The organism is Streptomyces sp. RPA4-2, from assembly GCF_012273515.2.
Lineage (GTDB): Bacteria > Actinomycetota > Actinomycetes > Streptomycetales > Streptomycetaceae > Streptomyces > Streptomyces kaempferi.
In genome coordinates this window covers 5,156,381-5,213,808 of record NZ_CP050975.2, presented here as the reverse complement: position 1 = coordinate 5,213,808, position 57,428 = coordinate 5,156,381, and the positions used below count along the sequence as shown (strand labels likewise).

Genomic DNA, 57,428 nt, shown 5'->3' with positions numbered 1-57,428 from the left:
GCGGAGGCGGCCCTGACCGCCTCCACGTAGTCCTCCCGGTGCACGAGCCGCAGCGTCGACTCCCCGGCCGCCTTCGCCGCGACCACGTCCATGTCCCGGTCGAGCCCGAAGGCCCCGACCAGTCCCCGGGTCAGCGCCAGCCGGACCGGGTCCATCGGATGGTCCGGACCGAAGTCATAGCCCGTTACTGCCTCGTCCCACATCAGCTGTGCGCGGCCGCTCATGCCCGTCACCGTATCGGTCCGGTTCGGGCGCGAACGAGCGGGCGTACCCCAGGGTCACCAGGACCAACACCATCGGCACAAGCATGGCGCCCCGGTAGTTCCACGCGTCGCCCAGCGCCCCCACCAACGGCGAACCGATCAGGAACCCCACGTAGTTGAAGATGTTCAGACGCGCGATGGCCGTGTCCGAAGCCCCGGGGAAGAGCCGCCCGGCCGCCGCGAAGGTCTGTGGAACCAGCACACACAACCCCAGCCCCAACAGGGTGAACCCGAGCATCCCGACCCACGCCCCGGGGGCCACCGCCACCACCCCGAACCCCAGCGCCGCCACCACGGCCCCCAGCCGCACGACCGCCACCGCCCCGAACCGCCGCACCCCGACGTCCCCGACGGCCCTCCCCACCAGCGTCATCACCATGTAGACGTTGTACGGAACGGTCGCCAGCTGCTCAGAACTGCCCAGCACGTCCTGCAGATACTTCGCACTCCAGTTGGAGACCGTCGAGTCCCCGATGTACGCGAACGTCATCACCAGGCACAGCGGCAACAGCAGCTTGAAGACGACGGGCCCGCCCTCGGCCTTCTCCGGCCCGGTCCCGCCCTCCCCGTCGACGTACCACCGGCTTCCCAGGAACGCGGCAGGCAGCAGCACGAGCACCACCGGCAGATAGGACGTGAACAGCGACAGATGCCAGTGCGCCCCCGCCCACGCGAGCGAGGCGCCCACGATCCCGCCCAGGCTGTACGTGGCGTGGAAACCGAGCATGATGCTGCGCCCGTACGTCCGTTGGAGGCTCACCCCCAGCATGTTCATGGAGGCGTCGAGCGCGCCGACCGCGAGCCCGAAGGCGCCGAGGGCCACCGCCATCTCCACCAGCCGGTCCCCGGCCCCGACTCCGAGCAGCGCCAGCAGCACCACGGGCTGGGACCAGCGCAGCAGCCGGCTGGGCCGTATCCGTTTGACCAGGTGCTCGGTCGTCACACTCCCCACGCCGGCGAGGATCGGGACGGCCGCAAGGAAGGCGGGCAGCAACGCGTCCGAGACCCCGTACCGGTCCTGGATGGCGGGGATGCGCGTCACGAGCAGCGCGAAGGTGGCGCCCTGGGCGAAGAAGCTGAACGCCAGCGAGGCCCTGCCGCGCCGCAGCACATCTGTCATGGCGGCGAGCGTAGGGCCCCGGCCTACCGGTGGGTAGATCCAGCCGAAGGTGAATTCTGCTCAACTCTGTGGCGGGGCCGTCATCGGTCGCCGGTCGGTCCGGCCGCTTCCGCCCTGACCATCGCCTCCATCGGACCGGCGGCGAGGCCACCACTGACCACCATGGCCCCCGCCATCGTGCAGATCATGACGACCGTGCCGAGCCACACCATCGTGTCGACGGGCAGCGTGTACGCCCCCACGATCCGCACGACGCACTCCCCGAGCAGCGCCACACCCCACACGAGGGAGAAGGTCCGCTCGAACTTCCGGAACCGCTCGGACCCGCCGAGCAGTCGATCCCAGGCGGCCGTCCGCGCACGGTCCCCCTTGGTGACGAACGGTTTCATCGCCGTCGTCATCATCGGCCGTCCCGCCATCACGGAGACCAGGACACCGATCCCGATCACACTGCTCACTCCGCTGTCCTTGGCGAGCATCAGCCGCGGGTCACCGGCGACCAGACTCAGCAGCAGACCGGCCACGTTGACGAACAGGATCAGCGCGGCCAGCGCGTTGACCTTCCGCTCCCGCAGCACGCTCCACAGGGTCCGCACGGCGGGCACCACGCTGCTCCACCCCAGCGCCGCCATGGTGCTCATCCCGAGGCCGCTCTTGAGGAGGTAGTACGAGCCGATCGGCACGGCCACGTCCACGATCAGCGGCAGGAGGTGCTGCCGGGTGGCGACCTTGCCGGTGCCGCCGGCGTCCGCCGTCGCGATACCGGTCTCCGTGGCCGTGACGCTCACGATCGGGTCCTTCCGTCGTCGCCTTGTACGTGCCGCTCTCGATGTACTCAGCTTCGCGGCCGGACCCCTCGGGCCGACAGAAACGATCGTCCGGAGCTCGCCATGACAAATGTCAGCGCCGCCCGATGGCGCGGGTCATACGAGCAGGTCGGGGAGGTCTCCCAGGTCGGAGAAGAGCCGGGTGGCACCGGTGAGCCGTGCCGCGGGTGTCATGGCGGTGAATCCGTAGACGTCCATCCCGGCCGCGTTCGCCGCCTGTACCCCGAGTGGGCTGTCCTCCACGACGACGCATCGGTGCGGCGGTACGCCCATCCGCTCGGCCGCGTGCAGGAACAGGTCCGGCGCCGGCTTGCCCCGCCCGACGTCCTGGGAGCTGAAGACCCGCCCCGCGTCGAACCACCGGTCGAGCCCGGTCGTGCGATGCCCCACGCGGATCCGTTCGTGGCTCCCGGAGGAGGCCACGCAGTACGGCACCCCGTCCGCGGCCAGCTTCTCCAGTACCTGCACGGCTCCGGCGACCGGCCGCAGCTCGCGTTCGAACGCGGCGAAGACCCGTCCGTGGAAGACGTCGTCGAAGTCGTCGGGCAGCCGCTGCCCGGTGCGCTCGTGGACCAGGTCGTGGACCCGGTGCATCGCGGACCCCATGTAGTCCCGGATGGACTCCTCGTACGAGGTGGGGTGTCCGAGCTCGGTCAGATAGGCGGCGAGGAGGCCGTTGGAGATCGGCTCACTGTCCACGAGGACGCCGTCGTTGTCGAAGATGACCAGGTCGTAGCGCATACGGCAACACTAAAACGAAGGGGCCCGTAAACGCAGAAAACCCCCGTACCGATCTCCCGGTACGGGGGTCTCCTTCAAAATTTGTTCGGCGGCGTCCTACTCTCCCACAGGGTCCCCCCTGCAGTACCATCGGCGCTGTGAGGCTTAGCTTCCGGGTTCGGAATGTAACCGGGCGTTTCCCTCACGCTATGACCACCGAAACACTATGAAACTGTCAACCGGAGCCGTGGCATAGCTACGACGGTTGTTCGTGGTTTCAGAACCAACACAGTGGACGCGAGCAACTGAGGACAAGCCCTCGGCCTATTAGTACCGGTCACCTCCAGCGGTTGCCCGCCTTCCAGATCCGGCCTATCAACCCAGTCGTCTACTGGGAGCCTTAACCCCTCAAAGGGGGTGGGAATACTCATCTCGAAGCAGGCTTCCCGCTTAGATGCTTTCAGCGGTTATCCCTCCCGAACGTAGCCAACCAGCCATGCCCTTGGCAGGACAACTGGCACACCAGAGGTTCGTCCGTCCCGGTCCTCTCGTACTAGGGACAGCCCTTCTCAATATTCCTACGCGCACAGCGGATAGGGACCGAACTGTCTCACGACGTTCTAAACCCAGCTCGCGTACCGCTTTAATGGGCGAACAGCCCAACCCTTGGGACCGACTCCAGCCCCAGGATGCGACGAGCCGACATCGAGGTGCCAAACCATCCCGTCGATATGGACTCTTGGGGAAGATCAGCCTGTTATCCCCGGGGTACCTTTTATCCGTTGAGCGACGGCGCTTCCACAAGCCACCGCCGGATCACTAGTCCCGACTTTCGTCCCTGCTCGACCCGTCGGTCTCACAGTCAAGCTCCCTTGTGCACTTACACTCAACACCTGATTACCAACCAGGCTGAGGGAACCTTTGGGCGCCTCCGTTACTCTTTAGGAGGCAACCGCCCCAGTTAAACTACCCATCAGACACTGTCCCTGATCCGGATCACGGACCCAGGTTAGACATCCAGCACGACCAGACTGGTATTTCAACGACGACTCCACCATGGCTGGCGCCATGACTTCAAAGTCTCCCAGCTATCCTACACAAGCCGAACCGAACACCAATATCAAACTGTAGTAAAGGTCCCGGGGTCTTTCCGTCCTGCTGCGCGAAACGAGCATCTTTACTCGTAGTGCAATTTCACCGGGCCTATGGTTGAGACAGTCGAGAAGTCGTTACGCCATTCGTGCAGGTCGGAACTTACCCGACAAGGAATTTCGCTACCTTAGGATGGTTATAGTTACCACCGCCGTTTACTGGCGCTTAAGTTCTCAGCTTCGCCACCCCGAAGAGTGACTAACCGGTCCCCTTAACGTTCCAGCACCGGGCAGGCGTCAGTCCGTATACATCGCCTTACGGCTTCGCACGGACCTGTGTTTTTAGTAAACAGTCGCTTCTCGCTGGTCTCTGCGGCCACCCCCAGCTCACCGAGTAAATCGGATCACCAGTGATGGCCCCCCTTCTCCCGAAGTTACGGGGGCATTTTGCCGAGTTCCTTAACCATAGTTCACCCGAACGCCTCGGTATTCTCTACCTGACCACCTGAGTCGGTTTAGGGTACGGGCCGCCATGAAACTCGCTAGAGGCTTTTCTCGACAGCATAGGATCATCCACTTCACCACAATCGGCTCGGCATCAGGTCTCAGCCTTGATGTGCGACGGATTTACCTATCACACGGCCTACACCCTTACCCCGGGACAACCACCGCCCGGGATGGACTACCTTCCTGCGTCACCCCATCACTCACCTACTACAGGTCTGGTCCGTCGGCTCCACCACTCCCCTTTGCCCGAAGGCTCCGGGGCGGCTTCACGGACTTAGCATCGCCTGGTTCAATGTTTGACGCTTCACAGCGGGTACCGGAATATCAACCGGTTATCCATCGACTACGCCTGTCGGCCTCGCCTTAGGTCCCGACTTACCCTGGGCAGATCAGCTTGACCCAGGAACCCTTAGTCAATCGGCGCACACGTTTCTCACGTGTGTATCGCTACTCATGCCTGCATTCTCACTCGTGAACCGTCCACCACTGCCTTCCGGCGCGGCTTCACCCGGCACACGACGCTCCCCTACCCATCACAGCGGGCGTTGGCCCTATTGCTGCAATGACACGACTTCGGCGGTACGCTTGAGCCCCGCTACATTGTCGGCGCGGAATCACTAGACCAGTGAGCTATTACGCACTCTTTCAAGGGTGGCTGCTTCTAAGCCAACCTCCTGGTTGTCTGTGCGACTCCACATCCTTTCCCACTTAGCGTACGCTTAGGGGCCTTAGTCGATGCTCTGGGCTGTTTCCTCTCGACCATGGAGCTTATCCCCCACAGTCTCACTGCCGCGCTCTCACTTACCGGCATTCGGAGTTTGGCTAAGGTCAGTAACCCGGTAGGGCCCATCGCCTATCCAGTGCTCTACCTCCGGCAAGAAACACACGACGCTGCACCTAAATGCATTTCGGGGAGAACCAGCTATCACGGAGTTTGATTGGCCTTTCACCCCTAACCACAGGTCATCCCCCAGGTTTTCAACCCTGGTGGGTTCGGTCCTCCACGACCTCTTACAGCCGCTTCAACCTGCCCATGGCTAGATCACTCCGCTTCGGGTCTTGAGCGCGCTACTAAATCGCCCTATTCGGACTCGCTTTCGCTACGGCTTCCCCACACGGGTTAACCTCGCAACACACCGCAAACTCGCAGGCTCATTCTTCAAAAGGCACGCAGTCACGAGATATGTGCAAGCACATATCCGACGCTCCCCACGGCTTGTAGGCACACGGTTTCAGGTACTATTTCACTCCGCTCCCGCGGTACTTTTCACCATTCCCTCACGGTACTATCCGCTATCGGTCACCAGGGAATATTTAGGCTTAGCGGGTGGTCCCGCCAGATTCACACGGGATTTCTCGGGCCCCGTGCTACTTGGGTGTTTCTCAAACGAGCCGTTGATGTTTCGACTACGGGGGTCTTACCCTCTACGCCGGACCTTTCGCATGTCCTTCGCCTACATCAACGGTTTCTGACTCGTCTCACGGCCGGCAGACCGTGAAAGAGAAATCCCACAACCCCACATACGCAACCCCTGCCGGGTCTCACACGTATATGGTTTGGCCTCATCCAGTTTCGCTCGCCACTACTCCCGGAATCACGGTTGTTTTCTCTTCCTGCGGGTACTGAGATGTTTCACTTCCCCGCGTTCCCTCCACTTGCCCTATGTGTTCAGGCAAGGGTGACAGCCCATGACGACTGCCGGGTTTCCCCATTCGGAAACCCCCGGATCAAAGCCTGGTTGACGACTCCCCGGGGACTATCGTGGCCTCCCACGTCCTTCATCGGTTCCTGGTGCCAAGGCATCCACCGTGCGCCCTTAAAAACTTGGCCACAGATGCTCGCGTCCACTGTGCAGTTCTCAAACAACGACCAACCACCCATCACCCTGCCCTAAGGCAAGTTCACTGGGGCCGGCACTGAAGGCAGCCAACAATCGGCCGTACCTTCAGACACCCAACAGCGTGCCCGACACACTCCCCGCTTCCCTCACTCTTTCCACGCCCCGAAGGACAGTACTCGAAGGAGAAGACGATCAAGTGTGCCGAATAATCAACGTTCCACCCATGAGCAACCACCGTCGAACATTTGCCGACGTAGTGGCCTCTGACCTCACCCCGGAGGGATCGGTAAGAAGTGCTCCTTAGAAAGGAGGTGATCCAGCCGCACCTTCCGGTACGGCTACCTTGTTACGACTTCGTCCCAATCGCCAGTCCCACCTTCGACAGCTCCCTCCCACAAGGGGTTGGGCCACCGGCTTCGGGTGTTACCGACTTTCGTGACGTGACGGGCGGTGTGTACAAGGCCCGGGAACGTATTCACCGCAGCAATGCTGATCTGCGATTACTAGCAACTCCGACTTCATGGGGTCGAGTTGCAGACCCCAATCCGAACTGAGACAGGCTTTTTGAGATTCGCTCCGCCTCACGGCTTCGCAGCTCATTGTACCTGCCATTGTAGCACGTGTGCAGCCCAAGACATAAGGGGCATGATGACTTGACGTCGTCCCCACCTTCCTCCGAGTTGACCCCGGCAGTCTCCTGTGAGTCCCCATCACCCCGAAGGGCATGCTGGCAACACAGAACAAGGGTTGCGCTCGTTGCGGGACTTAACCCAACATCTCACGACACGAGCTGACGACAGCCATGCACCACCTGTACACCGACCACAAGGGGGCGACCATCTCTGGCCGTTTCCGGTGTATGTCAAGCCTTGGTAAGGTTCTTCGCGTTGCGTCGAATTAAGCCACATGCTCCGCTGCTTGTGCGGGCCCCCGTCAATTCCTTTGAGTTTTAGCCTTGCGGCCGTACTCCCCAGGCGGGGAACTTAATGCGTTAGCTGCGGCACCGACGACGTGGAATGTCGCCAACACCTAGTTCCCACCGTTTACGGCGTGGACTACCAGGGTATCTAATCCTGTTCGCTCCCCACGCTTTCGCTCCTCAGCGTCAGTAATGGCCCAGAGATCCGCCTTCGCCACCGGTGTTCCTCCTGATATCTGCGCATTTCACCGCTACACCAGGAATTCCGATCTCCCCTACCACACTCTAGCTAGCCCGTATCGAATGCAGACCCGGGGTTAAGCCCCGGGCTTTCACACCCGACGTGACAAGCCGCCTACGAGCTCTTTACGCCCAATAATTCCGGACAACGCTTGCGCCCTACGTATTACCGCGGCTGCTGGCACGTAGTTAGCCGGCGCTTCTTCTGCAGGTACCGTCACTTTCGCTTCTTCCCTGCTGAAAGAGGTTTACAACCCGAAGGCCGTCATCCCTCACGCGGCGTCGCTGCATCAGGCTTTCGCCCATTGTGCAATATTCCCCACTGCTGCCTCCCGTAGGAGTCTGGGCCGTGTCTCAGTCCCAGTGTGGCCGGTCGCCCTCTCAGGCCGGCTACCCGTCGTCGCCTTGGTGAGCCACTACCTCACCAACAAGCTGATAGGCCGCGGGCTCATCCTTCACCGCCGGAGCTTTCAACCCACCCAGATGCCCAGGCAGGTATTATCCGGTATTAGACCCCGTTTCCAGGGCTTGTCCCAGAGTGAAGGGCAGATTGCCCACGTGTTACTCACCCGTTCGCCACTAATCCACCCCGAAGGGCTTCATCGTTCGACTTGCATGTGTTAAGCACGCCGCCAGCGTTCGTCCTGAGCCAGGATCAAACTCTCCGTGAATGTTTTCCCGTAATCGGGACGACACCACGAGAGCGGAACCAGGAAGAGGAATAATCCTCCCGGTTCACAGCGTCCTCGCTGTGCGCCTACCCCAAGGGGCAGGACTTTTTCAAAGGAACCTCGCCCCGACCGATCGGCCGGAGACGGGGTATCAACATATCTGGCGTTGATTTTTGGCACGCTGTTGAGTTCTCAAGGAACGGACGCTTCCTTTGTACTCACCCTCTCGGGCTTTCCTCCGGGCGCTTCCCTTCGGTCTTGCGTTTCCGACTCTATCAGACCGTTTCCGTATCCGATTTCCTCGGTGCTTTCCAGGTTTCCGCTCTCGCGTTTCCCTTTCCGGCGGTTCCGACTCTATCAGATCCTTTCGGGCCTGATTCCCAGTCAGTGGGGCTTGTCTTCCCGGCCGTTGGGCCGTTCCGACGAGTGAGACTTTAGCGGATTCCTGCCTCCCGAGCTAATCGGGGGCGTCCTTTCGAACGCGGATTCCTCATTTCGCAAACGCGCACATAAACGAGCCGACGACGAGTCGCCGTTCGCTGGATGCCTGTTGCGGAATGGCTGTCCGGGGACCGACCGGAGTCGGAGCTCACGTCGGACAACTCGGAGAACACTACGTAGGGGACAGGGGTGTGTCAACTCAGCCCCGGGCGCCCCTCGGACGCGTACCCTCGGAGCCATGACGACACATACGTGCACCCAGCAGTGGTGGGCCGCCTGACGGCGGCCGTACTCACGTATGTACACAACGGCCGCCGCCCCGGCGGCCGTTTCTGTATCTCCCTCCTGGGGGGCCGGCCGGACGGTGCGGCGGCCTCGACCAGAGGGTGGAGAGATGAAGCGGATCTTCAGCGGGGTCAAGCCGACCGGGCATCTGACGCTGGGGAACTACCTGGGGGCCGTACGCCGCTGGGCCGATGTCGATCAGCACCGGGCCGACGCCCTGTTCTGCATCGTCGATCTGCACGCGCTGACCGTGGACCACGATCCGGGACGGGTCCGCAGACTCAGCAGGCAGGCCGCGACGCTGCTGCTGGCCTCGGGGCTCGATCCGCGGCTGTGCACCGTCTTCGTGCAGAGCCATGTCGACGAGCACGCCCGGTTGTCGTACCTGCTGGAGTGCGTCGCCACGGACGGGGAGATGCGCCGGATGATCCAGTACAAGGAGAAGGCCGCGCGGGAACGGGAGCGGGGCGGGAGCGTACGGCTGTCGCTGCTGACCTATCCCGTGCTGATGGCGGCGGACATCCTGGCGTACGGGACCGACGAGGTGCCGGTCGGGGACGACCAGACACAGCATGTGGAGCTGACCCGGGATCTCGCGGTGCGGTTCAACCAGCGGTACGGGCACACGTTCGCGGTGCCACGGGCCACCCGCCCCGAGGTCGCCGCGCGGGTCATGAATCTCCAGGAGCCGACGTCGAAGATGGGGAAGAGCGACGACGTGGGGCCGGGCGTCGTCTATCTGCTCGACGAACCGGACGTCATGCGGAAGAAGATCATGCGGGCGGTGACGGACAGCGGGCAGGACGTCGTCCACGACCCGGAGGGACGGCCGGGGGTCTCGAACCTGCTGGAGATCCTCGCCGCTTGTGAGGGCACGGACCCGGAGACCCTGAGCGGTGCCTATCAGTCGTACGGCGCCCTGAAGAAGGACACCGCCGAGGCCGTGGTCGAACTTCTGCGGCCCCTGCGGGAACGGCACAAGCAGCTGTGCGCCGACCCCTCGTACGTGGAGGGTGTGCTGCGGGACGGTGCGGCGAAGGCGAGGGAGATGGCCAGACCGCGAGTGGACTCGGCGTACCGGGCCATCGGGCTGCTGGCGGCGGGCTGAGACGGCGGGGCCGGGCGGGCGTGCCCGGCCCCTTGCCGGTTCCGCTGCTGCGCTAGCTGTTGCCGGAGGCCAGTTCGCGGCTGCGGTCGCGGGCGGCCTCCAACGCGGCGATGAGGGCCGCGCGTACGCCGTGGTTCTCCAGCTCGCGGATCGCGTTGATCGTGGTGCCCGCCGGCGACGTCACGTTCTCGCGGAGCCGCACGGGGTGCTCCCCGCTGTCGCGGAGCATCACGGCGGCGCCGATCGCGGACTGGACGATCAGGTCGTGGGCCTTGTCGCGGGGCAGACCGAGCAGGATGCCCGCGTCCGTCATGGCCTCGACCAGATAGAAGAAGTACGCCGGGCCCGAGCCGGAGAGGGCGGTGCAGGCGTCCTGCTGGGACTCGGGGACCCGGAGCGTCTTGCCGACGGCACCGAAGATCTCCTCGGTGTGGGCGAGGTGCTCCTCGGTGGCGTGACTGCCGGCGGAGATGACGGACATGGCCTCGTCGACGAGCGCGGGGGTGTTCGTCATGACGCGCACCACCGGGGTGCCCGCGGCCAGACGCTCCTCGAAGAACGAGGTGGGGATGCCGGCCGCGCCGCTGATGATCAGGCGGTCGGCGGGCAGGTGCGGGGCGAGTTCGTCGAGGAGAGTGCCCATGTCCTGCGGCTTGACCGTGAGGATCAGGATGTCGGCGTTCTTGGCGGCCTCGGCGTTGGTGACGGCCGTGACGCCGTGGCGCTCCTGGAGTTCCCTGGCGCGCTCGGGGCGGCGGGCCGTCACGAGGAGGTCGGCGGGGTCCCAGCCGGATCGGATCACTCCGCTCAGCAGGGCTTCGCCGATCTTTCCGGTGCCGAGGACTGCGACTTTCTGGGTCATGGTGCGGGTGCCCTCCAGGGGTGCGTCGTCCTGGGGTCATCCTCGCACCCGGGCGGCCGGACGGGGTGGTCCGTCCGACCGGCGGACGGCCACGGCGCGTCACCGCGTGCGGCGCCTCAGGGTGGCCGCGCCGAGGACCAGCACCAGGAGGGCGCACGCCGCCACGATCAGGGCGTCACGGAGGAACGTGGCCGTCATGTCGGTGTGCTTGAGGACCTCGTTCATTCCGTCGACGGCATAGGACATGGGCAGCACGTCGGAGACCGCTTCCAGGGCCGGGTGCATGCTCGCACGGGGCGTGAAGAGGCCGCACAGAAGGAGTTGGGGGAAGATCACCGCCGGCATGAACTGGACCGCCTGGAATTCGGAGGCCGCGAAGGCCGAGACGAAGAGGCCGAGGGCCGTACCGAGGAGCGCGTCGAGGAGCGCGACCAGCAGGAGGAGCCACGGGGAGCCCGTGACGTCGAGGCCCAGGAACCAGACCGCGAGGCCGGTGGCGAGGGCCGACTGGACGACGGCCACGGCGCCGAACGCGAGGGCGTAACCGGCGATCAGGTCGCCCTTGCCGAGCGGCATGGCGAGCAGGCGTTCCAGCGTGCCGGAGGTGCGTTCGCGCAGGGTGGCGATGGAGGTGACGAGGAACATCGTGATCAGCGGGAAGATCCCGAGGAGCGAGGCGCCGATGGAGTCGAAGGTGCGCGGGCTGCCGTCGAAGACGTAGCGGAGCAGCACGAGCATCAGACACGGGATGAGGATCATCAGCGCGATGGTGCGCGGGTCGTGGCGGAGCTGACGCAGCACGCGCGTCGCGGTGGCCGTCGTACGGGCGTGGTTGATGGCGCTCACCCTCGTGCTCGCCCTCGTGCTGGTGCCCGTGCTCGTGCCCGTGCTCGGGATCAGGTTGTCGGCGGTGGTGTCGGTGGTCATCGGACGGTCTCCTTGCGGGGCCTGTCGGCGGTCGCGTTCGCCTCGTCGACCAGGTGGAGGAAGGCGGCCTCGACGGTCTCGGAGCCGGTGCGTTCGCGCAGGGCGTCGGGGGTGTCGTCGGCGAGGATCTCGCCCTCGCGCATCAGCAGGAGGCGGTGGCAGCGCTCCGCCTCGTCCATGACGTGGGAGGAGACGAGGAGGGTGGCGCCCCGGTCGGCGGCGATGGCGTGGAAGAGGGTCCACAGGTCGCGGCGCAGGACCGGGTCGAGGCCGACGGTGGGTTCGTCGAGGACCAGGAGCTCCGGGGTGCCGAGGAGGGCGACCGCGAGGGAGACGCGGTTGCGCTGGCCGCCGGAGAGGTTGCCCGCGAGGGAGTCGGCGTGGGAGGTGAGGTCGACGTCGGAGATGGCCCGGGTGACGTGGTGGTGGCGGCGGTCGGCGGCCGCGCGTCCGGGGTCGAGGACCGCGGCGAAGTAGTCGAGGTTCTGGCGGACGGTCAGGTCGTCGTAGACGGAGGGGGCCTGGGTGACGTATCCGATGCGGGAGCGCAGGGCGGCGTCGCCCGCCGGACGGCCGAGGACTTCGAGGGTGCCGGCCACCTTGGCCTGGGTGCCGACGGTGGACCGCATGAGGGTGGACTTGCCGCAACCGGAGGGGCCGAGCAGTCCGGTGATCTGGCCGCGCGGGACGGCGAAGTCGAGTCCGCGCAGGACGGTGCGGGGGCCCCGTACGACGGTGAGGCCCTCGGCGCGCACGGCGGGCCGGGGGGATGCGGGAGAGACGGTGGCGGCGGAGGGACGGGAGAGGTGGAGGGGTCCGGGGGGTCGGCCGGGGACGGCGTGTGCCTCGAAATATTCATCACGTGATGAATATTGCTCGCGTGGAGCACGGCCGTCAAGCCCGGTCGCGTTCGGGGGCGCAGGCGCGCGGCGGCGCGATCGGAAGGGACCACTCCGGCGCGCGGTGCGGGTGGTGCGCTTCCACGTTCACGTGGCGGTCACACGAAGGGCTGCGCGATCAACTCCCGTTACCGACAATGGATTTCAGTGCGCGGTCATATGCCCACCGGCCAACGGACCGCGCCCGTACGTCCGCCGCGCCCTCCCCCGGCTCGGCAGCCCACGCGTCTGCCGCTCTCGACCGGAGGTGCTGTTGTGATGCGCAAAGCCGATCTGTCGGCGTCCCTCGTCGTTTTTCTCGTCGCGCTGCCCCTGTGCGTGGGGGTCGCCATAGCCTCCGGTGTGCCGGCCGAACTGGGACTGGTGACCGGGATCGTCGGCGGGCTGGTCGCCGGGCTGCTGCCCGGCAGCAGTCTGCAGGTCAGCGGGCCGGCGGCCGGGCTGACCGTGCTGGTGTACGAGGCGGTGCAGACGTACGGGCTGCCGGCGCTCGGTGTGCTGGTGCTCGGGGCCGGGCTGGTGCAGCTCGCGCTCGGGGTGCTGCGGCTCGGGCGGTGGTTCCGGGCCGTGTCCGTGGCCGTGGTGCAGGGAATGCTCGCCGGGATCGGGCTCGTGCTGATCGCCGGCCAGGTGTACGCGATGGGCGACGTCTCCGCGCCCGCGAGCGGGCCCGGCAAGATCGCCGGCTTGTTCTCGCTGCCCGGTGCCGCCGACCCGGCAGCCCTCGCGGTCGGCGGTGCCACCGTCGCCGTACTCCTGCTGTGGCCGCGGTGGCGGCGCGGGGCGCGGGTGCTGCCCGCGCCGCTGCCGGCGGTGGCCCTCGCGTCGGCGGCGACCGGTCTGTTCGATCTGTCCGTGCGGCGGGTGACGGTGCGCGGGCTGCTGGACTCCGTGCAGCCGCCGTCCCTGGCGGAGCTCGGGCGGCTCACGGAAGTGGGCGTGTTCGGGACGGTGCTGGCGTTCGCGCTGATCGCGTCGGCCGAGTCGCTGTTCAGCGCGGCGGCGGTGGACCGGCTGCACCGGGGACCGCGGACCGACTACGACCGCGAACTCATCGCGCAGGGCGCGGGGAACGCCGTGTGCGGGGCGCTCGGGGCGCTGCCGATGACCGCGGTGATCGTGCGGAGCGCGGCGAACGTGCAGGCGGGGGCGCGGACGAAGGCCTCGCGGGTGCTGCACGGGGTGTGGCTGCTGGTCTTCACGGCGGTGGTGCCCGGGGTCCTCGGGATCATTCCGGTGGCGGCGCTGGCGGGACTGCTCGTGCACGCGGGCTGCAAGCTGGTGCCGGTGCGGGAGGTGCGGGGTCTGTGGCGCGGGCACCGGGGCGAGGTCGTGGTGCTGGGCGTGACGGCGGTGGCCATCGTGGCCGGGAACCTGTTCGAGGGGGTGCTGGTCGGGCTGGCGCTCGCCGTGGCGAAGACCGCGTGGGACATCAGCCATGTGCAGGTGGAGACCGAGGACCGGGGGGCCGCGGGCATGGTCGTACGGGTGGTGGGGAACGCGACGTTCCTGCGGCTGCCGAAGCTGCTGGACGCTCTGGAGGCTGTGCCCCACGACCGTGACGTACGGCTGGAGCTGGGCGGGCTGCGCCATGTGGATCACGCGTGTGCGGCGGCCCTGGAACGGTGGGCCGCCGCGCGGGATCACGAACGGGTCGCCACGATCACCAGCACGTCGTAGACCTCCTCGACCCGCCCGTCCGGGAACGCCTCCAGCAGGTGGGCCCGCTCCTCGGCGAGGAAGGCCTCGGTGCCCTCCTCGCCGAGGACCAGGAAGATCGAGTGGCTGGTGATGTTGGCGAGGTGCGTGTCGACCGGGATGTGGCGGCTCCAGCGGACGACGCGGTGGGCGTGGTCCGGGATGTGGGGAGCGCCTTCGAAGGCGAGTTCGGTACGGGAGCCGGCCACACCCCCCTTGCCGCCGGTGCCCCCCTTGCTGGCCTGCTCGTCGCCGAAATACCGCTCGATGCGGCGTGCCTCGGCGGCGATCCAGGGGACGTCGAGGGCGTCCGTGTTCCACCAGAGCGCGAGGGAGCCGCCGGGACGCAGGACCCGGAGTGCCTCCGGCAGGGAGCGGGCCGGGTCGGTCCAGTGCCAGGACTGGGCGTACGTCAGGAAGTCGGCGCAGGCGTCGAGGAGCGGGAGGGCGTTGCCGTCGCCCCGGACGATCGGAACTCCGGGGACGGCGCGGCGGAATTCCGCGGTCATGCCCTCGCCGGGTTCCACGGCCAGGACGTGCGCGCCCCTCGCGCGCAGCAGCGCGGTGGCGATGCCGGTGCCGGCGCCCACGTCCACGACCCGTGCGCCGGTGAGGGGGCGGCCGGCGAGTTCTTCGATCGTGTCGAAGAGGGCGGGTGGATAGGAGGGGCGGTTCGCGGCGTACTGGGCCGCGGCGGTGTTGAAGGAGTGGGCGCGGGTGGCGCGGGTCCGGTTCCGGGTGTCGGGGTCGGCCTGCGTTTCGGGTTCGGTGCTTAAGCGCCGGTGTCGGCCTGGGCTTTCGCCTCGGTGCCGGTGCCGGTGTCGGGGGCCGCGTCGGGGTGGGAGGAGGGGTCATACGTTCATGGTGGCTGGTGCAGCTGTGGGGGGCACAGGGGTTTTCGTCCCAGCCGCCCCGGTCCGGAGCCTGGGCTTCCGGTGCCGGACGGGAGTGCCGTCAGGACCCGGCGGCCCGGCGCTTCTTCGACGGATTGCGGGTGCGGCCCGCGGAACGGCGCTCGTACCGCGTACGGGCCGTCTCGTACTCCTCGCGGTGCAGGCTCTCGCCCGGGGCCTCGGTGAGGGAACGGACGGAGTACGCGAGGAGGGTGCCGACGAAGCCGATGGCCAGCAGGCCCCGCAGGGAGGCCTGGCGGTCGGGATCGGGGCGCTTGGCGAACGCGTCCCAGGTGTGGCGGAAGGCGAGCGCGCTGCACACCGCGAACATCACCACGACCAGGATCGTCACCGGCCTGCCGACGTCCGCGATCGCCAGGCCCTGGTAGGCGAAGCGCAGGACGAAGCAGGCGGCCACCGCGGCGACGAGCGAGCCGACGGCCACGCCTGCCCGGCGGCCGGTGTAGCCGCCGTCGTGCTCCACCCAGGTGGTCCCGAAGAAGCGGAGGGGCTCGGGCTGGGGTCCCGCGGGGGTACCGGTACCGGTTTCGGTCGTATCACTCACACGACGATTATCGCTCCGGTCGGCCGCGGGGCCCGGCTTCGCCCGAACCCCTCGCGTCGGTCGGTCAGGCGCAGCGCGGCGCTACGTAGCCGTCGCTGCCCGTCTTCACGTAGGCGTCGGAGATGAACTGACCGTTGGCGATGTTGTCCCAAATGTTCGTGGTCCCGTAGTACCCGCTGACGGTCTCGCCAGGGCACTGGCAGTAGATCGGTACGGACGAACCCACTGGCAGGGTGCGAACGACCGAGTAGTGAGTACCGGGGCCGGAGCGCACGTTCACCGAGACCCCGGGGGCCAGGGGATAGCTGGCGGCGGCGGCCGCCTCGGACGCGGCCCCCATCACCAGCATGACGGTGGCGGCGAATCCTCCGGCCACCATGGTCCTTCTGCGTGCCACAGACTTCATGGTGCTGTTCATCCCCTTCTCCTCAGGAGCAGCGCGGCGCGATGTAGCCGTCGCTGCCGGTCTTCACATACGCGTCCGAGACGTACTCACCGTTGGAGATGTTGTCCCAGATGCTGGTGGTGCCGTACGGGCCGCTCACGGATCCGCCGGGGGTCTGGCAGAAGATCGACACGCGTGAGCCCTCGGGCAGGACCCGCACGATGCGGTATCCGGTGCCGGGGCCGCTGCGCACGTTCAGCGCGGAGCCGGGTGCGATCGGGTAGGTGACCAGTCCCGCCACGGCGGCGTCGGCGGTTGCCGCTTCCCCGTCATGATTCTTCGTGCTCGTGACGCTTTCCATGCTTTCCATGCGCTCAACAGCCATGAAGGCCTCCCCCGTTGGATCAGACGAATCAGGTGAAACAGGTGAAACAGGCGCGTTCGGGCGACGCACATGCGTACGCCTGTCGCACGCGGAGGCTAGCAAGCCGCCTCTGGTTCGCACGTGGAATCGACTAGGCTCCGTGCGTCGCGCGCGCGGACGAACAGCACGGGGGTGGGTCCATGGCGCCACAGCGGAACACCGGAACGGATCCGGAAGCGGAACTTCCCGAGTACGCCGGGCAGTACCGCCTTGACGAGCGTCTCGGATCCGGCGGCATGGGCGTGGTCCATCTGGCCCGCAGCGGCTCGGGGCTGCGACTCGCGGTCAAGGTCGTCCACGCCGAGTACGCCAAGGACCCTGAGTTCAGAGGGCGTTTCCGGCAGGAGGTCGCCGCGGCCCGGCGGGTGAGCGGGGCGTTCACGGCGCCCGTGGTCGACGCGGACCCGGAGGCCGGACGGCCCTGGATGGCGACCCTGTTCATACCGGGTCCGACTCTCGCCGAACAGGTGAAGCGGAACGGTCCCTTGTCCGCCTCTCAGTTGCGCCGGTTCATGGCCGGACTGGCCGAGGCGCTGCGCGACATCCACCGGGTGGGAGTCGTACACCGGGATCTCAAGCCGAGCAACGTCCTGCTCGCCGAGGACGGCCCCAAGGTCATCGACTTCGGCATCTCACGGCCGTCGGACAGTGAACTGCACACCGAGACGGGCAAACTGATCGGAACGCCGCCCTTCATGGCACCCGAGCAGTTCCGAAGGCCGCGCGAGGTCGGACCGGCCGCCGACATCTTCGCCCTCGGCTCGGTGATGGTGCACGCCGCTACCGGCCGCGGCCCGTTCGACTCCGACAGCCCCTATGTCGTCGCCTACCAAGTCGTGCACGACGAACCGGACCTGACCGACGTACCTGCGAATCTCGCACCGCTCATCACCCGTTGCCTCGCCAAGGAGCCCGAGGACCGGCCGACACCCGACGAACTGATGCGGGAGCTGCGTTCGGTGGCGGCCTCGTACGACACCCAGGCGTTCATTCCGGCCCAGCGCACCGTCCAGCCTGCCACCACGCCCGATGCCGTGGACGACGAACCCGCGCCTCCCGCGCCAACTCCCGGCAGATGGGCGCTCAAGCGCGCCGCCGTCGCTGTCGGCGCTCTCGTGTTCGTCTCGGGCGGGACACTGGCCACGACACAGTTTCTCGGGCACGACGACAGCACCGGCGCTCAGCCGAACCATCAGCGGCGGTCCGCACCGGCCGCCTTCAGCGGGTGGAGCACGAAGCCGGCGGGCCGGACCACCGGAACGCCCGAATGCTCCTACGGCGGCGGGAAGTTGTTCTGTGCCCAGCCGGGGCTGACATCCGCTCTCGACCCGGTCGACGGCAAGGTGCTGTGGCGGCACACCTCCCCCGAGAAGAGCCCCCCGGACGGGGCGCCCGTCATGTCGGGCGGGCTCGTACACGTCGTGACCCATGCCGGACAGCTCCTGGAGGCCCTCGATCCGGTGTCGGGCACGGTGCGGTGGACGATGGACCTCTCGACGTACGGCGGGCTCCAACACGTGGGGGGCATGGTGCTCCTCACCCGGGCCGACGGGACGGTCACCGGGGTGGACGGCGCCACGGGCGGGAAACGCTGGAGTCGTGGCCTGCCGGAACAGACCGAGCCGAACATCACCTCGTTCGCCGGGGACGGACTCGCCTACGCCACGAGTACGACGGACCACGGAACGCGTACGCGCGTGACCGCGGTGGAACCGGAGACCGGGCACGTGCGGTGGAGCACCCGTCTGAACGGCACGCTGGATCCGGTCGGCACACGGCGAGGCGCTGTCCTCTTCGCGTCCGTCAACAACTCCACCGAGACCGACGCCCTGGTCCGGTACGACCCCGGGAGTAGAACGTCACACCGGGTGACGATCGGCATGTCGCTGCCGCAGGCCCAAACCTCCGTCCGCGCCGGCACCGTCTATCTGATGAGCACCCTCGGCGGGCTGATGGCCATCGACATGGACACCGGGGTACAGCGCTGGCGTCTCGAGACCTCCGTGAGCCGGGGCTCGACACCGGCCGTCGACGCCAAACACGTGTACCTCACCACACCGGACGGGCGGCTGCTCGCCGTGGACGCCGCCCGCGGGAAGCTCATCGGCCAGACCCGGACCCGGAACGGAGCCGAGCCGGACCGGGTCGCGGCCGTGCTGCCACTCCCGCTGATCGCTGACGGCCGTGTCTACGCGAGTGCGCCGGACGGAACCGTCTTCGCGGTGGCGGCCGACGACCCTGCGGCCTGGTGAGCCTGCGGGCCGAGGTGGGGGCCGGCCGGGCGGAACGGACCATGCGGAGGGGCCGCTCCCGGCGGGAGCGGCCCCTGGAGTGCGCGGTGGTGGGTCAGTGCGCGGTGGTGGGTCAGCCCAGCTTCGAGACGTCGCGCACCGCGCCCTTGTCCGCGCTCGTCGCCATCGCGGCGTAGGCGCGGAGCGCGGCCGAGACCTTGCGGTCGCGGTTCGCGGGGGCGTAGACGCCGTTCAGGGCGGAGTGGCGGGCTGCCAGCTCCTCGTCGGCGACCAGGAGCTCGACCGAGCGGTTGGGGATGTCGATGCGGATGCGGTCGCCGTCCCGGACCAGGGCGATGGTGCCGCCGGAGGCCGCCTCGGGAGAGGCGTGGCCGATCGACAGACCCGAGGTGCCGCCGGAGAAGCGGCCGTCGGTGATCAGGGCGCAGGTCTTGCCGAGGCCGCGGCCCTTGAGGAACGAGGTCGGGTAGAGCATCTCCTGCATACCCGGGCCGCCCTTGGGACCCTCGTAGCGGATGACGACGACGTCGCCGTGGGTGATCTCCTTGCGGAGGATCTTGTCGACGGCCTCCTCCTGCGACTCGCAGACCACCGCGGGGCCCTCGAAGGTCCAGATGGACTCGTCGACACCCGCCGTCTTCACGACACAGCCGTCCACCGCCAGGTTCCCCTTGAGGACCGCCAGGCCGCCGTCCTTGGAGTACGCGTGCTCGGAGGAGCGGATGCAGCCGTTCTCCGCGTCCTCGTCCAGGGCCTCCCAGCGCTCGGACTGGGAGAAGGCCTCGGACGAGCGGACGCAGCCGGGGGCCGCGTGCCACAGTTCGACCGCCTCGGGGGACGGGGAGCCCGCGCGCACGTCCCATGTCTTCAGCCAGTCCGAGAGGGACGGGCTGTGCACGGAGTGGACGTCCTCGTTGAGCAGGCCGGCCCGGTGCAGCTCGCCGAGCAGGGCCGGGATGCCGCCCGCGCGGTGCACGTCCTCCATGTAGTACGTGCGGTCCTTCGCGACGTTCGGGGCGACCTTGGCGAGGCAGGGCACGCGGCGCGAGACGGCGTTGATCTCGTCCAGCCCGAAGGGGACGCCCGCCTCCTGGGCGGCGGCCAGCAGGTGCAGGATCGTGTTGGTGGAGCCGCCCATGGCGATGTCGAGGGCCATGGCGTTCTCGAACGCCGCGTGCGTGGCGATGTTGCGCGGCAGGACCGACTCGTCGTCCTCGTCGTAGTAGCGGCGCGTGATGTCGACCACCGTGCGGGCCGCGTCCTCGTACAGCCCCTTGCGGGCCGTGTGGGTGGCCAGCACCGAGCCGTTGCCGGGGAGGGAGAGGCCGATGGCCTCGGTCAGGCAGTTCATCGAGTTGGCGGTGAACATGCCGGAACAGGAGCCGCAGGTCGGACAGGCGTTCTCCTCGATACGGAGGATGTCCTCGTCCGAGATCTTGTCGTTCACCGCGTCGGAGATCGCGTCGACCAGGTCGAGCGTACGGACCGTGCCGTCGACCAGGGTGGCGCGGCCGGACTCCATCGGGCCGCCGGAGACGAAGACCGTCGGGATGTTCAGGCGCAGGGCCGCCATCAGCATGCCGGGCGTGATCTTGTCGCAGTTCGAGATGCAGATCAGGGCGTCGGCGCAGTGGGCCTCCACCATGTACTCGACCGAGTCCGCGATCAGGTCGCGGGACGGCAGGGAGTACAGCATGCCGCCGTGGCCCATCGCGATGCCGTCGTCGACCGCGATGGTGTTGAACTCGCGCGCGATGCCCCCGGCGGCCGTGATGGCCTCGCTGACGATCCGGCCGACCGGCTGCAGGTGGGTGTGGCCCGGCACGAACTCCGTGAAGGAGTTGGCGACCGCGATGATCGGCTTCCGTCCGATGTCCGCGCCCGGTACACCGGAGGCACGCATAAGGGCGCGTGCGCCCGCCATGTTGCGGCCGTGGGTGACTGTGCGGGACCTCAGTTCGGGCATCGTCGCTCGCTCCTTCGGAGAGTTGTGACCGGTATCGAGCCTACGCCGCCGCGCCAGGATTCGGACGGGGCGTCCGGAATGCGGGATGACTGTCTCGATGCGCGGGTCCCGTGCGACGCGCCGCACGGGCGCGCGGCGGGAGACGCCGCTCAGGGAAGGGTGAGGTGGCCCTGTACCACCGGGGCCACGCGCGCGATGATCGCCTCCAGGTCCGCCGAGGCCAGCGGCTCGACCCTGATCACGTAACGGAGCATCGCCACCCCCACCAGCTGGGCGGCGGCCAGCTCGGCGCGCAGTTCGGCGTCGGGGAGGTCGACCTGCTGGGCGATGCGGCGCAGCAGCTGGGCGGCGATGAGCCGGCGGAAAACGGCCGCGGCGGTCTCGTTGTTCACGGCGGAACGGACGATCGCCAGGAGGGGCGCGCGGGTGGCCGGGTTCTCCCAGATGCCGAAGATGAAGCGGGTCAGGCGTTCCCCGACGCCGTCGAGGGGGCCGTCCTCGACCGCCACGGGGGCCGCCAGGGCGGGGGCGAAGGCGACCTCGATGGCCGCCTCGAAGACCTGCTCCTTGGTGCCGAAGTAGTGGTGCACGAGGGCGGAGTCGACCCCGGCGGCCTTCGCGATGCCACGGACCGACGTCTTCTCGTAGCCCCGCTCCGAGAACTCCTCGCGGGCCGCGTCGAGGATGCGGTCGCGGGTGGCGGGGGCCGCCTCCGTCTGCGTACGGGAGGGGCGCCCCCGGCGGCGCGGGGCTGCGTCCGTCACCGGCGGGGCACCTTGACGGCGGAGGCGAGGTGCAGGCGGGTGAAGGCGAGGGCCTCGGCGAGGTCCGCCTCGCGTTCGGCGCTGGACATCGCGCGGCGGGTGTTGACCTCGATGACGACGTGGCCGTCGAAGCCGCCGAGCGCGAGGCGCTCCAGCAGCTCGGCGCAGGGCTGGGTGCCGCGGCCCGGGACCAGGTGCTCGTCCTTGTTGGAACCGTTGCCGTCGGCGAGGTGGACGTGGCCGAGGCGGTCGCCCATGCGGTCGATCATCTGCAGGGCGTCCGTGCGGGCGGTCGCGGTGTGGCTGAGATCGATCGTGTAGTGGCGGTAGTCGTCCTTCGTGACGTCCCAGTCGGGGGCGTACGCGAGCATCTCGCGGTCCCGATAGCGCCAGGGGTACATGTTTTCGACGGCGAAGCGGACGTCCGTCTCGTTCGCCATCTGCCAGATCCCGGTGACGAAGTCGCGCACGTACTGGCGCTGCCAGCGGAAGGGCGGGTGCACGACGACGGTGCTCGCGCCGAGCTTCTCGGCTGCCGACCGGGCCCGCTGGAGCTTGGTCCAGGGGTCGGTGGACCAGACGCGCTGGGTGATGAGCAGGCAGGGGGCGTGGACGGCGAGGATCGGGATCCGGTGGTGGTCGGAGAGCCGGCGCAGAGCGTCGATGTCCTGGCTGACGGGGTCGGTCCACACCATGACCTCGACACCGTCGTAGCCGAGGCGCGCCGCGATCTCGAAGGCCGTCGCCGTCGACTCCGGATACACGGACGCCGTGGACAGCGCGACCTTCGCATCCGGGATGCGCACCACTGGTTCTGCCACGAGGGACAGAGTACGGGGAGTGGCCTGAGCACGGGGAGGCGGTGACCCGCGGACCCCCCGGAACCGGCCGTCCCGCCCTCAGGGGCCCCGCGAACGGGCCCCCGCCCCTGGACCCCCGATCGCCCCGATCGCCCCGAAAGGCTCGCCCTCACACGCCTGACGGGCCGAGGACATGACCCCGGAGGCCTGTCGAGAAGGGGCTACACGGATTCCATCTGGTCCAGACGCCGCAGGATGACGCCCTCCCGAAGGGCCCAGGGACAGATCTCCAGGGTCTCCACCCCGAAGAGATCCATCGCCCCCTCGGCGACCATCGCCCCCGCGAGCAGCTGCCCGCCCGCCCCGGGGAGACCCCGGGGAGCTCCGCCCGCTCGCCGACCGTCATCGAGGCGAGCTTCGGCACCCAGTCCTGCAGAGAACGCCGCTTCAGCTCGCGCTGCACGTACAGCCCGTCCGTGGAGCGCGCCGCCCCGGCCAGCCGGGCGAGCTGCTTGAAGGTCTTGGAGGTGGCGACGACATGGTCGGGGGCGCCGAAGCGGCTGAACTCCCCGACCGTACGGGCGATCTGCGCCCGGACATGACGCCGCAGCGCCTTGATGTCGGCCGGATCCGCGGGATCGGCCGGCAGCCAGCCCGCGGTCAGCCGCCCCGCGCCGAGCGGCAACGACACCGCCGCGTCCGGCTCCTCGTCCAGGCCGTACGCGATCTCCAGCGATCCCCCGCCGATGTCGAGGACCAGCAGCTTGCCCGCCGACCAGCCGAACCAGCGACGGGCGGCCAGGAACGTCAGCCTGGCCTCCTCCGCACCCGTCAGCACCTGGAGCTCGACACCGGTCTCGGCCTGCACCCGGGCCAGTACGTCGTCCGCGTTGCTGGCCTCACGCACGGCGGAGGTGGCGAACGGCAGCATCGCCTCGACACCCTTGTCCTCGGCGGCCTCCAGCGCGTCCTGGACCGTCTCGATGAGTTTGTCGACACCGTCGGAGCCGATCGCCCCGCTCTCGTCGAGCAGTTGGGCGAGCCGCAATTCGGCCTTGTGCGAGTGCGCGGGCAGCGGGCGCGCGCCGGGGTGTGCGTCCACCACCAGCAGATGCACCGTGTTCGAACCCACGTCGAGGACACCGAGTCTCATGTACGGAACGCTACTGCGGCCGGGCCCGCCCGCCGTCCCCGGAGCGGCCTCCGGCGACTTACCCTGGACGCGTGCCAAAGACGAAAAAGGCGAAGCCTGACAATTCGGCCAAGGGTTCTTCGCAGGCGAAGGCCACCAAGTCCAAGAAATCCCCGAAGGCGGCGCCGGTGAAGGCCTCGGCGTCCGACGAGAAGGGACTCGACTTCGCGCGGGCATGGGTGGAGTTTCCGGATCCCGCCGATGACGAGCAGGTCTTCCGGTGCGATCTGACATGGCTGACCTCTCGCTGGAACTGCATCTTCGGCAGCGGCTGCCAGGGCATCCAGGCCGGTCGCGCCGACGACGGCTGCTGCACGCTGGGGGCCCACTTCTCGGACGAGGACGACGAGAAGCGGGTGGCCGGGCACGTGGCGAGGCTCACTCCGGACCTCTGGCAGCACCATGACATCGGCCTGGAGTCGGGCTGGGTGTCGCAGGACGAGGACGGCGAGCGCCAGACGCGCCCGTACGAGGGCTCGTGCATCTTCCAGAACCGGCCCGGTTTCGCCGGTGGCGCGGGCTGCTCGCTGCACATCCTGGCGGTCAAGGAGGGCCGCGAGCCGCTGGAGACCAAGCCGGACGTGTGCTGGCAGCTGCCGGTGCGCCGGACGTACGAGTGGATCGACCGGCCCGACGACACCCGGGTGCTCCAGGTCTCGATCGGCGAGTACGACCGCCGGGGCTGGGGTCCGGGCGGCCACGACCTGCACTGGTGGTGCACGTCGGCGACCTCGGCCCACGGAGCGGGCGACCCGGTGTACGTCTCGTACCGCCCGGAGCTCGTGGAGCTGATGGGCAAGGCCGGGTACGACCGGCTGGTCGAACTCTGTGAGCAGCGGCTGGCCTCGCAGCTGCCGCTGCTCGCACCGCATCCCGCGGACCCGGTCGCCTGACCGTCAGGACGGGACCGGGTCGCCGGTGCCCGCGGGCGGCGGGGTCGAGCCGTCCGGGTTCGACGGGGTCGGGTCCGTGGGCGTGGGGGTCGGCGACGGGGCGGAAGGGGTCGGCGACGGGTCGGGACCGGACGAGGGCGTCGCCGAGCCGGGGCCGGACGGCGTGGGGCTGCCGGGCGCCGGACCGGGGCCGGACCCGCCGGGGGCGGACGGGCCCGCGCTCCCGTACCCGCCGATCGTGACCACGGCGCCCGCGGGTGCGATCGCCACGCGCGCGCTCCAGGGGCCAGCTACTGGCGGAGCTGGTCCACGTACACCTTGATCGTCACCGACTCTCCGGGGGCGAGCGCGCCCGAGGAGCGGCTGAGGTAGAGCCAGGGCGCTCCGGAGCGCGCGGACCAGTGGACCGTCGAACTCCCGGACGCGGTCAGCCTGATGAAGGTCGTGTCGCCGCTGCCCGTGGCCTGTACGGAGAGGTGCCCCGCGGCGCTGCCCGCGCCCGCGGCACTGGTGACCTCCACGGACACGTCGGGCGTGCCGTCGCCCTTGGCGAAGCGGCCGCCGGGTCTGGTGCTGGCGTTGCCCGCGTTCTCGTAGCCGCCCGCGTTCTCGCCGCCGATGCCGTCGTGGCCGTGCGCCTCGCTCGCGGTGGCCTGGCGGCCGTCGGCGCCCTCTCCGGTGAGGGGCGCGCCGCGGTAGGCCGCCCAGAGGGCGAACACGGGCGCGGCGACGACGGTGGCGACGACGGTCGTGGTGACGGCGCGCGCCCGCAGCCGGTCCCGGCGGGCGGCCCGGTCCTTGGGGTCCATCGGGAAGCCGCGCCGGTCGAAGCGCGGCGCGCCGCCCCGCGTCCGCGGGACGTGCTCGAGCGCGATGTGCAGGGCGGCGCGCGGGGCCTGCAGGACGGGGAGCGCGGCGGGCGTGACCGTGCCGGGCCAGGTACCGGGCGCGGCGCGTTCGGCGGTGCGGCGGCAGCGCGGGCAGTCGTCGACGTGCCGGACGAGTTCGCGGCGCAGGCCGGCGCTCAGGACCAGCTGGCTGTCGCCGGTGAGGCGGGCGACGCTCGGGCAGGTGCCGGTCTCGACGACGGCGAGGGCGGCGCGGGTGCGTTCGACCTCACAGGCGGCGGAGGCGAGCAGCTCGCGCGCCTTGGTGGCGTCCATGCCGAGGACGGCGGCGACCTCGTGGGCGGCGAGCTGGTGGCGGACGGCGAGTTCGAGCGCCTCCCGCTGCTCGGGGGTGGTGCCGGCGGCCTCCGGCCAGGCCAGCAGGGCGAGTTCGCGCTGTCGCTGGGCCCGGGCCTCTTCGGAGACGGGGGCGGCGAGCGCCTCGGCCGCGCGCCGGTCGGCGGCTTCCTTGTCGCCCTTGCCGCCCTTGGGGGTCGTGCGGCGGCCGGAGGTGTGCGTCGCCTGGTGTCTGCGCCGGGCCTCGGTGAGCTTGCGCAGGCAGGACCAGCGGGCGAGCGCGTACAGCCAGGCCCGGCGGTCGTCCTGGGACTCCGGGGAGCGCTGGCCCCGGCGGTCGGCGAGCGCGAGGACGTCGCCGAGCGCGGCGGTGGCCGCGTCGTGGTCGCACAGCACGGACAGGCAGTAGGTGAACAGGCCGTCCAGATAGGGCTCGTAGCGCGCGGGAGGGCGCTGGGCCATCGTGCGGGCCGATGCGCCACGGGGCAGGGTCACCCGCTTGCGCGCTGCACCGTGCGCCCGGTGTGCGCCGGTGGTGTGCGTGGTGTGTGTCGAGGTCTCCGGACTGCTGCTCATCACCCGTGCGACCGTAGGTGCCCGACCACGACCCCTTCTTCCCCCTTGAGCATATTTAATCCGTACGGGTGAAACGATCCCTCATAAGGGGACACGAACCCCCGATTCCCTGGCCTGGACCTTCACGGGCGGCGACGGACGGGGGGCGCGCGACCCGTCCCCGTCGGCGGGAGCCCCCGGCGCGACAGGGGAGAACCGAGGGAGCGGGCCGGTGACGAGTTCGCGGCGGGCACGACGGCCGACCGCGCTGTCGGTGGCCTCGGCTACGGTTCGGTCATGGCTGCCCGTACGAAAACCGCGAAGGACCGTCCGTCCTACCGCTGCACCGAGTGCGGATGGCAGACGGCCAAGTGGCTCGGCCGCTGCCCCGAGTGCCAGGCGTGGGGGACGGTCGAGGAGTACGGCGCACCCGCGGTCCGGACCACGACGCCCGGCCGTGTCACCACCTCCGCGGTGCCCATCGGCCAGGTGGACGGCCGCCAGGCCACCGCGCGCAGCACCGGCGTACCCGAGCTGGACCGCGTCCTGGGCGGCGGTCTGGTGCCCGGCGCGGTCGTCCTGCTCGCCGGCGAGCCCGGCGTCGGGAAGTCCACCCTTCTCCTGGACGTGGCGGCGAAGGCGGCGAGCGACGAGCACCGCACGCTGTATGTGACGGGTGAGGAGTCGGCGAGCCAGGTCCGGCTGCGGGCCGACCGCATCAAGGCCATCGACGACCACCTCTATCTGGCCGCGGAGACCGACCTGGCCGCCGTCCTCGGCCACCTGGACGCCGTGAAGCCGTCACTCCTCATCCTCGACTCGGTCCAGACCGTCGCCTCCCCGGAGATCGACGGCGCCCCGGGCGGCATGGCCCAGGTCCGTGAGGTCGCCGGGGCACTCATCCGCGCCTCCAAGGAGCGCGGCATGTCGACCCTCCTCGTGGGCCATGTCACCAAGGACGGCGCGATCGCCGGCCCCCGCCTGCTCGAACACCTCGTGGACGTCGTCCTGAGCTTCGAGGGCGACCGGCACGCCCGCCTCAGGCTGGTCCGAGGCGTCAAGAACCGTTACGGGACGACGGACGAGGTCGGCTGCTTCGAGCTGCACGACGAGGGCATCACGGGCCTGACCGACCCCTCCGGTCTCTTCCTCACCCGGCGCGCCGAGCCGGTCCCGGGCACCTGTCTGACCGTGACCCTGGAAGGCCGCCGGCCCCTGGTCGCGGAGGTGCAGGCCCTCACGGTGGACTCGCAGATCCCCTCCCCCCGCCGGACGACCTCCGGTCTGGAGACCTCCCGCGTCTCCATGATGCTGGCCGTCCTGGAGCAGCGGGGCCGGATCACCGCCCTCGGAAAACGTGACATCTACTCGGCGACGGTCGGCGGTGTGAAGCTCTCCGAGCCGGCCGCCGACCTCGCGATCGCCCTCGCGCTCGCGTCCGCGGCGAGTGACACTCCTCTCCCCAAGAACCTCGTCGCGATCGGCGAAGTGGGCCTCGCCGGGGAGGTCAGACGGGTCACGGGGGTGCAGCGGCGACTGGCCGAAGCCCACCGACTGGGCTTCACCCACGCCCTCGTTCCGAGCGATCCGGGCAGGACGCCACCCGGTATGAAGGTCCTGGAAGTCGCCGACATGGGCGAGGCGCTGCGGGTCCTTCCGCGCTCCCGTCGTCGAGAGGCCCCACGGGAGGACGAAGAGCGCCGGTAGACTTTGCCCTGGTCTCGCCCGTCCGTACGAACCCAGGGCGACCGGAAACCCGCGACCGGAGGAGTGCAGTGGCAGCCAACGACCGGGCAGCAGCTCCCGGAAAGTCCGGTGGGAGCTCCGGTGCCGATGGCCTGATGCGCGCCTCATTGAGCGCCGTGGCACCCGGCACGGCCCTGCGCGACGGGCTCGAACGAATTCTCCGCGGCAACACCGGCGGACTCATCGTGCTCGGCTGGGACAAGACCGTCGAGTCGATGTGCACCGGCGGCTTCGTACTGGACGTGGAGTTCACCGCGACCCGGCTGCGCGAGCTGTGCAAGCTCGACGGCGGCATCGTGATCGACAAGGACCTCACCAAGATCCTCCGGGCGGGCGTGCAACTGGTGCCGGACCCGACGATCCCCACCGAGGAGACGGGTACGCGGCACCGCACCGCGGACCGGGTGAGCAAGCAGGTCGGCTTCCCCGTCGTCTCGGTCTCCCAGTCGATGCGGCTCATCGCCCTCTACGTCGACGGTCAGCGCCGCGTCCTGGAGGACTCCGCCGCGATCCTCTCGCGTGCCAACCAGGCTCTCGCGACCCTGGAGCGCTACAAGCTCCGCCTCGACGAGGTCGCGGGCACGCTCTCCGCACTGGAGATCGAGGACCTGGTCACCGTCCGGGACGTGTCGGCGGTGGCCCAGCGTCTGGAGATGGTGCGCCGCATCGCGACCGAGATCGCCGAGTACGTGGTGGAGTTGGGCACCGACGGACGTCTGCTCGCCCTCCAGCTCGACGAGTTGATCGCGGGCGTGGAGCCCGAGCGTGAGCTGGTGGTCCGCGACTACGTGCCCGAGCCCACCGCGAAGCGCTCCCGCACGGTCGACGAGGCCCTCTTCGAGCTGAACGCCCTCGCCCATGCCGAGCTGCTCGAACTGCCCACGGTGGCAAGGGCGTTGGGTTACACCGGCTCCCCCGAGGCACTCGACTCCGCGGTCTCGCCGCGCGGCTTCCGGCTCCTCGCGAAGGTCCCGCGTCTGCCCGGCGCGATCATCGACCGTCTCGTCGAGCACTTCGGCGGTCTGCAGAAGCTTCTCGCGGCCAGCGTCGACGATCTCCAGGCGGTCGACGGGGTGGGCGAGGCGCGGGCGCGCAGCGTACGCGAGGGGCTTTCGCGGCTGGCGGAGTCGTCGATCCTGGAACGGTACGTCTGACGGACCCCCCGGTGCCCCGGGGATGCGGATCACCCGGGGATGCGGATCACCCGGCGATCCGGGTCACCCGGCGATCCGGGTCACCCGAGGATCCGGACCGCTCGGGGATTCGGACCGCCCAGGGACCTGGACCGCCCGGCGCCTCAGTCCTGCGACAGCACGAACGAGGTCTGTGCCTTCGCCAGCCCCGGCGCCTTCGCCTCCACCAGGTAGGTGCCCGCGGACGCCGAACCCGCCGGGGGCGTCGCGCACTCGGGGGCACTGGCCGTGCGGTCCCAGTCCACCGTGTAGGTCACCTGGCCGCCGGCCGGAACACGGAAGAAGAGACTCGAGACGTCCTTGGGGCAGTCGGCGGAGGACCAGAAACTCTTGTCCTCCCCGGCCTGAGTGATCGTCAGGACGGCTTTCTTCGGGCCGAGGTCGACCTTGCAGTCGCTGCCGGAGGAGTTCTTCGCGATCAGCTGGACCGAGGGCTTGGCGCCGGGTCCGTACGAGTTGTGGACGCTGCGCAGGGTCAGCTTGACCGCGCCCGCCGCACAGTTGGGGAGAGTGGAACCGGCCGGGACCTGATCGGCGGATCCGGCGGAGCCGGTGCCTCCGCCGTGGGAGCCGCCGTCCGAGCCGCCGGTGCCTCCGGCTGATCCACCGCCGGAACCGTCCCCGTCGCCGGATCCGTCGCCGCTGCCACCGCCGGTGTTCGCGCTGCCGCTCGACTCGTCGCGTCCGCCCGGGTGTTGGCTTATCGCCGGGCCGGATCCCGAGGGTCCCGGGGTGATCGTCTCCACGGGGCCCTTCCCGTTGGAACCGTCCGCGCCCTTCTTGCCGCCGCCCCCGGTGCTGACGATCCAGACCGTCAGCAGCGCCAACAGAGCGACCAGAGACAGCAGAACGGCCCTCCGACGCCAGTAGATGGTGGAGGGTAGCGGCCCGACCGGATTGCGCAGAGATCCCACGGCGCAAACTGTACGAGAGATCGGGGCCGGGGCTTGCCCCACCCGCCGCCCTGGGCGTCAACTTTTCCGGATCATCATCTCGACAGCCCGGTCCAGTTGTCGCCCCCGCCCGGATTTCGCCCCCGCCGCCCCTACCCTCCCCCAAGCTCTCGGCTTCGCTCGAGCAGGGGGGACCCCCATCATCCGTACCTGGGGGCTCCGCCCCCAGACCCCCGCTCCGGCCTTAAGGGCCTTGTCCTCAAACGCCGGACGGGCTGAAAATCCGCAGCCCAGGCTTAAGCACCATCAGCCCGTCCGGCGATTCGGGCGATGCGGGGGTCCAGGGGCGCAGCGCCCCTGGCGGGGTCCGGGGCGGAGCCCCAGGGACGGGTCGGGTAGGGGCGGCGGGGGCGAGGAACCCGGGCGCGCGCCGGGGGCGGTCGCGCAACCCGCCCATGTACGCGAGAAGCACGCCCCGGCACCGACCCATGGCAGGATCGGAAACGTCATGACTGCACCCACCTTGCCCACACCCAGCCCCCAGCCCACCACCTCCGGCGAGACCCTGCACGAGCCGGTGATCACCTGGTTCGACGAGCACGCCCGCGACCTCCCCTGGCGCCGCCCCGACGCCGGCCCCTGGGGCGTGATGGTCAGTGAGTTCATGTTGCAGCAGACCCCGGTGAGCCGCGTCCTGCCCGTGTACGAACAGTGGGTGGCCCGCTGGCCCCGCCCCGCCGACCTCGCCAAGGAGGCGCCGGGCGAAGCCGTCCGCGCCTGGGGCCGCCTCGGCTACCCCCGCCGCGCCCTCCGGCTGCACGGCGCCGCGGTCGCCATAACGGAACGCCACGGCGGCGACGTACCCACGGAGCACGCACAGCTGCTCGCGCTGCCCGGCATCGGCGAGTACACGGCCGCGGCGGTGGCGTCCTTCGCGTACGGCCAGCGGCACGCCGTGCTGGACACGAACGTCCGCAGGGTCTTCGCGCGGGCCGTGGCCGGCGTGCAGTACCCGCCGAACGCCACCACGGCCGCCGAGCGCAAGCTCGCCCGCGCCCTGCTCCCCGAGAGCGAGCGCACCGCCTCCCGCTGGGCCGCCGCCTCCATGGAACTCGGCGCGCTGATCTGCACGGCGAAGAACGAGAGCTGCCACCGCTGCCCGATCGCCGCCCAGTGCGCGTGGCGGCTGGCGGGCAAGCCGGCGCACGACGGCCCGCCGCGCCGTGGCCAGACGTACGCCGGGACCGACCGTCAGGTGCGCGGCAAGCTGCTCGCCGTACTCAGGGAGGCCGTCACGCCCGTCCCGCAGTCCGCCCTGGACCGCGTGTGGGAGGAACCGGTGCAGCGGGCCCGGGCTCTGGACGGGCTCGTCGCCGACGGACTCGTCGAACCCCTCACGGGTGGTTTGTATCGGCTGCCCCTGACCTAGTCACGACCGTCACGCACTCCACGGACTGCCAAATCATCCCCAACCGGGGCATGTAGCCACCTCGCCCTACCCGTCCCCTCCTTCCGTTACACAACCGACGTACAGCCGAGTGCTCGTCGCAGGCTGTCTCGGACAACCCCGTGACAACGCCTCCGTAGCTTCATTCCCGTACCGCACACACAGCGGAACGACAGCGGTGCACAGGCGATGGACAACCGGCAGCAGGCGTCAGCAGGCGGGTCGGAAACGGGGATGGAGGCGGTTGATCATGGCGCACGGCGAGGTGCTCGAATTCGAGGAGTACGTCCGCACTCGGCAGGACGCGCTGCTGCGCAGTGCCCGTCGCCTGGTCCCCGACCCCGTGGACGCCCAGGACCTGCTGCAGACCGCGCTCGTACGCACGTACGGCCGCTGGGACGGCATCGCGGACAAGCGGCTGGCCGACGCGTACCTGCGCCGCGTGATGATCAATACGCGGACCGAGTGGTGGCGGGCGCGGAAGCTCGAGGAGGTGCCCACCGAGCAGCTCCCGGACGCCCGCGTGGAGGACTCCACCGAGCAGCACGCGGACCGCGCGCTCCTCATGGACATCATGAAGGTGCTGGCTCCGAAGCAGCGCAGCGTCGTGGTGCTGCGACACTGGGAGCAGATGTCCACGGAGGAGACGGCCGCCGCGCTCGGCATGTCGGCCGGAACGGTCAAGAGCACGCTGCACCGGGCGCTGGCCCGGCTCCGCGAGGAGCTGGAGAGCCGGGACCAGGAGGAGCGCGGCGCCCGCGCGCTCGAACCGGGTAAGGAGCGGGAGCGTTGCGCGGCCTAGGAATTCGGGCCAGGAGTACCGGCCGGGTACTGAAGGCGGGGGGTGCGGCGATGGCCGTGCTCGCCGCCCTCGGCCTTTTCCTGACCGCTTGTGCCACGGGTGGTACGGGCGCCCGTGACGAGGGCCCGGCGGGCAGTGAGGCGGTGGCCAAGGGGCCTACGACGCCCACCACCTCCCCCTCGGCCACGAAGGCCCCCAAGCGGGTGGACGTGGTCAAGCTCGTCAAGGACGACCCCGAGGTCAGTCCGTCGGTCAAGAGCGCCCTCAAGCCGTGCGTGGCCGACGAGTACCCGGTGGACGTGTCGTACGGGGAACTGACCGGGGGACCCTCGGACGACGTCGTGGTCAACGTGATGACCTGCGGAGACGCCGTCGGCATCGGCTCCTACGTGTACCGCGAGGAGAAGGGCCGGTACGAGAACGTGTTCAAGACCGAGGAACCGCCGGTCTACGCGGAGATCGACCGGGGCGATCTGGTGGTCACACAGCAGCTGTACAAGAAGGGCGACCCGGTGTCGTACCCCTCCAGCGAGGAAGTGATCACCTACGGCTGGTCCGCGACCCACTTCACCGAGGAGTCCCGGACGCACAACGACTACAGCAATGCGGTGGGCGCCACCGACGCCCCCTCCCCCGCCGCGAACTGAAGAGCAGACGGAACAAACGGAGCAGCCGGATGGCAGAGCAGACCCACGTCCTGTTCGTCGAGGACGACGATGTCATCCGCGAGGCCACACAACTCGCGCTGGAGCGGGACGGCTTCGCGGTCACCGCCATGCCCGACGGCCTGTCGGGCCTGGAGGCGTTCCGCGCGGACCGCCCCGACATCGCCCTGCTGGACGTCATGGTCCCCGGCCTCGACGGCGTCAGCCTGTGCCGCCGTATCCGTGACGAGTCCACCGTCCCCGTGATCATGCTGTCGGCGCGGGCCGACTCGATCGATGTCGTCCTGGGTCTGGAGGCGGGCGCCGACGACTACGTGACGAAGCCCTTCGACGGTGCCGTGCTGGTCGCCCGCATCCGCGCGGTGCTGCGGCGCTTCGGGCACGCGAGCGGCCCGAACGCGGGTACGGACACGCCCTCGCCGGTCGGCGGTGGCCTGCTCTCCTTCGGGGACGGGGACCTGGAGATCGACACCGAGGGCATGGAGGTGCTCAAGGGCGGGGTGCCGGTCGCGCTGACCCCCACCGAGATGCGGCTGCTGCTGGAGTTCTCGTCCGCGCCGGGCACGGTGCTGAGCCGTGACAAGCTGCTCGAACGCGTGTGGGACTACGGCTGGGGCGGTGACACCCGCGTCGTCGATGTCCATGTCCAGCGACTGCGGACGAAGATCGGCCAGGACCGGATCGAGACGGTCCGCGGTTTCGGCTACAAGTTGAAGGCCTGAGCAGGGTATGCGGGGGATGTTCCAGCGCCGGAACCCGGCGGACGACGACAGACCGGGCATCGGCATCGGCATCGGCATCGGCATCGGCGGATCCGGCACCGGCTCCGACGGGCCGGCCGCCGACTTCGGTGGGCCGGGCGCCGACTTCGGTGGACCTGGCACCGTCCACGGCGGACCGATCGGCGTCGCCGTCCACGGCGGCGTCGGCGGGACGGGTGGGGCCGGCGGCAGGGCGGCCGGCCGCAGCGGGTCCGTCGGCTTCGCCGCCCGCACGGGCACGGGCGGCGGCAGGCCCGAGCGCGGTGGGCGGGCCACCGCGGCCGGACACACCGGCATGCGCACCGGCATCCGGTGGAAGCTGAGCGCGGCCATCGCCATGGTCGGCGCCCTCGTCGCGGTCGCGCTGAGCCTCGTCGTGCACAACGCGGCCCGCGTCTCGATGCTCGACAACTCGCGTGATCTGGCGGACGAGCGGATCCAGGTCGCCCAGCGCATGTACGAGTCCGGTCGCACGCAGTCCTTCGGGGTCAAGGTCGACGACCCGACGATCCCGGGAGACCTGCTGGCGAAGGTCAAGGAGGGACGGCGAGCCACCTACGTGACCGACCGCCCCAACGGCGTGCCGGACATCTGGGCGGCCGTGCCCCTCAAGGACGGCCGTGTCCTCTCGCTCCACACCGGGTTCACGGACCGCAACACCGACGTCATGAAGGACCTCGACCAGGCGCTGATCATCGGCTCGATCGCGGTCGTCTTCGGCGGCAGCGCCCTCGGCGTACTGATCGGCGGTCAGCTGTCGCGCCGGCTGCGCAAGGCCGCGGCCGCCGCGAACCAGGTCGCCAAGGGCGAGACCGACGTCCGCGTACGGGAGGCGATCGGCGGGGTCGTGCGCGACGAGACCGACGACCTGGCGCGGGCCGTGGACGCCATGGCGGACGCGCTCCAGCAGCGCATCGAGGCCGAGCGCCGGGTGACCGCCGACATCGCGCACGAGCTGCGCACCCCGGTCACGGGGCTGCTCACCGCGGCCGAGTTGCTGCCTCCCGGCCGCCCCACGGAACTCGTCCGCGACCGGGCACAGGCCATGCGCACGCTCGTCGAGGACGTCCTGGAGGTGGCCCGGCTGGACGGTGCCTCCGAGCGGGCCGAGCTGCAGGACATCATGCTCGGCGAGTTCGTGGCGCGCCGGGTGGCCGCCAAGGACGCCGACATCGTCGTACGCGTGATCCACGAGTCGGAGGTCACCACGGATCCGCGTCGCCTGGAGCGTGTCCTGTTCAACCTGCTGGCCAACGCGGCACGGCACGGCAAACCGCCGATCGAGGTCTCCGTGGAGGGCCGCGTCATCCGTGTGCGCGACCACGGTCCCGGTTTCCCCGAGGAACTCCTGGCCGACGGCCCCAGCCGCTTCCGTACCGGCAGCAGCGACCGCTCGGGCCACGGCCACGGGCTCGGGCTCACCATCGCGGCGGGCCAGGCCCGGGTGCTCGGCGCCCGGCTGACCTTCCGCAACATCCGGCCCGCGGGCGCCCCGGAGAACATGCCCGCGGAAGGCGCCGTCGCGGTGCTGTGGCTGCCGGAGCACGCGCCCACGAACACGGGCAGCTTCCCCCTGCTGCCGGCGTGAGGGAGCGACACCCCGTCGCGGTACCAGTGCCGCCGCCGGGCCCATGAGCGCCGATGAACGCCCGGGAACGGGAGAAGGCCCCCGGGGCGGACACGCCGGGGGCCTTCGGGTCGAGCGGGAGGTCAGACGGTTTCCGCCAGGGTCTCCTTCGGCGGCGCGTCGTTCGCCGTGGCGTCGGCCTCGGCGGACTTCGCGGGTGCCCCCGCGCCCCGCAGCGGGACCTCCTTCACGAACACCGCCGCCACCAGTGCGCCCAGGGCCACCACGGATCCCAGCAGGAACGCGGAGTGCGTACCGGAGGACACCGCGAACTGATAGGCCTCGCGCGCCGCGGCCGGCAGCTTGGCGAGGCTGGCCGCGTCGAGCTGCGCGGACTGCTCGGTCATCTTGGAGCCCAGCGCCCCGGCCCGCTCGGCCATCACGTCCTGGACGCGGTGGTTGAACAGCGCGCCCATGATCGCGACGCCGAAGGACGAGCCGAGCGTACGGAAGAGGGTGGTGGACGAGGACGCGACGCCCATGTCCTTCATCTCGACGCTGTTCTGCGCCACCAGCATCGTGATCTGCATCAGGCAGCCCATGCCCAGGCCGAGCACGGCCATGTACAGGCCCGAGGTCAGCCTGCTGGTCGCGGTGTCCATCTGCGAGAGCAGGAACAGGCCCACGGACATCAGCACACTGCCGACGACCGGGAACGCCTTGTAGCGGCCGCTGCTGGTGGTGACCCGCCCGGCGACCATCGAGGTGACCAGCATCGCGCCGAGCATCGGCAGGAGCAGCAGGCCGGAGTTGGTCGCGGAGGCGCCCTGCACGGACTGCTGGTACAGCGGCAGGAAGAGTACGGCGCCGAACATCACGAAGCCCGTGATGAAGCCGATGAGGGACATCAGCGTGAAGTTGCGGTTGCGGAAGATGTGCAGCGGCAGGATCGGCGAGGCGGCCTTGGTCTGCACGAAGACGAAGCCGACGAGCGCGGCGACACCGATGCCGATGAGCTCCATGATCCGGGCGGAGCCCCAGGCGTACTCGCTGCCGCCCCAGGTGGTGACGAGCACGATGGACGAGATGCCGACGGTCAGCAGACCGGCACCGAGGTAGTCGATCTTCGCGTCGACCCGCTTCTTCGGCAGGTGCAGCACGGCGCTGACGGCCAGCAGCGCGACGATGCCGAGCGGCAGGTTGATGTAGAAGGACCAGCGCCAGCCCCAGTGGTCCGTGATGGAGCCGCCGACCAGCGGTCCGGCGATCATGGCGAGCGCCATGATGCCGGCCATCATGCCCTGGTACTTGCCCCGCTCACGCGGCGGAATGAGGTCCCCGATGATCGCCATGACGCCGACCATCAGACCGCCGGCGCCCAGGCCCTGGATGGCACGGAAGCCGATCAGCTGTCCCATGTCCTGCGCCATGCCGCTGAGCGCGGACCCGACGAGGAAGATCACGATCGAGGTCATGAAGGCGCCCTTGCGCCCGTACATGTCGCCGAGCTTGCCCCAGATCGGGGTCGAGGCGGCGGTCGCGAGCGTGTACGCGGTGACGACCCATGACAGGTGCTCCAGGCCGCCCAGTTCGCCCACGATCGTAGGCATCGCCGTGCCCACGATCATGTTGTCGAGCATCGCCAGGAGCATCGCGATCATGAGCGCGAGCAGGACGACCCGTACACTGCGTGGTTGTTTCTCGGTCTGTACGACCGCTTCCGTGTTGTCCGCCATCATTCCCACTCCCCTGGGTCCCGCTGGACGCCCACTGGTGTCGGGGCGAGTGCCCCTGCTCCGCTACTTACTTGCCGACCGGCAAGTTGACTACACTGAGGGAAAGTAGTCCCGTAACTAGCCGGGCGTCAAGTAAGTTTTCCTGGATTTGCCCGTGGGGCGGCACGTGCGTATCAAGGAGTGCGAGGAGTACGACGATGGGCGGCGACACCATGGACGGCACCAAGCGGCAGCGACGCGGGGACACCCGCCAGCGCATCCAGGACGTAGCCCTCGAACTCTTCTCCGAGCACGGCTACGAGAAGACCTCGCTCCGCGAGATCGCCGAGCACCTGGACGTCACCAAAGCGGCGCTGTACTACCACTTCAAGACCAAGGAAGACATCCTCAAGAGCCTCTTCCAGGACCTGTCCAGGCCCATGGACGAACTCATCGAGTGGGGACGGCAGCAGCCGCGCACGCTGGCGACGAAGCAGGAGATCCTGCACCGCTACAGCAACGCCCTCGCGGACGCGGCCCCGCTCTTCCGCTTCATGCAGGAGAACCAGGCCGCCGTCCGTGAGCTGCGCACCGGCGAGGACTTCAAGGACCGCATGATCCGCATGATCGACCTGCTCAAGGAGCCGGAAGCGGACCTGACGAACCAGGTCCGCTGCATCAGCGCGCTGTTCTCGATGCATGCCGGGATGTTCATGCTGAAGGACGTCGAAGGCGACCCCGAGGAGAAGCGCAAGGCCATCCTGGAGGTCGCCGTCGATCTGGTGACGCAGGCGCACAGCGGTCCCGTCGCCCCGTGAACCATCACGCCTTCACGGTCACACCCGCGGGTGCTTAGACCGTCACGCCCTTGGCGTGCAGGAAGGCGACCGGGTCGATGGCCGAGCCGTAGTTCGGGGTCGTACGGATCTCGAAGTGCAGGTGCGGCCCGCTGGAGTTCCCGGTGTTGCCCGACAGCGCTATGTGCTGGCCGGTGGTGACGACCTGGCCTATGCGCACGTCGATCCGCGACAGGTGGGCGTACTGGGAGTACGTCCCGTTGCCGTGCTTGATGACGATGGCGTTGCCGTACGCGGGGCCGTCGCCGGCGCCGTTGCCGCCGGCCTTGACGACGGTGCCGCCGTGGGCGGCGGACACGTCGGTGCCCAGCGGAACCGCGAAGTCCTGGCCGGAGTGCTTGTGGGCCCACATGCCGCCGGCCTGGTTGAAGGTGGCGGACAGGGTGTACTTCTTCACCGGGTCGATCCACGAGGCGGCCTTCTTGGCCGTGTCGTGCTGAGCCTTCGAGGCGGCCTTGGCCTGGGCGGCGGCCTGGGTCTGCAGGACACCGGCCGTCGTGCTGGTCGCGGCGCTGTCCAGGGTGCTGGCGGACGCGATCCCGGCGCCCAGTACGACCGTGGCGCCCACCGAGGCGGCGAGGACGGCCGTCCGGCTACGGAGCAGGGACGTGCGGGAGTTACGGGACGTGACACGCTTCGACATCTGAACCTCATGGAGACGGGGACGGGGGACTTGAAACCCATCCGGAGCTCGGTCGCTGCCGGAGGGGGCCATCCCTTGGTAACCCGGACCCCGGCGAATCCCCAAAGCCCCCTTCTACGACGCTAGGTCGTACTTGACCCCGTAACGACCGACTCCTTGACAGAAGTTATGGCATGCACTGATTCGTCCGTTTTTTCTGGAAGAAGTTCGGTTTAACCCCACTTCCCACCCCGCAGAGCACGGCAGGAACGACCTCCCCCCACACCCCGGCAACGGACCCCCGGACCCTCGCACGGGCCCAGCTCGAAATGTCCGTTTTGCCTCCCTGCCTCCGTCCACTAACAGTCCTAGTACGGGACAAATCGCCTGTGCGTCATGTCACGCGGAGGCGCCCGCGGGGCCCCGTCCGACCTCTCGGGCGACCCCCGTCGAGAGGCGATCCGGGCCCTTCCGGGGAGACGAGACGACGGTGGGGGGAGGCAAGGGGAGAGATGGGGCAGCGGAGCGCGCCTCCACACGGACTCAGCGCCGGGGCCCGCCCATACGGAAGCCCTGCACACGGGCCAGCTGTGTACGGAACCTGCACGTGGGTGCGCCTGCGTACGGGCGCCGTGTGGGCGTCTGCCGGGGCCTTCGGCTGACGCGCGCGCCCAAGGCCTCACAGCGGCCCGGGTCCGCCGCCGTGCGCGTACGCGCACGGCCGTGAACAACGAGAAGAGGGGCTGCCCCGGGACCGAAGTCCCGGGGCAGCCCCTCTTCTCCTACTGCGGCGAACCCGGAGGGCTACGCCTCCTTGCTCAGGTTGGGACCGGCCCCACCCGCGGCCTGCTCGATCGGCGGGACGTCGGGCAGCGCCGACTTCTCCTCGCCCCGGAAGGTGAAGGTCACGGTGTCGCCCTCGCCCTCCGTGTCGACGACCACGATGTGACCGGGACGCAGCTCACCGAAGAGGATCTTCTCCGAGAGCGTGTCCTCGATCTCGCGCTGGATCGTGCGACGCAGCGGCCGCGCGCCCAGAACGGGGTCGTAACCCTTCTTGGACAGCAGCTCCTTGGCGGACTGGGAGAGCTCGATGCCCATGTCCCGGTCCTTGAGGCGCTCGTCCACCTTGCCGACCATCAGGTCGACGATCTTGAGGATGTCCTCCTGCGTCAGCTGCGGGAAGACGACCACGTCGTCGACGCGGTTGAGGAACTCGGGGCGGAAGTGCTGCTTGAGCTCGTCCGACACCTTGTTCTTCATGCGCTCGTAGTTGGACTTCGTGTCACCCGTGGCCGCGAAGCCCAGGTTGAAGCCCTTCGAGATGTCCCGCGTGCCGAGGTTGGTCGTCATGATGATGACCGTGTTCTTGAAGTCCACGACCCGGCCCTGGGAGTCGGTCAGGCGACCGTCCTCCAGGATCTGCAGCAGCGAGTTGAAGATGTCCGGGTGGGCCTTCTCGACCTCGTCGAAGAGGACGACCGAGAACGGCTTGCGGCGCACCTTCTCCGTCAGCTGGCCGCCCTCCTCGTAGCCCACGTAACCGGGGGGCGAACCGAAGAGACGCGACACCGTGTGCTTCTCGCTGAACTCCGACATGTCGAGGGAGATCAGCGCGTCCTCGTCACCGAAGAGGAACTCGGCGAGGGCCTTGGACAGCTCGGTCTTACCGACACCGGACGGGCCCGCGAAGATGAACGAACCACCCGGACGCTTCGGGTCCTTCAGACCGGCCCGGGTACGACGGATCGCCTTCGAGAGCGCCTTGACGGCGTCCTTCTGACCGATGACCCGCTTGTGGAGCTCGTCCTCCATGCGCAGCAGGCGGCTCGACTCCTCCTCGGTCAGCTTGAAGACCGGGATGCCGGTCGCGGTCGCGAGGACCTCGGCGATCAGCTCGCCGTCGACCTCGGCCACGACGTCCATGTCGCCGGCCTTCCACTCCTTCTCCCGCTTGGTCTTCGCCGCCAGCAGCTGCTTCTCCTTGTCGCGGAGAGAGGCCGCCTTCTCGAAGTCCTGGGAGTCGATGGCCGACTCCTTGTCGCGGCGGACGCCCGCGATCTTCTCGTCGAACTCGCGGAGGTCCGGCGGCGCGGTCATCCGGCGGATGCGCATCCGGGAGCCCGCCTCGTCGATCAGGTCGATCGCCTTGTCCGGCAGGAAGCGGTCCGAGATGTACCGGTCGGCCAGGGTGGCGGCCTGGACCAGTGCCTCGTCGGTGATGGAGACGCGGTGGTGTGCCTCGTAGCGGTCGCGCAGGCCCTTGAGGATCTCGATCGTGTGCGGGAGGGAAGGCTCCGCCACCTGGATCGGCTGGAAGCGGCGCTCGAGGGCCGCGTCCTTCTCGAGGTGCTTGCGGTACTCGTCCAGAGTCGTCGCACCGATGGTCTGCAGTTCACCGCGGGCCAGCATCGGCTTCAGGATCGAGGCCGCGTCGATGGCGCCCTCGGCGGCACCCGCACCGACCAGTGTGTGGAGCTCGTCGATGAACAGGATGATGTCGCCGCGGGTACGGATCTCCTTGAGCACCTTCTTCAGGCGCTCCTCGAAGTCACCGCGGTAGCGGGAGCCGGCGACCAGCGCGCCGAGGTCCAGGGTGTAGAGGTGCTTGTCCTTGAGGGTCTCGGGCACCTCGCCCTTGACGATGGCCTGCGCCAGGCCCTCGACGACAGCGGTCTTGCCGACACCGGGCTCACCGATCAGGACCGGGTTGTTCTTGGTCCTGCGGGAGAGCACCTGCATGACCCGCTCGATCTCCTTCTCGCGCCCGATGACCGGGTCGAGCTTGGACTCACGAGCGGCCTGGGTGAGGTTCCGGCCGAACTGGTCGAGGACCAGGGACGTGGAGGGGGTGCCCTCGGCAGGACCGCCGGCGGTGGCGGTCTCCTTGCCCTGGTAACCGGAGAGCAGCTGGATGACCTGCTGCCGCACCCGGTTGAGATCGGCGCCCAGCTTGACCAGGACCTGGGCGGCGACGCCCTCGCCCTCTCGGATCAGGCCGAGCAGGATGTGCTCCGTGCCGATGTAGTTGTGGCCCAGCTGAAGGGCCTCGCGGAGCGAGAGCTCCAGGACCTTCTTGGCACGGGGGGTGAAGGGGATGTGCCCGGACGGGGCCTGCTGCCCCTGCCCGATGATCTCCTCCACCTGCTGGCGGACCGCCTCGAGCGAAATCCCGAGGCTCTCCAGGGCCTTAGCGGCGACACCCTCACCCTCGTGGATCAGGCCCAGGAGGATGTGCTCGGTGCCGATGTAGTTGTGGTTGAGCATCCGGGCTTCTTCCTGAGCCAGGACGACAACCCGCCGCGCGCGGTCGGTGAACCTCTCGAACATCGTTAATCGCTCCTCAGAGCGGTCAGGCAGTAAGGGGACGCTCCCCTCCCTGTCCTTCCGCAGCTTAGTCCCGCAAGCGGGGACCGCTCATTCCAACTGCCGACACCGTCCTTGGCCTCCTGACCCCGAACGCCGACATCTGCTCCAACCTGATGGTGCGAGACGATGTTCCCGCAGGCCAGGCAGATACCCTCATGAGCTGTACGCCGATGGCGAACGTGAGGCGCCCAGGCTCTGCGTGTCGCCCCTCCCACTAGGGATGTCTTACCCGTACGCACTGACACTCCATGCGGCGCGCACAGGTTCCCTCCGCTACGGGCGAACATCTTTGCGCCGCCGATCGTCCCCGCGCGCCCCCCTGTTCGACACTCTGCGCTCATCATGAAACACCCAGCGTAACTCTGGAGCCCTTCCGTCGGTTGCTCCTGTCATGGTTCCCACTGTCCCCCTTCCTCGCCGCCCGCTCGACCTGAGCGACCGGACGCGGTGGTGGTACGAGAACGAACTGGGCTGGACGACCGTGCCCGGCTCACCGGTGCGGCTGGCCACCGGCATGCGCTTCGACGTGCTGGAAGTCCCCGCGGAGGCGGGTTTCGCGGCCCTGCGGCACCTCGGTCCGACGTCTCCGGTGGCACTGCGCAGAAACCTGCCGGAACGGCATGGCGAATCCGGTGATTCCGGTGATTCCCCCGATTTCGATGATCCAGGGGATTCCGGAGCGCGAGAGCCCGTTCTTCCGGCGCCGCACGGGGGCTCCGGGGATTCCGCGGTCCGCCCGGGGCACGCACCGCCGCGGTGCGGGGGCCGGCCGGTCCGGCGCGGGGCGCGGATGCGGCTGCTGGTGGCGGCGGGGAGCGCGGAGGAGCTGCCGGGGCTGCTCGACTGGCTGGAGTGGGGCACCCTCGCGCTGGATCTCACGGCGGTCGGGGCGGGCGGGAGCATCGGGGCTCCGCTGCCGCCGGGGGTGCCCGAAGGGCCTATCTCCGCTAAGCGGGTCCGGTCCGCAGGGGGCCGCCGTCTGGCTGCGGCCCCCTGAGCCGGGGTGCGAGGTGGAACCCTCGCTGCCGACTCTGTCGGCCATGGGGGGCGGTGGGGGCGCCCCCGATCTCGTACGACTCGTGGAGACGATGGCGACCCAGTGCCATCGCATCCGATTGCGGCGCGCGAGCGCTCAGCCGTTGGCCTTCTCGTAGGCCTCGCGAATGGACGCGGGAACGCGGCCACGGTCGTTGACCTCGTAACCGTTCTCCTTCGCCCACGCGCGGATCTGCGCGGTGTCCTGGCTGCCACCGGAAGCGACGCGTGCCTTTCCGCGTCCCCCCGAAGCGCGGCCACCGGTACGGCGCCCACCCTTCACGTAGGCGTCGAGAAGACCACGGAGCTTGTCCGCATTGGCGGTCGTGAGATCGATCTCGTAGGTCTTGCCGTCCAACGCGAACGTCACCGTCTCGTCCGCCTCGCCACCGTCGAGGTCGTCGACAAGAAGGACCTGAACCTTCTGTGCCACCGGATTTCCTTTCATCGATAACGTGAGGGCCGAGGGTCTGCGGCGTGGGCCGCCGTTTCGCGTCCCCTGTTATATGCAGTACTGCAGTACGTCGGAAAGCAAACCGCTTTTGCTGGAAAAACACAAACCCCTGGGGGAGACTCGGGGGTCACTGGAAGACCGGAAACATGCGCGTTTCGGACATAGGGAACGCGGGCAAGCCGGTCCGGCGGAATAGTGGCCGGCGATCACAGATGCAGAAGCATCCGGCTGTTGCCCAAGGTGTTCGGTTTCACTCGTTCGAGACCGAGGAACTCCGCGACGCCCTCGTCATAGGAACGCAGCAGCTCGGCGTACACATCGGTGTCGACCGGCGTCTCACCGATCTCCACGAAGCCGTGCTTCGCGAAGAAGTCCACTTCGAAGGTGAGACAGAAAACGCGGCGAACGCCGAGCCAACGGGCGGTGTGCAGCAACTTCTCCAGCAACTGATGACCGACACCTGCGCCCTTGACCGCCGGGTTCACCGCGAGAGTGCGGACTTCCGCGAGGTCTTCCCACATCACGTGCAGCGCACCGCAGCCGACGACCTCGGTACTTGAGCCGGTGTCGCGTTCGGCGACCCAGAACTCCTGGATGTCCTCGTAAAGCGTCACCGTGGCTTTGTCGAGCAGGATGCGGCGTCGGACGTTCGCGTCGAGGAGGCGACGCACGGCCGGGACATCGCCGGTCCTGGCCCGCCGGACGGTGATGGCTTTCGCGGTGTCTCCGGGATGCGGTGCGGGCCGCCGCGCTGGATGCTCTGCTGGCATGAGCGGACGCTATCGCCCGGTGCCGTCACGGTCCGAGGCGGGGTTCTCGCCGCCCGGCTTCTCACCCGCGTTCCCGGCCGGGTTCTCGCCCGACTTCTCCTCGCGCTTCTCCTCGGAAGCTTCCGGAGCCGCCCGCGTTTCGGCATCGACCGGGCCTTCTTCGGGACCTTGCACGATACGCATGGCGTCACGCAGCGCATGGCGCTGTTCCTCGCTCATCATGCCGAAGAAGGCGACGAGAGCGGCGGCGGGGTTGTCACTCTGGGACCATGCGTCGTTCATGAGGGCCGCGGAGTAGGCGGCACGCGTGGAGACCGCCTCATATCGATAGGCCCGGCCTTCCGCCTCGCGACGCACCCAGCCCTTCTGATGGAGATTGTCCAAAACGGTCATCACCGTGGTGTAGGCGATGGACCGTTCCTGCTGAAGGTCTTCCAGGACTTCTCGAACGGTCACCGGGCGGTTCCACTTCCACACCCGCGTCATGACCGAGTCTTCGAGTTCTCCCAATGGGCGAGGCACAGCTCAGAACAATAGTGGGAGATCAGCAACAAAAAGGGCGTACGACTCGAAAAACGTATGAGTCGTACGCCGATGAGCGTCCCGAAGGGGTCGGACGCTCAGGCCTCGGAGTCCCGGGAGACCTGGCGGGCGCTGTCCGCGCGCGCGAGGGCGGCGTCGACGACCGCGTCCTCCTTGGACTTGTTGGCACCGCCCTGGGTCTTGACGATCGTCACGATCAACCCGATGAAGAACACGGCCATCACTACGGGGGGCACGAGCGCGGAGACATAGTCCATGCCTCCAGAGTAGCTAGCCCGCCGCGAGTTGCTGAGGGGGGTTCACCGGTGGCGGCGCGGGTTTGCGCCTGGGCGGGAAGACCTCGCCCGGGGTGGGGATCGGGCGGTCCGGGCGCGGGCTCCTGCCGGGAGGGTTCGGCTTCGGGTCGGCGGCCGGCCGGTCCGCCGGTTTCCGGGCGGGCTCGTCGGGACCGGCGGCCCGTGCCAGACCTCCGGGGAGGGCCGTCAGACGGGTACGGGACGCCGGGACCGTGGGAGTGGCCGTGCGGCCCGCCAGGCGGGCGCGGACGTCCCGTTCGGCGAGGTCGCAGCAGCGCTCCAGGAGGGCGGCCGCGGCGGGGTTCCCGCGCAGGGCGCGCAGGGCGGCGAGATCGTCCGGATTCGGCCGGTAGCCGGTGGCCAGGGTTTCTTCCAGGAGTACGAGGTAGCCGGCGGCCGTACCGGGCAGCGCGGCCCGGTAGCGGGAGAGGTCGGCCAGCAGGAAGGCCCGGAGCCTGGCTCCCTCACGGGCGGCCTCGTCGACGGATTCGGCGAGCCGGAGGCAGTCCTGGACGTCTTCGGCCGAGGCGGGGGCGGGATGGAGGGCGAGGGCGAGAGCACGACGGAGCACACGCAGCTCCTGCGCACCGAACGCCATGCCGCCGCGGGATCCGTAGGGCGTGGGCATGCCGTGACGATACGCGCTAATCAGACAAAATCCGCCATATCCCCCTACGCGTGTCCTGGACCCCGCCCATCCCCTGGTGACTCCGTCCCTGGACCCCGCCAAGGGGCTGCCGCCCCCTGGACCCCCGCCATCGCCCGAAGGGCTCGTCCTCAAACGCCGGACGGGCTGAAATGCCCCGCCCCGGCGTCAGCCTTTCAGCGCGGCCTCGCACACTCGGCCCGTCCGGCGTTTGAGGACAAGGCCCTCAAGGCCGGCGGCGGCGAAGACCCCCTACGTGCGGGACACGTTTCGCTCGTACACCAGGCGGAGCCCGATCAGCGTGAGCCACGGCTCGTGCTCGTCGATGACCGACGCCTCCCCCAGAACCATCGGCGCCAGCCCCCCGGTCGCGATGACGGTGACATCGTCCGGATCCTCCGCGAGCTCCCGCACCATCCGGTTGACGACCCCGTCCACCTGCCCCGCGAACCCGTAGATGATCCCGGACTGCATCGCCTCGACGGTGTTCTTGCCGATGACCGCCCGCGGCCGGGCCACCTCGATCTTGCGCAGCTGGGCCCCCTTGACCCCGAGCGCGTCGACGGAGATCTCGATCCCGGGCGCGATGACACCGCCCACGTACTCACCCCGCGCGCTGACCGCGTCGAACGTGGTCGCGGTACCGAAGTCGACGACGATCGCCGGCCCCCCGTAGAGCTCGACGGCCGCGACCGCGTTGATGATGCGGTCCGCGCCGACCTCCTTCGGGTTGTCCGTGAGGATCGGCACGCCCGTCTTGACGCCGGGCTCGACCAGGACGGCCGGCACGTCGCCGTAGTAGCGGCGGGTCACCTCACGCAGCTCGTGCAGCACGGACGGGACGGTGGCGCAGATCGCGATGCCGTCGATGCCGTCGCCGAGTTCCTCGCCGAGCAGCGGGTGCATGCCCATCAGGCCCTGGAGGAGCACGGCGAGCTCGTCGGCGGTGCGGCGGGCGTCCGTGGAGATGCGCCAGTGCTCGACGATCTCCTCGCCGTCGAAGAGGCCGAGGACCGTGTGGGTGTTGCCGACGTCGATGGTCAGGAGCATGGGTCCTACTCCGCCTCGTCCGTGGATGCCTCGTCCGCCGACGCGTCGCGCAGGTCCAGGCCGATGTCCAGGATCGGCGAGGAGTGGGTCAGGGCGCCCACCGCGAGGAAGTCGACGCCCGTCCTGGCGTACTCCTCGGCGTTGCCGAGGGTGAGCCGGCCCGAGGCCTCCAGGAGCGCGCGGCCGGCGACCAGGGCCACCGCCTCCTCGCACTCGACGGGCGTGAAGTTGTCGAGGAGGATCAGGTCGGCGCCCGCGTCCAGGACCTGGCGCAGCTGGTGCAGCGTGTCGACCTCGACCTCGATCGCGACGTCCGGGAAGGCCTCACGGACGGCCGTGAAGGCCTGCTCCACGCCGCCGGCGGCGACCACGTGGTTGTCCTTGACCAGTGCGGCGTCCGAGAGCGACATGCGGTGGTTGACGCCTCCGCCGCAGCGCACCGCGAACTTCTCCAGGGAGCGCAGGCCCGGGGTCGTCTTACGGGTGTCGCGCACACGGGTGCCGGTGCCCTCCAGGGCGTCGGCCCACGCGCGCGTGGCGGTCGCGATGCCGGACAGACGGCACAGCAGGTTCAGCGCGCTGCGCTCGGCCGTGAGGAGGTCGCGGGTGCGGGTGGTGACGCTGAGGAGCTTCTGTCCCGCCTCGACCCGGTCGCCGTCCTCGACGTGCCGCTCCACCTCGAACTCGTCGGTGCAGACCACGGAGACGACGGCCTCGGCGACGCGCAGGCCCGCGACGACGCCCGCGTCACGGGCGGTGAAGTCGGCGGTGGAGACGGCGTCCTCGGGAATGGTCGCGACGGTCGTCACGTCCACGCCGTTGTCGAGGTCCTCCTGGATGGCGACGTTCGCGATGTCCTCGACCTCGAGCGGGTCGAGTCCGGCGTCGGCGAGGAGCTGGGCGAGCGCGGGGTCGAGGCCGCACTCCATGTACGTCTCGTCGCCGCCGTTGTCGGCGCCGCCACAGCCGCAGCCGTCGCCGCAGCCGCCGCTCTGGGCGAGGGGAAGGTCGAGGGTGCTCACTTCGGTCACTGCTCCTGGTTGCGGGGCGTCTGCCGGGGCATGGGGGGTCCCCCTGCCCGGGCGGGGCCGTCGGCTTGGGGGGAGGGTCGGGGGGAAGTCTGCTGTGTCGGTGGTGTGCACGGCGAGCGTGCGGTCGGGATTCAGCCGTACGACGATGTGCCGGCGCCAGTCCGAGTCGTCGCGGTCGGCGTGGTCCTCGCGCCAGTGGCAGCCGCGGGTCTCCTCGCGCAGGAGGGCGGCGGTGACCAGGACCCGCGCCACGCACAGGAGGTTGGTGGCCTCCCAGGTGTCGACGCCGGGCTCGGAGGTCTTGCCGTTCTCGTCGAGGGCGTCGCGGGCGTCCGTGTGCAGCCGCTGGAGACGGTCGGCCGCGTGGGCCAGGGACTCGGCCGAGCGCAGGACGCCCGCGCCGTCCGTCATGATCCGCTGGATGGCGAACCGGGCCTCGGGCGCGAGCAGCGGGTGCGCGGGCTTGTCGGGGTGCGGGACCGGCTCGGGCACGCGCGCGTGGAGGCCGTCCTCGGCACGGCCGTACACGATGTCGGCCGCGATGCGCTCGGCGTAGACCAGGCCTTCCAGGAGGGAGTTGGAGGCGAGCCGGTTGGCGCCGTGCACGCCGGTGCAGGCGACCTCGCCGCAGGCATACAGACCGGGCACCGTGGTGCGGCCCCGGGCGTCCGTGCGGACGCCGCCGGAGGCGTAGTGGGCGGCCGGGGCGACCGGGACGGGCTCGGTCACCGGGTCGATGCCGTGGGCGCGGCAGGCGGCGAGGATGGTCGGGAAGCGGTGCTCCCACATGTCGGCGCCGAAGTGCCGGGCGTCGAGGTACATGTGCTCGGCGCCCTGCTCCTGCATGCGGCGCATGATGCCCTTGGCGACGATGTCCCGGGGTGCCAGCTCGGCCAGCTCGTGCCGGCCGAGCATGAAGCGCACGCCGTCCGCGTCGACCAGGTGGGCGCCCTCGCCGCGTACCGCCTCCGACACCAGTGGCTGCTGGCCCTCCGCGTCCGGGCCGAGGAACAGCACGGTCGGGTGGAACTGCACGAATTCGAGGTCGGAGACCTCGGCGCCCGCGCGCAGTGCGAGGGCCACGCCGTCGCCCGTCGAGACCGAGGGATTGGTGGTCGCGGAGAAGACCTGGCCCATGCCGCCGGTGGCGAGGACCACGGTGGGTGCGTACACGGCTCCCACGCCGTCGTGCTGGCCCTCTCCCATGACGTGCAGGGTCACACCCGCGGTGCGGCCGTCGGCGTCCGTCAGGAGGTCCAGGACGAGCGCGTTCTCCACCGTGCGCAGGCCACGCGCGCGTACCGCCTCGACGAGCGCCCGGGAGATCTCGGCGCCGGTCGCGTCGCCGCCCGCGTGCGCGATGCGGCGGCGGTGGTGGCCGCCCTCGCGGGTGAGTTCCAGGTCGCCCTCGGAGGACTCGTCGAAGTGGGCTCCGGTCGCGATGAGGCGGCGTACGGCGTCGGGGCCCTCGGTGACGAGGATGCGTACCGCGTCCTCGTCGCACAGTCCCACGCCCGCGACGAGGGTGTCGTCGAGGTGCTGTTCGGGGGTGTCGCCCTCGCCGAGGGCCGCGGCGATGCCGCCCTGGGCCCAGCGGGTGGAGCCGTCGTCCAGGCGTGCCTTGGTGACGACGACGGTCGTCAGGCCCGCGGCCTGGCAGCGCAGGGCGGCGGTGAGGCCGGCGACGCCGGAGCCGACGACCACCACGTCGGCGGTCAGGGCCCAGCCGGGGGCGGGCGCGTGCAGTCGTATGCCGGTACCTGTGCCTTTACCGGTACCTGTGCCTTTGCCGGTCACGAGGCGGCTCCGAAGGTGAGGGGGATGTTGTCGATCAGGCGGGTCGTCCCGACCCGGGCGGCGACGGCGAGGACCGCGTCGCCGGTGAAGTCGTCCTGGATCTCGGTGAAGTCGGACGGATCGACCAGCGCCAGGTAGTCCAGGGCCAGCGGCGGCCGGAGGCGGGCCGCCTCGTCCAGGATCAGGCGGGCGGCCGCGCGGACACCGGAGGGGCCGCTGGGGGCGGCCTTGGCCACGGCGTGCGCGTCCGCGGCGGCGCGGGACTCGCCGATCGCGCTGAGCGCCTCGGCACGCGCGCGTGTGGCGGGCACTTCGCGGGCCCGCGCGCGCAGGGCCTCCTGGGCGGCGTGCCGGTCGCGGCCGGCGAACAGCGCCTGGGAGAGGGCGAGGGCGGTGCGCCGCTCCTCGGTCGACAGGAAGCGGTTGCGGCTGGAGAGGGCGAGTCCGTCGTCCTCGCGCACGGTGGGTACGCCGACGATCTCCACGCCGAAGTTCAGGTCGCGGACCATGCGGCGGATCAGGGCGAGCTGCTGGGCGTCCTTCTGCCCGAACAGGGCCGTGTCGGGCCGGGTGAGGTGCAGCAGCTTGGCGACGACGGTGAGCATGCCGTCGAAGTGGCCGGGGCGTGTGGCGCCCTCCAGCCGCTCGCCCATGGGGCCGGCGGAGAGCCGGACCTGGGGTTCGCCGCCCGGGTAGACCTCGTCCACGGAGGGGGCGAACACGGCGTCCGCGCCCGCCTGCTCGGCGGTCTTGACGTCGGAGTCGAGGGTGCGGGGGTAGCGGTCGAGGTCCTCGCCAGCGCCGAACTGGAGGGGGTTCACGAAGACGGTGACGACTACGTCGCCCCGCGGGCCGGCGAGCTCGCGGGCCGTGCGGATCAGCGTGGCGTGGCCCTCGTGCAGGGCGCCCATGGTCATCACCACGACCCGGCGCTCGCCCCGTCCGCGCGCGTGCAGGTCGTCGGAGGTGCGCAGCAGGACGGTCATCGGTCGCTCCCGTCGTCGGGCAGGGTCGCGCCGTCGGCGAGTACCCCGAGGAGGTCCTCGGCAAGTTCCGGCTTCAGCAGGCCGTGGGCGAGGGCGCGGTCGGCGGTCGCACGGGCCATCGCGAGGTAGCCGGCGACGGTCTGGGGGGCGTGTTTGCGCAGCTCGGCGACGTGGGCCGCGACCGTGCCCGCGTCCCCGCGCGCGACGGGCCCGGTGAGGGCCGCGTCGCCGGATCTGAGGGCGTTGTCGAGGGCGGCGCCGAGCAGCGGGCCGAGCATCCGGTCGGGGGCCTCGACGCCCGCGGCGCGCAGCAGGTCCATGGACTCGGCGACCAGGGTCACCAGGTGGTTGGCGCCGAGTGCGAGGGCCGCGTGGTAGAGCGGCCGGGACTCCTCGGAGATCCACTCGGGCTCGCCGCCCATCTCGATCACGAGGGCCTCGGCGGCGAGGCGCAGCTCCTCGGGCGCGGTGACCCCGAAGGAGCATCCGGCCAGCCGCTGCACGTCCACCGGGGTGCCGGTGAAGGTCATGGCGGGGTGCAGCGCGAGCGGCAGGGCGCCGGCCCGCAGTGCCGGGTCGAGCACCCGCGCGCCGTACCGCCCGGAGGTGTGCACGAGCAGTTGGCCGGGCCGGACGGCCCCGGTCTCGGCGAGTCCTTCCACGAGACCGGGCAGGGTGTCGTCCGGGACGGTCAGCAGGACCAGGTCGGCGCGCTCGAGAACCTGTGCCGGGGACATCAGCGGCACATCGGGCAGGAGCAGCGCGGCACGGCGCCTGGAGGCGTCGGAGACCCCGGAGACGGCCACCGGGCGGTGTCCGGCGAGCTGGAGGGCCGCCGCGAGGGCGGGGCCGACGCGGCCCGCGCCGACGACGCCGACGCCGAGGCGTGCGGGTCGGTCCTTGGGTTCTGGCTGGGGGGATGTACTCACTCGACGGCGGCCTTCCGTTCCAGTCCGCTCGGGGTACCGGACGATTTCTCGTCATGTTAACGCGATTGGTTCGGGGGCCGTTTCGGTTGTCCACAGGCTGTGGGTTTCCGCAGGTCGCGACGGGTGCGCAAATGGGGGTGCCAGGACGGGACGGCGCACGGCATCATCCGGGGATGAGCGATTCGGCGGAGCGGGGCCGGGAACAGGCCGCGGAGCGGGACACGGAGCGGGACACGGAAGAGACGGGCGGGCAGGGCCGGGAAGAGACGGCGGAGCGGAAGCGGGAGCGGCGGAACGCCGCGTGGCAGGCGGCCGAACGGGTGCTGTGGCGGTCGAGCCATCAGCAGACGGTCCGTTCGCGGCTGGCCTGGCTGAACGACGGCGCCGAGAGCGTGTACGACCTCGACCGGCCGGTGGACATGTACGGCGACCGGCTCGTGGAGACCCTGGAGGAGCGGGTCGCCGGACTGCTCGGCAAGGAAGCGGCCGCATTCTTCCCCACCGGGACCATGGCGCAGCAGGTCGCCCTGCGCTGCTGGGCGGGCCGTACCGGCGACGCGACCGTCGCGATGCACGCGCTCGGCCACCCGGAGACGCACGAGCGGCACGCGTTCAGCAGGCTCAGCGGCCTGCGCCCGGTCCGGGTGACGGACGAACCGCGGCTGCCGACCGCCGAGGAGGTCCGGGACTTCGAGGAGCCGTTCGGGTCACTGATGCTCGAACTGCCCCTGCGGGACGCCGGTTTCGTACTGCCGTCCTGGGAGGAGCTCGTGGCGGTCACGGAGGCGGCGCGCGAGCGGGATGCCGTCGTGCACTTCGACGGAGCCCGGCTGTGGGAGTGCACCCCGCATCTCGGCCGTCCCCTGGACGAGATCGCGGGCCTCGCGGACAGCGTCTACGTGTCGTTCTACAAGTCGCTGGACGGCCTCGGCGGGGCGGCGGTCGCGGGCCCGAGGACGCTGATCGACGAGGCGAAGGCCTGGCGGCACCGGTACGGCGGCATGGTCTTCCAGCAGTTCCCGACCGTGCTGGCGGCGCTGATCGGGCTGGACCGGGAACTGCCGCGGCTGCCCGCGTACGTGGCCCACGCGCGCGTGGTCGCCGCCGCCCTGCGCGAGGGGTTCGCCGAGGCCGGGGTGCCCTGGGCGCGCGTTCATCCCGAGGAGCCGCACACCCATCAGTTCCAGGTCTGGCTGCCCTACGACGCCGAGGTGCTCACGGACGCGGCGATGCTGCACACCGAGGAGACGAAGACCGGTCTCTTCGGGCGCTGGAGTCGTGGCGGCCCGGGGCTCGCGCTCACCGAGGTCACGGTGGCGGCCCAGGGCCTCGAGTGGACGGCCGGGGACGTGAAGGCGGCCGTCGCGGACTTCGTGGCGCGGCTGCCCGGCTGACATCCCGGCCCTCCTGGGGCGCCGGCGCTCGGCGTACTCCGCCGCCGATTGACGGCCGCCGTCAATCGGCGGCGGCGTTGTCGGTGGTGGGGTGCACCATGAGGTCATGAGCGTGCGTATCGATGTCACCGGGCTCCGGCCGGAGCGGATCGCCGTCGTGCCCTCGCCGCTGGCCGAGCTCGGGATGGCGCTGCACGCGCTGTCCGAGCCGGGGCACCACCCCGGGCTCCAGGGCTGGGCGACCGGCGTGACCCCCCGCCTCGACCCGCATCTCGCCGACCGGATGTGCGAGGCCGACTTCCTGTGGCGGACGACCTTCTCCGACCTGTTCCTGCCGTACGCGGGCATCCCCGGCCGGAGCACGCTCCCGGGCGCCACGCTCGCCGAGGAGCTGGACCAGCTGGACAAGCTGACGGACGAGCAGTTCGTGGACGCGGCGCTGGAGTTCACCTGCGCGCTCCCGTACGAGGGGCCGGGCCCCGACACGCTCTCCGACCCGGCGCTGCAGCACCGCGCGCTGGAGCTGGCCGCCGCGCGCGGACCCCAGCAGGTGCGGTTCAGCAGACGGCTGCTGGACGATCCCCCGCAGATCCGGGCGTGGCTGCGGCAGTTCCTGGAGGACTGCGACGAGGCGTTCTTCGCGGAGACCTGGTCCCGGCTGCGCCACCAGCTCGCGGCGGACGCCCGGCACAAGACGGATCTGCTGCGGCGCAGGGGCCTGGCGGAGGCCGTGGCCTCGGTCTCCCCCGCGATGGCGCTCGACGAGAGGTCCCAGACGATCACGGTCGACAAGCTGGGCCAGGGCCGGACGTCCACCGGGGACGGTGGCCTCCTCCTGGTGCCGACGAGTCTCGGCTGGCCGCACCTGATGGTGCTGCACCGGTACGGCTGGCAGCCGGTGCTGCACTACCCGGTCGGCTCTCCCGAGCTGACCGCCCCGTCCTCCCTGGAGCAGCTGACGCTGCGGATGACCGCCCTGTCGCATCCGGTCCGGATGCGGATCTGCCGGAGTCTGGCCCGCAGCGTGTTCACCACGGGCGAGCTGGCCCAGGTGAACGGGATGACGGCCCCTGAGATATCCCGGCACCTGGGCGTGCTCAAGAAGGCGGGCCTGATCACCACGCGGCGCCGTGGCCGGTACGTGCTGCACCAGCTGGACGTGACGGTCGTGGCCCGGCTCGGCAGCGACTTCCTGGAGGGCATCCTGCGCTGAGCCGCGCCCCACGGCCCCGGTGGGACCGCGAGAGGCGGGCACGCCCGGCCCGCCGAGGGATCACGCGCCCGGCCCGCCGACGGATCAGCGGTGCCCGCCCGCCCGTACGAGCCCCGTCTCGTAGGCGAGGACCACCACCTGCACCCGGTCCCGCAGCCCCAGCTTCGTCAGAATGCGCCCCACATGGGTCTTCACGGTCGCCTCGGAGAGCACGAGGCGTGCCGCGATCTCACCGTTCGACAGGCCCTGCGCGACCAGGATCATCACCTCGCGCTCGCGGTCGGTGAGCCGCTCCAGCCCCTTGTGCTGGGGGTCCTTGCCGGCGTTGGGCAGCATCGGCGCGAAGCGGTCGAGCAGGCGCCGGGTGGTGGACGGCGCGACCACCGCGTCCCCGCTGTGCACGGAGCGGATGGCGGTGAGCAGTTCGCCGGGCGGCACGTCCTTGAGCATGAAGCCGGAGGCGCCCGCCTTCAGCCCGGAGAAGGCGTACTCGTCGAGATCGAAGGTGGTGAGGATCAGCACCTTCGGGGGGTTCGGGTCCGAGCAGATGCGGCGCGTGGTCTCCACCCCGTCCAGCTTCGGCATCCGGACGTCCATCAGCACCACGTCGACGGCCGTCGCCCGCAGCACCTGGAGAGCCTCGACACCATCGCCCGCCTCGGCCACGACCTCCATGTCCGGCTGGGCGTCGAGCACCATCCGGAAACCGGTGCGCAGCAGCACCTGGTCGTCGACGAGCATCACGCGGATCGCCATCGGGGTCCCTTCACATCACTTGCTTACGGATCACATGCTTACGGATCGCACGTGTACAGGTGTCAGGGCGCTGGCTTGAGCGGCAGCAGGGCACTGATGCGGAAGCCTCCACCGGGCCGCGGCCCCGCGTCCAGGGTGCCGCCGACCATGCCGACGCGCTCGCGCATCCCGATCAGACCGTGCCCCTGCCCGTCGGCGCCCCCCTCCTCGTACAGCTCGTGGGGCGCGCCCTTGCCGTCGTCCTCGACGAGCAGGCCGAGGCCGTCGTCGAAGTAGACCAGGCGCACACTCGCGCCGATGTTCGGGCCCCCGTGCTTGCGCGTGTTGGTGAGCGCCTCCTGCACGATGCGGTACGCCGTGAGCTCCACGCCGCTGGGCAGGGGCCGCGGCGTCCCCTCGACCTTGAAGTCGACGGGCAGCCCCGAGGTGCGGCACTGCTCGATGAGGTCGTCGAGCTGCTCCACGTCGGGCTGCGGCACGTACTCGCCGACCTCCTGGTGTTCGCCGGTGCGCAGGACGCCGAGCAGGCGGCGCATCTCGGCGAGCGCCTGGCGGCCGGTCCCGGAGATGGTCTCCAGGGCCTTCCTCGCCTGCTCGGGGGCGGTGTCCATGACGTAAGCGGCGCCATCGGCCTGGACCACCATCACCGAGACGTTGTGCGCGACCACGTCGTGCAGCTCGCGGGCGATCCGGGCGCGCTCGGCGGCGACGGCGACCTTGGCCTGCGCCTCACGCTCCTTCTCCAGCCGGGCGGCCCGCTCCTCCAGCTGGGCGAGATAGGCGCGGCGGGTGCGGACGGAGTCGCCGAGCACCCAGGCGAGCGCGAACGGCACCGTCTGGAAGACCGCTATCAGGATGTTGCCCAGCGAGCCGGAGTCCAGCTGGGGCCAGCGGATCTGCGAGAGGGTCGCCGCGCACAGGCCGCCGATCAGCGCGAAGCGGGAGGCCCAGCGGGCGCCGTCCGCCGCGACGGTGTAGATGATCACCAGCATCGCGAAGTCGGCGGGCACCACCTCGACGTCCAGGACCAGCTGGGCGAGGCCCATCGCGGCCGCCAGGACCAGCATCTTCTCGGGCATACGGCGGCGCAGCGCCACGACCAGGCTCAGGACCAGGGCGATCGGGAGGGCCGCCGCGAGTGACCCGTGGTGGTTCGCAGCGCCGTTGACCTTGGTGAGGCTCACGGCGGAGATCCCGAGCAGGACGACGGCCCAGAAGCCGTCGACCCACGTCGGGTGTCTGCGGAGAAAGTCATAAAGGCGCTGCACGTAACCCAGAGTAGGGAAGCGTGCAGTGTGCAGGGGTCAACCGGAGGACCGATCCGCGAGCGGTGCTCGTACTCCCCAAGGTGGAGGCTCTCCCCGTTCCCGACGCCTAGGGCCTGCCGTTTGGATCATGTGGCGGGACGCGGGGCCCGCTCGGCCCACCTGGCAAGACACCCCGCCCTGGCGCCACCTGATCCAAACGACAGGCCCTAGCCTGGCCCGGTGAGGCATGAGGCGGCGGGCTTGTGGCGGGGTTGGCGCGAGGCGGCACAGGAGGCGCTGTACGGCCCCTCGGGCTTCTACCGCAGGCCCGAGGGGCCCGCGGCCCACTTCCGTACGTCGGTGCACGCCTCCCCGCTCTTCGCGGCCGCCGTGGCCCGGCTGCTGTGCCGGGTCGACGCGGCCCTCGGCCGCCCCGCCGCGCTCGACTTCGTCGACATGGCGGCCGGTCACGGCGAACTGGTGACGGGTGTCCTCGCCGCGCTCCCCGCCGACGTGGCCTCCCGGGCGCGCGGGTACGCCGTCGAACGCGCCGGTCGCCCCGCCGGACTCGACCCCCGGATCCAGTGGCTCCCGGAGCCCCCGCGCGGGACCACCGGACTGCTGTTCGCCAACGAGTGGCTGGACAACGTGCCGGTGGACGTGGCGGAGGTGGACTCCGAGGGCGTACGGCGGCTGGTTCTCGTACGGCCCGAGGACGGGACCGAACGCCTCGGGGAGCCCGTCGCCGGAGCCGAGGCGCGGTGGCTGCGCGCGTGGTGGCCGGCGGCCGGCGAGGGGACCCGCGCCGAGATCGGGCTCTCCAGGGACACGGCCTGGGCCGCAGCCGTGGGCACCCTCGACCGGGGTCTGGCCGTCGCCGTCGACTACGCCCACCTCGCCGCCGCCCGGCCACCCTTCGGGACGCTCACGGGCTTCCTCGAGGGCCGGGAGACACGGGCCGTGCCCGACGGGTCGTGCGACATCACGGCGCACGTCGCCCTCGACGCGTGCGCGCTGCCCGGGGGGCACGTGGTGACCCAGCGGGCCGCGCTGCGCGCGCTGGGCGTGAGCGGAGCCCGACCGGCGCTCGCGCTGGCTTCGAGCGATCCTGCCGCGTACGTACGCGCCCTCGCGGGTGCCGGCGAGGCCGCCGAGCTCACCGCGCCCGGCGGCCTGGGCGACTTCGGCTGGCTGCTGCAGCCGGTGGGAGTGCCCCGGTCAGGCCGCCGCACCCTGTTCGACGGCCTGCCCGCCGAGCTACTTGTCGATGTCGCCGACCACGAAGAACAGTGATCCCAGGATCGCCACCATGTCCGCGACCAGCGTGCCCGGCAGCAGCTCGGTCAGCGCCT

Annotated in this window: 45 protein-coding genes, 3 rRNA genes and 5 pseudogenes (2 of these 53 running past the window's edge); 17 read left to right on the top strand and 36 right to left on the bottom strand. The window is 69.9% G+C overall.

Annotated features, from left to right (window positions below; all coding sequences use genetic code 11):
• The 7 genes from HEP85_RS22775 to HEP85_RS22745 all read right to left on the bottom strand — a co-directional run.
• On the bottom strand, positions 1-224 hold the 5' end (the start) of the coding sequence (locus HEP85_RS22775; protein WP_168529399.1) for an acetoin utilization protein AcuC. The gene continues 949 nt to the left of window position 1, outside the view; 224 of the gene's 1,173 nt are visible here — the first part of the coding sequence; the start codon lies at positions 222-224; its stop codon lies off the left edge, out of view.
• Positions 175-1,383 carry an MFS transporter gene (locus tag HEP85_RS22770; RefSeq protein ID WP_168529397.1) on the bottom strand — a complete coding sequence of 403 codons (1,209 nt, stop codon included), beginning with the start codon at positions 1,381-1,383 and terminating at the stop codon, positions 175-177. Before HEP85_RS22770 ends, HEP85_RS22775 begins: the two co-directional genes overlap by 50 nt.
• A gap of 80 nt (positions 1,384-1,463) precedes the next feature.
• The gene (locus tag HEP85_RS22765; RefSeq protein ID WP_168533918.1) at positions 1,464-2,144 is read right to left on the bottom strand and encodes a VC0807 family protein; all 681 of its coding nucleotides are present in this window, start codon (positions 2,142-2,144) and stop codon (positions 1,464-1,466) included.
• A 162-nt stretch (positions 2,145-2,306) separates the two neighbouring features.
• Positions 2,307-2,951, bottom strand: a complete 645-nt coding sequence (locus HEP85_RS22760) for an HAD family phosphatase (protein ID WP_168529395.1) — start codon at positions 2,949-2,951, stop codon at positions 2,307-2,309.
• A gap of 83 nt (positions 2,952-3,034) precedes the next feature.
• A 5S ribosomal RNA gene (gene rrf / locus HEP85_RS22755) occupies positions 3,035-3,151 on the bottom strand.
• Positions 3,152-3,237: 86 nt separating this feature from the next.
• Positions 3,238-6,359 (bottom strand): 23S ribosomal RNA (locus HEP85_RS22750).
• 314 nt (positions 6,360-6,673) lie between these two features.
• Positions 6,674-8,199, bottom strand: a 16S ribosomal RNA gene (locus tag HEP85_RS22745).
• The 16S, 23S and 5S rRNA genes sit together here, the layout of an rRNA operon.
• A gap of 835 nt (positions 8,200-9,034) precedes the next feature.
• Here HEP85_RS22745 and trpS point away from each other — a divergent pair.
• On the top strand, positions 9,035-10,033 hold the full coding sequence (trpS, locus tag HEP85_RS22740) for a tryptophan--tRNA ligase (protein WP_168529393.1): 999 nt from the start codon (positions 9,035-9,037) through the stop codon (positions 10,031-10,033).
• A gap of 52 nt (positions 10,034-10,085) precedes the next feature.
• Here trpS and proC read toward each other — a convergent pair whose 3' ends face one another.
• From proC to HEP85_RS22725, 3 genes are all read right to left on the bottom strand, one after another.
• The gene (gene proC / locus HEP85_RS22735; protein WP_168529391.1) at positions 10,086-10,895 is read right to left on the bottom strand and encodes a pyrroline-5-carboxylate reductase; all 810 of its coding nucleotides are present in this window, start codon (positions 10,893-10,895) and stop codon (positions 10,086-10,088) included.
• A gap of 99 nt (positions 10,896-10,994) precedes the next feature.
• Positions 10,995-11,822, bottom strand: coding sequence for an ABC transporter permease (locus tag HEP85_RS22730; protein WP_248002040.1), 828 nt, complete (start codon positions 11,820-11,822; stop codon positions 10,995-10,997).
• Positions 11,819-12,577: an ABC transporter ATP-binding protein gene (locus tag HEP85_RS22725; RefSeq protein ID WP_369657807.1), complete on the bottom strand. Its 759-nt coding sequence runs from the start codon at positions 12,575-12,577 to the stop codon at positions 11,819-11,821. The genes HEP85_RS22730 and HEP85_RS22725 overlap by 4 nt, the downstream gene beginning before the upstream one ends.
• Positions 12,578-12,979: 402 nt before the next feature.
• On the opposite strand from HEP85_RS22725, the gene HEP85_RS22720 reads away from it, so the two are divergent.
• On the top strand, positions 12,980-14,401 hold the full coding sequence (locus tag HEP85_RS22720; RefSeq protein ID WP_168529387.1) for a SulP family inorganic anion transporter: 1,422 nt from the start codon (positions 12,980-12,982) through the stop codon (positions 14,399-14,401).
• Here HEP85_RS22720 and HEP85_RS22715 read toward each other — a convergent pair.
• The 4 genes and pseudogenes from HEP85_RS22715 to HEP85_RS22700 all read right to left on the bottom strand — a co-directional run.
• Positions 14,365-15,141, bottom strand: a pseudogene (locus HEP85_RS22715) (class I SAM-dependent methyltransferase); the annotation flags it as partial. The gene HEP85_RS22720 and the pseudogene HEP85_RS22715 overlap by 37 nt on opposite strands.
• Before the next feature lie 232 nt (positions 15,142-15,373).
• Positions 15,374-15,877, bottom strand: coding sequence for an EamA/RhaT family transporter (locus HEP85_RS22710; RefSeq protein ID WP_168529384.1), 504 nt, complete (start codon positions 15,875-15,877; stop codon positions 15,374-15,376).
• Between the two features lie 64 nt (positions 15,878-15,941).
• The gene (locus HEP85_RS22705) at positions 15,942-16,226 is read right to left on the bottom strand and encodes a hypothetical protein (protein ID WP_248002510.1); all 285 of its coding nucleotides are present in this window, start codon (positions 16,224-16,226) and stop codon (positions 15,942-15,944) included.
• 79 nt (positions 16,227-16,305) lie between these two features.
• Entirely contained in the window at positions 16,306-16,647 is a 342-nt protein-coding gene (locus HEP85_RS22700; protein WP_168529382.1) for an SH3 domain-containing protein, read from the bottom strand.
• Positions 16,648-16,826: 179 nt separating this feature from the next.
• Here HEP85_RS22700 and HEP85_RS22695 point away from each other — a divergent pair, with 179 nt between their 5' ends.
• Positions 16,827-18,938, top strand: a complete 2,112-nt coding sequence (locus HEP85_RS22695; protein ID WP_168529380.1) for a serine/threonine-protein kinase — start codon at positions 16,827-16,829, stop codon at positions 18,936-18,938.
• Positions 18,939-19,050: 112 nt separating this feature from the next.
• Here HEP85_RS22695 and ilvD read toward each other — a convergent pair whose 3' ends face one another.
• The 4 genes and pseudogenes from ilvD to HEP85_RS22675 all read right to left on the bottom strand — a co-directional run bounded on the left by ilvD (position 19,051) and on the right by HEP85_RS22675 (position 23,621).
• Entirely contained in the window at positions 19,051-20,904 is a 1,854-nt protein-coding gene (ilvD, locus tag HEP85_RS22690) for a dihydroxy-acid dehydratase (protein WP_168529378.1), read from the bottom strand.
• Positions 20,905-21,053: 149 nt separating this feature from the next.
• Positions 21,054-21,668: a TetR/AcrR family transcriptional regulator gene (locus tag HEP85_RS22685; protein ID WP_168529376.1), complete on the bottom strand. Its 615-nt coding sequence runs from the start codon at positions 21,666-21,668 to the stop codon at positions 21,054-21,056.
• Complete coding sequence (locus HEP85_RS22680) at positions 21,665-22,489, bottom strand: sugar phosphate isomerase/epimerase (RefSeq protein WP_168529374.1); 825 nt, start codon at positions 22,487-22,489, stop codon at positions 21,665-21,667. The genes HEP85_RS22685 and HEP85_RS22680 overlap by 4 nt, the downstream gene beginning before the upstream one ends.
• 200 nt (positions 22,490-22,689) lie before the next feature.
• Positions 22,690-23,621 (bottom strand): annotated as a pseudogene (locus HEP85_RS22675) (Ppx/GppA family phosphatase).
• Positions 23,622-23,692: 71 nt separating this feature from the next.
• Here HEP85_RS22675 and HEP85_RS22670 point away from each other — a divergent pair.
• Positions 23,693-24,553, top strand: a complete 861-nt coding sequence (locus HEP85_RS22670; protein ID WP_168529370.1) for a hypothetical protein — start codon at positions 23,693-23,695, stop codon at positions 24,551-24,553.
• Between the two features lie 3 nt (positions 24,554-24,556).
• Here the strand turns inward: HEP85_RS22670 and HEP85_RS22665 are convergent.
• Positions 24,557-26,316: pseudogene (locus HEP85_RS22665) on the bottom strand (hypothetical protein).
• A 273-nt stretch (positions 26,317-26,589) separates the two neighbouring features.
• Here HEP85_RS22665 and radA point away from each other — a divergent pair.
• Positions 26,590-27,999, top strand: a complete 1,410-nt coding sequence (gene radA / locus HEP85_RS22660; RefSeq protein ID WP_168529368.1) for a DNA repair protein RadA — start codon at positions 26,590-26,592, stop codon at positions 27,997-27,999.
• 68 nt (positions 28,000-28,067) lie between these two features.
• Positions 28,068-29,192: a DNA integrity scanning diadenylate cyclase DisA gene (disA, locus tag HEP85_RS22655; RefSeq protein ID WP_168529366.1), complete on the top strand. Its 1,125-nt coding sequence runs from the start codon at positions 28,068-28,070 to the stop codon at positions 29,190-29,192.
• Between the two features lie 143 nt (positions 29,193-29,335).
• Here the strand turns inward: disA and HEP85_RS22650 are convergent, their stop codons facing one another.
• Positions 29,336-30,145, bottom strand: coding sequence for a hypothetical protein (locus HEP85_RS22650; protein ID WP_168529364.1), 810 nt, complete (start codon positions 30,143-30,145; stop codon positions 29,336-29,338).
• Between the two features lie 487 nt (positions 30,146-30,632).
• On the opposite strand from HEP85_RS22650, the gene HEP85_RS22645 reads away from it, so the two are divergent.
• The 5 genes from HEP85_RS22645 to cseC all read left to right on the top strand — a co-directional run bounded on the left by HEP85_RS22645 (position 30,633) and on the right by cseC (position 35,387).
• Complete coding sequence (locus HEP85_RS22645; RefSeq protein ID WP_168529362.1) at positions 30,633-31,553, top strand: A/G-specific adenine glycosylase; 921 nt, start codon at positions 30,633-30,635, stop codon at positions 31,551-31,553.
• Between the two features lie 268 nt (positions 31,554-31,821).
• On the top strand, positions 31,822-32,373 hold the full coding sequence (locus HEP85_RS22640; protein WP_168529360.1) for a SigE family RNA polymerase sigma factor: 552 nt from the start codon (positions 31,822-31,824) through the stop codon (positions 32,371-32,373).
• A 50-nt stretch (positions 32,374-32,423) separates the two neighbouring features.
• Entirely contained in the window at positions 32,424-33,020 is a 597-nt protein-coding gene (locus tag HEP85_RS22635) for a hypothetical protein (protein WP_168529358.1), read from the top strand.
• A gap of 29 nt (positions 33,021-33,049) precedes the next feature.
• Entirely contained in the window at positions 33,050-33,760 is a 711-nt protein-coding gene (gene cseB, locus HEP85_RS22630) for a two-component system response regulator CseB (protein WP_168529356.1), read from the top strand.
• Positions 33,761-34,094: 334 nt separating this feature from the next.
• The gene (gene cseC, locus HEP85_RS22625; RefSeq protein ID WP_168533912.1) at positions 34,095-35,387 is read left to right on the top strand and encodes a two-component system sensor histidine kinase CseC; all 1,293 of its coding nucleotides are present in this window, start codon (positions 34,095-34,097) and stop codon (positions 35,385-35,387) included.
• Between the two features lie 122 nt (positions 35,388-35,509).
• Here the strand turns inward: cseC and HEP85_RS22620 are convergent, their stop codons facing one another.
• The gene (locus HEP85_RS22620) at positions 35,510-37,102 is read right to left on the bottom strand and encodes an MDR family MFS transporter (protein ID WP_168533910.1); all 1,593 of its coding nucleotides are present in this window, start codon (positions 37,100-37,102) and stop codon (positions 35,510-35,512) included.
• Positions 37,103-37,299: 197 nt separating this feature from the next.
• Here HEP85_RS22620 and HEP85_RS22615 point away from each other — a divergent pair, with 197 nt between their 5' ends.
• The gene (locus tag HEP85_RS22615) at positions 37,300-37,899 is read left to right on the top strand and encodes a TetR/AcrR family transcriptional regulator (RefSeq protein ID WP_168529354.1); all 600 of its coding nucleotides are present in this window, start codon (positions 37,300-37,302) and stop codon (positions 37,897-37,899) included.
• A 34-nt stretch (positions 37,900-37,933) separates the two neighbouring features.
• Here HEP85_RS22615 and HEP85_RS22610 read toward each other — a convergent pair whose 3' ends face one another.
• Positions 37,934-38,581, bottom strand: coding sequence for a M23 family metallopeptidase (locus HEP85_RS22610; RefSeq protein WP_168529352.1), 648 nt, complete (start codon positions 38,579-38,581; stop codon positions 37,934-37,936).
• A gap of 783 nt (positions 38,582-39,364) precedes the next feature.
• A complete protein-coding gene (locus HEP85_RS22605) occupies positions 39,365-41,890 on the bottom strand; it encodes an ATP-dependent Clp protease ATP-binding subunit (protein ID WP_168529350.1) in 2,526 nt (841 codons plus the stop codon).
• 430 nt (positions 41,891-42,320) lie between these two features.
• Between HEP85_RS22605 and HEP85_RS22600 the strand changes: the two genes are divergently transcribed.
• Complete coding sequence (locus HEP85_RS22600; protein ID WP_369657806.1) at positions 42,321-42,926, top strand: hypothetical protein; 606 nt, start codon at positions 42,321-42,323, stop codon at positions 42,924-42,926.
• Positions 42,886-43,083, top strand: a pseudogene (locus tag HEP85_RS22595) (hypothetical protein); the annotation flags it as partial. The gene HEP85_RS22600 and the pseudogene HEP85_RS22595, both read left to right, overlap by 41 nt.
• On the opposite strand, the gene HEP85_RS22590 reads toward HEP85_RS22595, so the two are convergent.
• The 10 genes and pseudogenes from HEP85_RS22590 to HEP85_RS22545 form a co-directional block, all read right to left on the bottom strand.
• A complete protein-coding gene (locus tag HEP85_RS22590) occupies positions 43,062-43,397 on the bottom strand; it encodes an Lsr2 family protein (RefSeq protein WP_168529346.1) in 336 nt (111 codons plus the stop codon). The pseudogene HEP85_RS22595 and the gene HEP85_RS22590 sit on opposite strands and share 22 nt — an antisense overlap.
• 227 nt (positions 43,398-43,624) lie before the next feature.
• Positions 43,625-44,188 (bottom strand): amino-acid N-acetyltransferase, encoded by a 564-nt coding sequence (locus tag HEP85_RS22585; protein WP_168529344.1) that lies wholly within the window; start codon positions 44,186-44,188, stop codon positions 43,625-43,627.
• Between the two features lie 9 nt (positions 44,189-44,197).
• Positions 44,198-44,710 carry a BlaI/MecI/CopY family transcriptional regulator gene (locus HEP85_RS22580; RefSeq protein ID WP_168529342.1) on the bottom strand — a complete coding sequence of 171 codons (513 nt, stop codon included), beginning with the start codon at positions 44,708-44,710 and terminating at the stop codon, positions 44,198-44,200.
• 98 nt (positions 44,711-44,808) lie between these two features.
• Complete coding sequence (locus HEP85_RS22575) at positions 44,809-44,988, bottom strand: hypothetical protein (RefSeq protein ID WP_168529340.1); 180 nt, start codon at positions 44,986-44,988, stop codon at positions 44,809-44,811.
• A gap of 13 nt (positions 44,989-45,001) precedes the next feature.
• Positions 45,002-45,625: a hypothetical protein gene (locus tag HEP85_RS22570; RefSeq protein WP_168533908.1), complete on the bottom strand. Its 624-nt coding sequence runs from the start codon at positions 45,623-45,625 to the stop codon at positions 45,002-45,004.
• Between the two features lie 300 nt (positions 45,626-45,925).
• Positions 45,926-46,723 (bottom strand): type III pantothenate kinase, encoded by a 798-nt coding sequence (locus HEP85_RS22565; protein ID WP_168529338.1) that lies wholly within the window; start codon positions 46,721-46,723, stop codon positions 45,926-45,928.
• A gap of 5 nt (positions 46,724-46,728) precedes the next feature.
• Positions 46,729-47,652, bottom strand: coding sequence for a carboxylating nicotinate-nucleotide diphosphorylase (gene nadC / locus HEP85_RS22560; RefSeq protein WP_369658131.1), 924 nt, complete (start codon positions 47,650-47,652; stop codon positions 46,729-46,731).
• A 177-nt stretch (positions 47,653-47,829) separates the two neighbouring features.
• Positions 47,830-49,551, bottom strand: a pseudogene (locus HEP85_RS22555) (L-aspartate oxidase); the annotation flags it as partial.
• A complete protein-coding gene (gene panC, locus HEP85_RS22550; protein ID WP_168529334.1) occupies positions 49,548-50,537 on the bottom strand; it encodes a pantoate--beta-alanine ligase in 990 nt (329 codons plus the stop codon). The pseudogene HEP85_RS22555 and the gene panC, both read right to left, overlap by 4 nt.
• The gene (locus HEP85_RS22545) at positions 50,534-51,466 is read right to left on the bottom strand and encodes a Rossmann-like and DUF2520 domain-containing protein (protein ID WP_168529332.1); all 933 of its coding nucleotides are present in this window, start codon (positions 51,464-51,466) and stop codon (positions 50,534-50,536) included. The genes panC and HEP85_RS22545 overlap by 4 nt, the downstream gene beginning before the upstream one ends.
• Before the next feature lie 173 nt (positions 51,467-51,639).
• On the opposite strand from HEP85_RS22545, the gene HEP85_RS22540 reads away from it, so the two are divergent.
• Together HEP85_RS22540 and HEP85_RS22535 are read left to right on the top strand one after the other, a co-directional pair.
• Positions 51,640-52,860, top strand: a complete 1,221-nt coding sequence (locus HEP85_RS22540) for a low specificity L-threonine aldolase (RefSeq protein WP_168529330.1) — start codon at positions 51,640-51,642, stop codon at positions 52,858-52,860.
• A 106-nt stretch (positions 52,861-52,966) separates the two neighbouring features.
• Entirely contained in the window at positions 52,967-54,073 is a 1,107-nt protein-coding gene (locus tag HEP85_RS22535) for a DUF5937 family protein (RefSeq protein WP_168529328.1), read from the top strand.
• 84 nt (positions 54,074-54,157) lie between these two features.
• Here HEP85_RS22535 and HEP85_RS22530 read toward each other — a convergent pair whose 3' ends face one another.
• Together HEP85_RS22530 and HEP85_RS22525 are read right to left on the bottom strand one after the other, a co-directional pair.
• Complete coding sequence (locus tag HEP85_RS22530) at positions 54,158-54,829, bottom strand: response regulator transcription factor (protein ID WP_168529327.1); 672 nt, start codon at positions 54,827-54,829, stop codon at positions 54,158-54,160.
• Positions 54,830-54,891: 62 nt separating this feature from the next.
• Positions 54,892-56,097: a sensor histidine kinase gene (locus tag HEP85_RS22525; RefSeq protein WP_168529326.1), complete on the bottom strand. Its 1,206-nt coding sequence runs from the start codon at positions 56,095-56,097 to the stop codon at positions 54,892-54,894.
• Positions 56,098-56,316: 219 nt separating this feature from the next.
• Here HEP85_RS22525 and HEP85_RS22520 point away from each other — a divergent pair, with 219 nt between their 5' ends.
• The gene (locus HEP85_RS22520) at positions 56,317-57,369 is read left to right on the top strand and encodes an SAM-dependent methyltransferase (protein ID WP_365768581.1); all 1,053 of its coding nucleotides are present in this window, start codon (positions 56,317-56,319) and stop codon (positions 57,367-57,369) included.
• Here HEP85_RS22520 and HEP85_RS22515 read toward each other — a convergent pair.
• On the bottom strand, positions 57,334-57,428 hold the final stretch of the coding sequence (locus HEP85_RS22515) for an NADH-quinone oxidoreductase subunit D (protein WP_168529325.1). 1,057 nt of this gene lie beyond the right edge of the window; only the last 95 of its 1,152 coding nucleotides appear in the window; the start codon falls outside the window, past its right edge — the gene reads right to left on this strand; it ends in the stop codon at positions 57,334-57,336. The genes HEP85_RS22520 and HEP85_RS22515 overlap by 36 nt on opposite strands.

Bases quoted from the DNA above. Each gene is read 5' to 3' on its own strand.
- HEP85_RS22770 (WP_168529397.1), bottom strand. From the start codon at position 1,383: ATGACAGATGTGCTGCGGCGCGGCAGGGCCTCGCTGGCGTTCAGCTTC.
- HEP85_RS22760 (WP_168529395.1), bottom strand. From the start codon at position 2,951: ATGCGCTACGACCTGGTCATCTTCGACAACGACGGCGTCCTCGTGGAC.
- trpS (WP_168529393.1), top strand. From the start codon at position 9,035: ATGAAGCGGATCTTCAGCGGGGTCAAGCCGACCGGGCATCTGACGCTG.
- proC (WP_168529391.1), bottom strand. From the start codon at position 10,895: ATGACCCAGAAAGTCGCAGTCCTCGGCACCGGAAAGATCGGCGAAGCC.
- HEP85_RS22730 (WP_248002040.1), bottom strand. From the start codon at position 11,822: ATGACCACCGACACCACCGCCGACAACCTGATCCCGAGCACGGGCACG.
- HEP85_RS22720 (WP_168529387.1), top strand. From the start codon at position 12,980: ATGCGCAAAGCCGATCTGTCGGCGTCCCTCGTCGTTTTTCTCGTCGCG.
- HEP85_RS22705 (WP_248002510.1), bottom strand. From the start codon at position 16,226: ATGCTGGTGATGGGGGCCGCGTCCGAGGCGGCCGCCGCCGCCAGCTAT.
- HEP85_RS22700 (WP_168529382.1), bottom strand. From the start codon at position 16,647: ATGGCTGTTGAGCGCATGGAAAGCATGGAAAGCGTCACGAGCACGAAG.
- HEP85_RS22695 (WP_168529380.1), top strand. From the start codon at position 16,827: ATGGCGCCACAGCGGAACACCGGAACGGATCCGGAAGCGGAACTTCCC.
- ilvD (WP_168529378.1), bottom strand. From the start codon at position 20,904: ATGCCCGAACTGAGGTCCCGCACAGTCACCCACGGCCGCAACATGGCG.
- radA (WP_168529368.1), top strand. From the start codon at position 26,590: ATGGCTGCCCGTACGAAAACCGCGAAGGACCGTCCGTCCTACCGCTGC.
- HEP85_RS22645 (WP_168529362.1), top strand. From the start codon at position 30,633: ATGACTGCACCCACCTTGCCCACACCCAGCCCCCAGCCCACCACCTCC.
- HEP85_RS22640 (WP_168529360.1), top strand. From the start codon at position 31,822: ATGGCGCACGGCGAGGTGCTCGAATTCGAGGAGTACGTCCGCACTCGG.
- HEP85_RS22635 (WP_168529358.1), top strand. From the start codon at position 32,424: ATGGCCGTGCTCGCCGCCCTCGGCCTTTTCCTGACCGCTTGTGCCACG.
- cseB (WP_168529356.1), top strand. From the start codon at position 33,050: ATGGCAGAGCAGACCCACGTCCTGTTCGTCGAGGACGACGATGTCATC.
- cseC (WP_168533912.1), top strand. From the start codon at position 34,095: ATGCGCACCGGCATCCGGTGGAAGCTGAGCGCGGCCATCGCCATGGTC.
- HEP85_RS22620 (WP_168533910.1), bottom strand. From the start codon at position 37,102: ATGGCGGACAACACGGAAGCGGTCGTACAGACCGAGAAACAACCACGC.
- HEP85_RS22615 (WP_168529354.1), top strand. From the start codon at position 37,300: ATGGGCGGCGACACCATGGACGGCACCAAGCGGCAGCGACGCGGGGAC.
- HEP85_RS22610 (WP_168529352.1), bottom strand. From the start codon at position 38,581: ATGTCGAAGCGTGTCACGTCCCGTAACTCCCGCACGTCCCTGCTCCGT.
- HEP85_RS22605 (WP_168529350.1), bottom strand. From the start codon at position 41,890: ATGTTCGAGAGGTTCACCGACCGCGCGCGGCGGGTTGTCGTCCTGGCT.
- HEP85_RS22600 (WP_369657806.1), top strand. From the start codon at position 42,321: ATGGTTCCCACTGTCCCCCTTCCTCGCCGCCCGCTCGACCTGAGCGAC.
- HEP85_RS22585 (WP_168529344.1), bottom strand. From the start codon at position 44,188: ATGCCAGCAGAGCATCCAGCGCGGCGGCCCGCACCGCATCCCGGAGAC.
- HEP85_RS22575 (WP_168529340.1), bottom strand. From the start codon at position 44,988: ATGGACTATGTCTCCGCGCTCGTGCCCCCCGTAGTGATGGCCGTGTTC.
- HEP85_RS22570 (WP_168533908.1), bottom strand. From the start codon at position 45,625: ATGGCGTTCGGTGCGCAGGAGCTGCGTGTGCTCCGTCGTGCTCTCGCC.
- HEP85_RS22565 (WP_168529338.1), bottom strand. From the start codon at position 46,723: ATGCTCCTGACCATCGACGTCGGCAACACCCACACGGTCCTCGGCCTC.
- nadC (WP_369658131.1), bottom strand. From the start codon at position 47,652: ATGGAGTGCGGCCTCGACCCCGCGCTCGCCCAGCTCCTCGCCGACGCC.
- panC (WP_168529334.1), bottom strand. From the start codon at position 50,537: ATGACCGTCCTGCTGCGCACCTCCGACGACCTGCACGCGCGCGGACGG.
- HEP85_RS22540 (WP_168529330.1), top strand. From the start codon at position 51,640: ATGAGCGATTCGGCGGAGCGGGGCCGGGAACAGGCCGCGGAGCGGGAC.
- HEP85_RS22535 (WP_168529328.1), top strand. From the start codon at position 52,967: ATGAGCGTGCGTATCGATGTCACCGGGCTCCGGCCGGAGCGGATCGCC.
- HEP85_RS22530 (WP_168529327.1), bottom strand. From the start codon at position 54,829: ATGGCGATCCGCGTGATGCTCGTCGACGACCAGGTGCTGCTGCGCACC.